The organism is Flavobacterium araucananum (assembly GCF_002222055.1).
Taxonomy (GTDB): domain Bacteria; phylum Bacteroidota; class Bacteroidia; order Flavobacteriales; family Flavobacteriaceae; genus Flavobacterium; species Flavobacterium araucananum.
This window is the reverse complement of sequence record NZ_MUGS01000021.1, coordinates 115,343-173,013: the sequence shown is the minus strand read 5'-3', so window position 1 is coordinate 173,013 and position 57,671 is coordinate 115,343. Positions and strand designations below refer to the sequence as shown.

The 57,671-nt window shown below is 35.2% G+C and carries 44 protein-coding genes (2 of these 44 running past the window's edge); 19 read left to right on the top strand and 25 right to left on the bottom strand.

The features are described 5' to 3' along the window. The 6 genes from B0A64_RS13030 to B0A64_RS13005 form a co-directional block, all read left to right on the top strand. Nucleotides 1–10,804: the 3' portion of a T9SS type B sorting domain-containing protein gene (locus B0A64_RS13030; protein ID WP_165769807.1), read on the top strand. The gene continues 6,746 nt to the left of window position 1, outside the view; the window shows 10,804 of its 17,550 coding nt (coding positions 6,747–17,550); the start codon falls outside the window, past its left edge; its stop codon occupies nucleotides 10,802–10,804. A gap of 44 nt (nucleotides 10,805–10,848) precedes the next feature. Beyond that, nucleotides 10,849–11,823, top strand: coding sequence for a PorP/SprF family type IX secretion system membrane protein (locus B0A64_RS13025; RefSeq protein ID WP_165769806.1), 975 nt, complete (start codon nucleotides 10,849–10,851; stop codon nucleotides 11,821–11,823). A 149-nt stretch (nucleotides 11,824–11,972) separates the two neighbouring features. Further along, nucleotides 11,973–13,160: a phosphoglycerate kinase gene (locus B0A64_RS13020; RefSeq protein ID WP_089479953.1), complete on the top strand. Its 1,188-nt coding sequence runs from the start codon at nucleotides 11,973–11,975 to the stop codon at nucleotides 13,158–13,160. Nucleotides 13,161–13,270: 110 nt separating this feature from the next. Beyond that, nucleotides 13,271–15,115, top strand: coding sequence for a lytic transglycosylase (locus B0A64_RS13015; protein WP_089479952.1), 1,845 nt, complete (start codon nucleotides 13,271–13,273; stop codon nucleotides 15,113–15,115). Nucleotides 15,116–15,161: 46 nt separating this feature from the next. After that, nucleotides 15,162–16,130 carry a DUF4837 family protein gene (locus tag B0A64_RS13010; protein WP_089479951.1) on the top strand — a complete coding sequence of 323 codons (969 nt, stop codon included), beginning with the start codon at nucleotides 15,162–15,164 and terminating at the stop codon, nucleotides 16,128–16,130. Nucleotides 16,131–16,206: 76 nt separating this feature from the next. Next, entirely contained in the window at nucleotides 16,207–16,653 is a 447-nt protein-coding gene (locus B0A64_RS13005) for a GNAT family N-acetyltransferase (RefSeq protein WP_089479950.1), read from the top strand. Between the two features lie 53 nt (nucleotides 16,654–16,706). On the opposite strand, the gene B0A64_RS13000 is transcribed toward B0A64_RS13005, so the two are convergent. Both B0A64_RS13000 and B0A64_RS12995 read right to left on the bottom strand, forming a co-directional pair. After that, nucleotides 16,707–18,185: a lipopolysaccharide biosynthesis protein gene (locus tag B0A64_RS13000; protein ID WP_089479949.1), complete on the bottom strand. Its 1,479-nt coding sequence runs from the start codon at nucleotides 18,183–18,185 to the stop codon at nucleotides 16,707–16,709. Between the two features lie 43 nt (nucleotides 18,186–18,228). Further along, nucleotides 18,229–18,552 (bottom strand): helix-turn-helix transcriptional regulator, encoded by a 324-nt coding sequence (locus B0A64_RS12995; RefSeq protein ID WP_089479948.1) that lies wholly within the window; start codon nucleotides 18,550–18,552, stop codon nucleotides 18,229–18,231. Nucleotides 18,553–18,854: 302 nt separating this feature from the next. On the opposite strand from B0A64_RS12995, the gene B0A64_RS25165 reads away from it, so the two are divergent. Genes B0A64_RS25165 through B0A64_RS12985 form a run of 3 tightly spaced genes read left to right on the top strand, consistent with a single transcriptional unit; the run spans nucleotide 18,855 to nucleotide 21,275 of the window. Next, the gene (locus B0A64_RS25165) at nucleotides 18,855–19,022 is read left to right on the top strand and encodes a hypothetical protein (RefSeq protein ID WP_165769805.1); all 168 of its coding nucleotides are present in this window, start codon (nucleotides 18,855–18,857) and stop codon (nucleotides 19,020–19,022) included. A 19-nt stretch (nucleotides 19,023–19,041) separates the two neighbouring features. Further along, nucleotides 19,042–20,265 carry a radical SAM protein gene (locus B0A64_RS12990; RefSeq protein ID WP_089479947.1) on the top strand — a complete coding sequence of 408 codons (1,224 nt, stop codon included), beginning with the start codon at nucleotides 19,042–19,044 and terminating at the stop codon, nucleotides 20,263–20,265. Next, the gene (locus tag B0A64_RS12985; RefSeq protein WP_089479946.1) at nucleotides 20,262–21,275 is read left to right on the top strand and encodes a hypothetical protein; all 1,014 of its coding nucleotides are present in this window, start codon (nucleotides 20,262–20,264) and stop codon (nucleotides 21,273–21,275) included. The genes B0A64_RS12990 and B0A64_RS12985 overlap by 4 nt, the downstream gene beginning before the upstream one ends. A 125-nt stretch (nucleotides 21,276–21,400) precedes the next feature. Here B0A64_RS12985 and B0A64_RS12980 read toward each other — a convergent pair whose 3' ends face one another. The 3 genes from B0A64_RS12980 to rnpA all read right to left on the bottom strand — a co-directional run bounded on the left by B0A64_RS12980 (nucleotide 21,401) and on the right by rnpA (nucleotide 24,348). Beyond that, complete coding sequence (locus B0A64_RS12980; RefSeq protein WP_089479945.1) at nucleotides 21,401–23,038, bottom strand: S41 family peptidase; 1,638 nt, start codon at nucleotides 23,036–23,038, stop codon at nucleotides 21,401–21,403. Between the two features lie 2 nt (nucleotides 23,039–23,040). Then, nucleotides 23,041–23,862, bottom strand: coding sequence for a DUF4349 domain-containing protein (locus tag B0A64_RS12975; RefSeq protein ID WP_089479944.1), 822 nt, complete (start codon nucleotides 23,860–23,862; stop codon nucleotides 23,041–23,043). Between the two features lie 81 nt (nucleotides 23,863–23,943). After that, nucleotides 23,944–24,348 carry a ribonuclease P protein component gene (gene rnpA / locus B0A64_RS12970; RefSeq protein WP_089479943.1) on the bottom strand — a complete coding sequence of 135 codons (405 nt, stop codon included), beginning with the start codon at nucleotides 24,346–24,348 and terminating at the stop codon, nucleotides 23,944–23,946. Between the two features lie 613 nt (nucleotides 24,349–24,961). Here rnpA and B0A64_RS12965 point away from each other — a divergent pair. The 3 genes from B0A64_RS12965 to B0A64_RS12955 all read left to right on the top strand — a co-directional run bounded on the left by B0A64_RS12965 (nucleotide 24,962) and on the right by B0A64_RS12955 (nucleotide 27,627). After that, nucleotides 24,962–25,702, top strand: coding sequence for a lysophospholipid acyltransferase family protein (locus B0A64_RS12965; protein ID WP_089479977.1), 741 nt, complete (start codon nucleotides 24,962–24,964; stop codon nucleotides 25,700–25,702). A 54-nt stretch (nucleotides 25,703–25,756) separates the two neighbouring features. Continuing rightward, nucleotides 25,757–26,749, top strand: a complete 993-nt coding sequence (locus tag B0A64_RS12960; RefSeq protein WP_089479942.1) for an acyl-ACP desaturase — start codon at nucleotides 25,757–25,759, stop codon at nucleotides 26,747–26,749. A 224-nt stretch (nucleotides 26,750–26,973) separates the two neighbouring features. After that, nucleotides 26,974–27,627 (top strand): HD domain-containing protein, encoded by a 654-nt coding sequence (locus tag B0A64_RS12955; RefSeq protein WP_089479941.1) that lies wholly within the window; start codon nucleotides 26,974–26,976, stop codon nucleotides 27,625–27,627. 219 nt (nucleotides 27,628–27,846) lie between these two features. On the opposite strand, the gene B0A64_RS12950 is transcribed toward B0A64_RS12955, so the two are convergent. Then, the gene (locus B0A64_RS12950; protein ID WP_089479940.1) at nucleotides 27,847–29,244 is read right to left on the bottom strand and encodes a di-heme oxidoreductase family protein; all 1,398 of its coding nucleotides are present in this window, start codon (nucleotides 29,242–29,244) and stop codon (nucleotides 27,847–27,849) included. A 63-nt stretch (nucleotides 29,245–29,307) separates the two neighbouring features. Further along, nucleotides 29,308–30,483 (bottom strand): imelysin family protein, encoded by a 1,176-nt coding sequence (locus tag B0A64_RS12945; protein WP_089479939.1) that lies wholly within the window; start codon nucleotides 30,481–30,483, stop codon nucleotides 29,308–29,310. Between the two features lie 129 nt (nucleotides 30,484–30,612). Between B0A64_RS12945 and B0A64_RS12940 the strand changes: the two genes are divergently transcribed. From B0A64_RS12940 to B0A64_RS12930, 3 genes are read left to right on the top strand one after another with little or no spacing between them, the layout of a single operon-like run. Next, entirely contained in the window at nucleotides 30,613–31,734 is a 1,122-nt protein-coding gene (locus tag B0A64_RS12940; protein WP_089479938.1) for an imelysin family protein, read from the top strand. Between the two features lie 2 nt (nucleotides 31,735–31,736). Further along, nucleotides 31,737–33,104, top strand: coding sequence for an HTTM domain-containing protein (locus B0A64_RS12935; protein ID WP_089479937.1), 1,368 nt, complete (start codon nucleotides 31,737–31,739; stop codon nucleotides 33,102–33,104). Next, entirely contained in the window at nucleotides 33,085–35,508 is a 2,424-nt protein-coding gene (locus B0A64_RS12930) for a TonB-dependent receptor domain-containing protein (RefSeq protein WP_089479936.1), read from the top strand. The genes B0A64_RS12935 and B0A64_RS12930 overlap by 20 nt, the downstream gene beginning before the upstream one ends. A gap of 153 nt (nucleotides 35,509–35,661) precedes the next feature. On the opposite strand, the gene B0A64_RS12925 is transcribed toward B0A64_RS12930, so the two are convergent. The 5 genes from B0A64_RS12925 to B0A64_RS12905 form a co-directional block, all read right to left on the bottom strand. Further along, nucleotides 35,662–35,784: a FeoB-associated Cys-rich membrane protein gene (locus B0A64_RS12925; protein ID WP_317045004.1), complete on the bottom strand. Its 123-nt coding sequence runs from the start codon at nucleotides 35,782–35,784 to the stop codon at nucleotides 35,662–35,664. Nucleotides 35,785–35,790: 6 nt separating this feature from the next. Beyond that, nucleotides 35,791–37,890 carry a ferrous iron transport protein B gene (gene feoB / locus B0A64_RS12920; protein WP_089479934.1) on the bottom strand — a complete coding sequence of 700 codons (2,100 nt, stop codon included), beginning with the start codon at nucleotides 37,888–37,890 and terminating at the stop codon, nucleotides 35,791–35,793. After that, nucleotides 37,890–38,129: a FeoA family protein gene (locus B0A64_RS12915; RefSeq protein ID WP_089479933.1), complete on the bottom strand. Its 240-nt coding sequence runs from the start codon at nucleotides 38,127–38,129 to the stop codon at nucleotides 37,890–37,892. Before B0A64_RS12915 ends, feoB begins: the two co-directional genes overlap by 1 nt. 103 nt (nucleotides 38,130–38,232) lie before the next feature. Further along, a complete protein-coding gene (locus B0A64_RS12910; protein WP_089479932.1) occupies nucleotides 38,233–38,898 on the bottom strand; it encodes an SCO family protein in 666 nt (221 codons plus the stop codon). A gap of 92 nt (nucleotides 38,899–38,990) precedes the next feature. Beyond that, on the bottom strand, nucleotides 38,991–39,908 hold the full coding sequence (locus B0A64_RS12905) for a DMT family transporter (RefSeq protein ID WP_089479931.1): 918 nt from the start codon (nucleotides 39,906–39,908) through the stop codon (nucleotides 38,991–38,993). A 202-nt stretch (nucleotides 39,909–40,110) separates the two neighbouring features. On the opposite strand from B0A64_RS12905, the gene B0A64_RS12900 reads away from it, so the two are divergent. Further along, nucleotides 40,111–42,171: a M13 family metallopeptidase gene (locus B0A64_RS12900; protein ID WP_089479930.1), complete on the top strand. Its 2,061-nt coding sequence runs from the start codon at nucleotides 40,111–40,113 to the stop codon at nucleotides 42,169–42,171. Between the two features lie 216 nt (nucleotides 42,172–42,387). Next, nucleotides 42,388–44,448 (top strand): M13 family metallopeptidase, encoded by a 2,061-nt coding sequence (locus tag B0A64_RS12895; RefSeq protein ID WP_089479929.1) that lies wholly within the window; start codon nucleotides 42,388–42,390, stop codon nucleotides 44,446–44,448. Between the two features lie 55 nt (nucleotides 44,449–44,503). On the opposite strand, the gene B0A64_RS12890 is transcribed toward B0A64_RS12895, so the two are convergent. From B0A64_RS12890 to hemB, 4 genes are all read right to left on the bottom strand, one after another. Beyond that, nucleotides 44,504–44,953, bottom strand: a complete 450-nt coding sequence (locus B0A64_RS12890) for a GyrI-like domain-containing protein (RefSeq protein ID WP_089479928.1) — start codon at nucleotides 44,951–44,953, stop codon at nucleotides 44,504–44,506. 75 nt (nucleotides 44,954–45,028) lie between these two features. Continuing rightward, nucleotides 45,029–45,430: a c-type cytochrome gene (locus B0A64_RS12885; RefSeq protein ID WP_089479927.1), complete on the bottom strand. Its 402-nt coding sequence runs from the start codon at nucleotides 45,428–45,430 to the stop codon at nucleotides 45,029–45,031. A gap of 15 nt (nucleotides 45,431–45,445) precedes the next feature. Then, on the bottom strand, nucleotides 45,446–46,363 hold the full coding sequence (locus B0A64_RS12880) for a hypothetical protein (protein WP_089479926.1): 918 nt from the start codon (nucleotides 46,361–46,363) through the stop codon (nucleotides 45,446–45,448). A 43-nt stretch (nucleotides 46,364–46,406) separates the two neighbouring features. Continuing rightward, nucleotides 46,407–47,399 (bottom strand): porphobilinogen synthase, encoded by a 993-nt coding sequence (hemB, locus tag B0A64_RS12875; protein WP_089479925.1) that lies wholly within the window; start codon nucleotides 47,397–47,399, stop codon nucleotides 46,407–46,409. A 299-nt stretch (nucleotides 47,400–47,698) separates the two neighbouring features. Here hemB and B0A64_RS12870 point away from each other — a divergent pair, with 299 nt between their 5' ends. Continuing rightward, the gene (locus tag B0A64_RS12870) at nucleotides 47,699–48,331 is read left to right on the top strand and encodes a hypothetical protein (protein ID WP_089479924.1); all 633 of its coding nucleotides are present in this window, start codon (nucleotides 47,699–47,701) and stop codon (nucleotides 48,329–48,331) included. Nucleotides 48,332–48,334: 3 nt separating this feature from the next. Beyond that, nucleotides 48,335–50,128, top strand: coding sequence for a hypothetical protein (locus B0A64_RS12865; RefSeq protein ID WP_089479923.1), 1,794 nt, complete (start codon nucleotides 48,335–48,337; stop codon nucleotides 50,126–50,128). An 85-nt stretch (nucleotides 50,129–50,213) separates the two neighbouring features. On the opposite strand, the gene B0A64_RS12860 is transcribed toward B0A64_RS12865, so the two are convergent. From B0A64_RS12860 to B0A64_RS12820, 9 genes are all read right to left on the bottom strand, one after another. Then, nucleotides 50,214–51,116, bottom strand: a complete 903-nt coding sequence (locus tag B0A64_RS12860; RefSeq protein ID WP_089479922.1) for a fructose bisphosphate aldolase — start codon at nucleotides 51,114–51,116, stop codon at nucleotides 50,214–50,216. Nucleotides 51,117–51,180: 64 nt separating this feature from the next. Beyond that, nucleotides 51,181–52,122, bottom strand: coding sequence for a DUF4421 family protein (locus B0A64_RS12855; RefSeq protein ID WP_089479921.1), 942 nt, complete (start codon nucleotides 52,120–52,122; stop codon nucleotides 51,181–51,183). 242 nt (nucleotides 52,123–52,364) lie between these two features. After that, on the bottom strand, nucleotides 52,365–52,823 hold the full coding sequence (gene tnpA / locus B0A64_RS12850; RefSeq protein ID WP_089479920.1) for an IS200/IS605 family transposase: 459 nt from the start codon (nucleotides 52,821–52,823) through the stop codon (nucleotides 52,365–52,367). Between the two features lie 204 nt (nucleotides 52,824–53,027). Beyond that, on the bottom strand, nucleotides 53,028–53,933 hold the full coding sequence (hemF, locus tag B0A64_RS12845) for an oxygen-dependent coproporphyrinogen oxidase (RefSeq protein ID WP_089479919.1): 906 nt from the start codon (nucleotides 53,931–53,933) through the stop codon (nucleotides 53,028–53,030). Next, complete coding sequence (locus tag B0A64_RS12840) at nucleotides 53,923–54,474, bottom strand: GNAT family N-acetyltransferase (protein ID WP_089479918.1); 552 nt, start codon at nucleotides 54,472–54,474, stop codon at nucleotides 53,923–53,925. The genes hemF and B0A64_RS12840 overlap by 11 nt, the downstream gene beginning before the upstream one ends. A 2-nt stretch (nucleotides 54,475–54,476) precedes the next feature. Beyond that, the gene (locus B0A64_RS12835; protein WP_089479917.1) at nucleotides 54,477–54,854 is read right to left on the bottom strand and encodes a hypothetical protein; all 378 of its coding nucleotides are present in this window, start codon (nucleotides 54,852–54,854) and stop codon (nucleotides 54,477–54,479) included. Nucleotides 54,855–54,991: 137 nt separating this feature from the next. Beyond that, nucleotides 54,992–56,017 (bottom strand): uroporphyrinogen decarboxylase, encoded by a 1,026-nt coding sequence (gene hemE, locus B0A64_RS12830; protein WP_089479916.1) that lies wholly within the window; start codon nucleotides 56,015–56,017, stop codon nucleotides 54,992–54,994. 51 nt (nucleotides 56,018–56,068) lie between these two features. Continuing rightward, entirely contained in the window at nucleotides 56,069–56,734 is a 666-nt protein-coding gene (locus tag B0A64_RS12825) for a uroporphyrinogen-III synthase (RefSeq protein ID WP_089479915.1), read from the bottom strand. Continuing rightward, a protein-coding gene (locus B0A64_RS12820) for a PDDEXK nuclease domain-containing protein (RefSeq protein WP_089479914.1) crosses the window boundary here: on the bottom strand, nucleotides 56,727–57,671 show its 3' portion. Its footprint extends 105 nt past the window's final position; the window shows 945 of its 1,050 coding nt (coding positions 106–1,050); its start codon lies off the right edge, out of view; it ends in the stop codon at nucleotides 56,727–56,729. Before B0A64_RS12820 ends, B0A64_RS12825 begins: the two co-directional genes overlap by 8 nt.

Below are 57,671 nucleotides of genomic sequence, written 5' to 3'. Positions count from 1 at the left end.
CCAATCAGGTAATACCTTTACAGTTAGTGCAGGATCTTATACAGTAACTGTAAAAGATAAAAACGGTTGTACAACAGCTGCTGTAACTCCTGTAGTAGTTTATCCTAAAGTTGCTGCTCTTGCAGGAGTAACTAAAGAGTTAGATTGTTCTGCAACTCCTAATGCAACTATAAAAGTTGATATTACCGGAGGAAAAAGTCCTTATACTTATACAGTAGCAAAAGGAACAGGAACACCTGGTGCACCTGTTAACGTTGCCGGCACATCATTTACAATTTCTGTTACTCCGGCTAATGCTGATGATTACAAATTTGTAATTACAGATGCAAACGGATGTACAACAACAACATCTGCTACAGTTGCCCCTATTGCACCTCCTACCGTAACAGCTGTTACCGTAGATGCAGCATGTAATGGTTCTGCAACAGGAACAGTTCAATTAACAGGAGCCAATGGTTCAGGCGGATATACATACAGTAAAGACAATGTTACTTATACAGTGACCTCTTTATTCGAAAATTTAGCTGCAGGCGCTTATACTTTCTATGTAAAAGACAGTAAAGGATGTACAGGAAGTGTTAATGTTACAATCGCACAACCTACTACATTAACAGCGACTGCTTCTGCAACCAACTTTACTTGTAGTATTACCAATACAAAACAATCAGCTACTGTAACAATAGCAGTACCAACAACAGGTACAGCTCCATATACTTATAGCTTTAACGGAAGTGCATATACTAATAATAATACCTTAACAGTAAACGATAACGGAACAAATCAAACGATTAACTATTCGGTTAAAGATGCTAAAGGATGTACAACTGCAATTCAATCAATAATCATTAACAAACTTGATCCTCCTGTTATTGTATCAATATCAGGTACTCCAATTTTATGTGCTCCTGCTGCAAGTACAACAAGTACTGTAACGGTTACTGCAACAAATGGTGTAGGGATTTTAAGTTATGTTATTACTGCTCCGGCTTCTGCTACTTTAAACACAACAGGGGCAACAAGCGGAATATTTACAGGATTAATTCCGGACACTTATACTTTTAAAGTAACAGATGGAAACGGATGTTTTGCAATCCAGTCTTATACAGTAAACCCATTAACTCCAATTGCAGTTGCTGAATCTAAATTGAGCGATGTTTTATGTAATGGAGGAAATACAGGTTCTGCTAAATTCACTGTTTCAGGATTCAGTTCTACAGGAAATTATGTGGTAGTAGTAACCTCTACTCCGGCAGGATTGCCTTATACTACTGTAACAGCAGGAGATGTTATTACATTAAACGGTTTAGTTGCCGGTACTTATAATCTTGAAGTAACAGATAATACTACAAAATGTAAGGCAAATAAATCAATAACGATTACACAACCGGCACAAACGCTGGATGCTACAATTGCGATCGTAAATGCAAATTGTAATGTTCCAAATGCACAAGTAACAGTTACTGCTACTGGCGGAACTACAATTTACAGATATGCATTTGTACCTAACGGTACTCCGGTTACGACATATACAAACAGTAATGTTGCTTATCTTGATCCTGCTACGACAGATTGGGATGTATACGTGATCGATGCCAATGGTTGTACCGTACAAAAAGATATTACAATTAAAAAAGATGCAACGCCTACGGTTACAGCTTCGGCTGCCGGAGAATGTTTTGGTGACGGAACAGGCTTTGTTATTACAGCTACTCCGGGTGCTGGTGCAATCTTACCAGTAAAATACAGTATTGATAATGGTGCTTCTTTCCAGACAGGAAATACATTTACTGTTACAACTCCGGGTAACTATACTATAATTATCGAGGATGCTAATGGTTGTAGAGCTTCTAGTACTGCAGTTACCGTTTTCGATAAACTAACTTTATCAGCTAAACTGGATAAAGATATTACGTGTAGTACTCCTACTGCTGCTCAAATAACTTTGACTGCTACAAACGGAAACAGTACAACATATACGTATACAAGCTCTCCTGCTACAGGAACTTTTGCAGGAAATGTTTTCACCACAAACACACCGGGATCTTATACTTTTACAGTAACAGATGCCAATGGTTGTACGGCTACAACAACAACACCAATTGTTGTAAATCCAACCGTAACACCAGTGATTACAAACCTTAGTACTACACCACTTTTATGTAATGGTGATACAAATGGTTCTATTGCAATTACAATTGATAATACAAAAGGTTTAGCACCATTTGTATACAATGTTTTCAATAACACAACAGGTCAGGATTACGGTACACAAACGTCTGGTTTAACTGCCGGAAATTATACCGTGAAGGTAACAGATGCAAAAGGATGTTTTGCTACTCAGAATATCTCAATTGCTCAACCAACAAAAATTGTTGTTGTTCGTACCGTTACTCCAATTACTTGTACTACAGGAGGTATCTCTTTAGGATCTATTACAATTAATTCAGTTACAGGAGGTAGTCCAAATTATATCTACCATGTAACGGGAGTAAATGGATATAACAAACAAATTTCGAATCAAACAGGAGCAACAGCTGTGTTTGAAGTTGTTGACTTTGGTTTATATCAAATTATTATTACAGATGCAAACGGTTGTACAAACATCGAGCAAAATGTACTAGTAGCATCACCACCGGATGACTTAGATATTACAGTAACGCCACCTCCGGCAGATTGTTCTACATTAGGATCTGCGGTTGTAGCGATTGGAGCTGCATCTACGAACATAACAGGTGATGGTCCTTTCCATTTTGCTATTTATACAGGCCCTGGAATGATCTACACAGGTCCAACAGCTTTGCCTTGGTATGATGAAGATGGTTTTAAAAGTAAAAAAACAACAATACCTAATTTATTGCCAGGTGTTAAATACACTTTTATCGTACACGATCAAGGAACAGGTTGTTACTATTATGAAACAGCTCAATTCCCAATCCCTACGAATTCGACATTGGCAGTAAATAGTTTAGTGGCACAAAATATTACTTGTAAAGGTGCTAAAGATGGTAAAGTTTCATTTACAATCAAAAGTGTTTACCCTGCAAGTACAAACGTTAGTTATGAAATTTTAAATTCATTAGCGTTAACACCGGTTGTTCCGGCAGTTACCGGTTCTGGAACTATTGCACCAAACGGTACTCTTACCGTTACTGATTTAGGACCGCTTCCTTTTGGAAATTATATTATAGTTGTCAAAGAAACAGCGGGATCTACAAATGCAGGATGTAGTGTAGCCAGTACTGAATTTAACATTACAGAATCTGCGATTGATTTATCAGTTACAGTTTCAGTTACTAAAAACGCAAATTGTAACCCTGCTTCAGGAGTTATAAGCGCTATTGGTCACGACGGTACAGCACCGTATAACTATCAGTTATTATTAAATACAGATCCTGCACCAACAGCAACAAGTACAGGTTGGGCAGTTGCCAATACATTCAACAGAGATGCGGGTAACTATATCGTGTATGTTAAAGATGCAAATGGCTGTATTAAACCAGCTCCAATAACATTAGTAAAAGATGCAGAGCCTACAATTATTGCTCCTGCAGCACCTATTTGTTATGATGGAACACCATTTACAATAACTTTTAGCGGAACAGTTTCTAAAACTCCGGCGATGTATAGCGTAAACGGAAGTGCTTTCCAGGCAAGTCCAAGTTTTACATTTAATGCTTCAGGAACTTATAATTTAGTAATTCAGGATGCAAATGGTTGTACAGCAAATGTTGATTATATCGTATACCCACAATTACAAATAAAAGCAGACGTTACCAAACAACTGGATTGTACAGCGACTCCTAATGCTCAAATTACTTTGACAGCAACTGGAGGAAATACAACTCCTGCTGCTTCGTATGTTTACAGCTACTCTTATAACGGAGGCGCATTTTTGCCAACAACAAATGTTCACTCAACAAGTGCTTTAGGAGATTATATCTTTAGAGTAACAGATGGTAATAACACAACACTTTGTTTTGCAGATGTTGCTTTCAAACTAGAAGCAATTCCTGCTCCAACCGTTACTACATCAAGTACAAATGTTAGTTGTAATGGTGGATCAGACGGATCAATCACTGTGAACACAACATCTGGTGTTGGACCATTTGAATTTAGTTGGAATAACGGAACGGTTTCATCACCATTCCAGTCTTCAAATGTATTTACAGGTTTACCAGCAGGTAATTATGTAATTACAGTTAGAGATGCCAAATCCTGTCTTTACCCGGCAACTCCGGTTGTTATCACACAACCAGCAGTTCTTGCGGCTACAGCAACCGTTGCAGATTACTCTTGTAATGCAAGCAACGTTCCTCAGCCGGCTGTTGTAACAGTAAATGTAACTGCAGGTACAGGAACAGCACCATACAAATATAACTTTGATGGTTCTGCGGTATACAATGATGCAAATACATTGACAGTATTGGATAATGGTACAGTACAAACCATTCATTACTATGTAAAAGATGCTAAAGGATGTACGTTTGATAATACAGTAACGGTTAATCCGTACAAAAAAATTACAAACTTAACATTTGCAGCAGCTGCTATAACTTGTAATGCTCCAACAACTACCGTTACAGTTTCTGTAGTAGGCGGATATGCAATTACTAAATATGAAATTGTATCACCAATCACGGTTGATAACGGTACATCAAATGTTTTTGCAGGACTTGGACCAGATACATATGTTTTTAAAGTAACAGATGCAAACGGATGTTCATTCCAGAAATCATACACAATAAAACCAGTAACAAACATTACAGTTTCTGGTCAATTAATAAAAGATGTAAGTTGTAACGAAACAGCAGCAACTCCTAACGGTTCTGTTGAGTTTACAGTAGGTAACTTTGCAACAACTTATACATACTCTATAAACGGAGTTGCAGTTGCAGGAACACACACTAATCCTAAAGTTACACTTACTAATCTGGCAGTAGGAAACTATAAAATAGATGTGGTTGATGTAGCTACAGGTTGTATTGCATCTGCCAACATAAATGTTAGCGAACCTGCAACACCATTATTATTAACACTGGTTTCTAATGTTAATGCAAATTGTAATTTTGGTGCAAAAGTAAGTGTAGTAGGTTCAGGAGGAACTCCTGGTTATACTTATGCTTATGCCGAAAGCCCAACTGCACCACTTCCGGGAGCTTACAAAGCAAGTCCAAATGCTGTTTTAGATCCGTCTAAAGTTTGGATAGCTTATGTAAAAGATGCAAACGGATGTATAGCACAATTGCCAATAACTATTGTTACAGATCCTAAACCTACAATCGACCCAATTACAGGTGTTTGTTATGATGGTTCTCCAGTAAATGTAACATTGGTAGGTCATGGAGTTGGTCCATTAACATACAGTATTGGTAACGGATTCAAGACAAGTCCGGACTTTGTTCTTAATGCACCGGGATCATATACATTCTATGTAAGAGATGCTAACAATTGTGATGCAACTACTCCATACGTATACCAATTAGATCAACAATTATTATTAGATGCAACACTTCAGGATTTAACATGTGCGGCTCCTAACTTAGCGACTATTACATTGACAGCTACTCAGGGATCTACAACATATACTAGTTATGAAGTTTCGTTTAACGGCGGTGCGTTTGCAACAACGACATCTCCATACACAACGAATATTCCGGGAACCTATACCTTTAGAGTTACAGATAGCAAAAACTGTCAGTCAGTTTCTAAACCTGTAGTGGTAAACCCTATTGTGATGCCTACTATTGCTACTTCTCAATTCAACGTAAGTTGTAACGGAGGCAATAACGGAACTATTACAATCACTGCTGGTAGCGGACTTGCTCCTTACGAGTATAGTATAGACGGAGTTGCATACCAAACATCTAATATTTTTGCAGGATTAACTCAAGGTACTTATACCGTACACGTGAGAGATGCTAAAAAATGTGTTGTTGATGCGACAGTAACAATTACACAACCAACTGTTTTAATAGCAAATGCTACAGTTAAACCATTTGGATGTAGTGTAACTAATGCTCCACAAGATGCAACAGTAACATTAACGGCTCAGGATGGTACACCAGGATACAAATACAGTTTTGATAACGGAGTTACTTTTGGAGATTCTCCAATCTTAACAGTAAGTACTATCGTTGCTCCTAGAACAGTATTCTATGTAGTAATAGATGCCAACGGATGTAGAGTTTCAGGAAGTGCTGTTGTAAATCCTTACACACCACCAACGGACATGAATATTACTGCAACACCAATTTATTGTAATACAGCTGGCGGAGTTTCTACTGCAACAGTAAATACAGTAACAGGAGGTGTAGGTCCGTATACATACGAAATAGTTTCGCCAGCAACGGCAATAACAAGCAATACAACCGGTATTTTTACAGGATTATTGCCAGATAATTATCAAATAAAAGTTACAGATGTTAATGGTTGTAGTACAACCAAAGCCATCGTGATAAAAGAATCTGATAAAATAAAAGCAACAACTCAATTGTTGACAGATGTATTATGTAATGCAGGAAACACAGGTACTGCAGCATTCGTAGTAAGTAATTATATTACTCCTGCAAATTATACATACGCATTATCACCAGTTGTAGGAACAGCTACTAAAAACGGAGATGTTATAACTTATACAGGTTTAACTGCAGGTACATACACATTTACAGTATTAGACAATACTTCAGGATGTCAGAACCAGGTAGTGAACTTTGTTATAAACGAACCAGCGGCTTTAGACTTTACCTCTACAGCAACAAATACAAATTGTAATAATAAAAAAGCTCAAATAACAGTTACAACTATTGGAGGAACTCCTGCTTATACGTATGCAGTAGTAGTTTCAGGAGCACCTGCTCCAACTGCTTTTGGAACAAACAATGTTATTACAGTTGATACAAACAATGGTGCAAACATGAATTGGGATATTTATGTAAAAGATCTTAACGGATGTCCATTGATGAAATCTCAAACAATTATTGAGGATGCGTTGCCAACAACTCCATCAGTAGCACCATTTAGTCAATGTCCGGATCCATTAAACGGAACGTATACATTTACTGTTACAGGAGTTACAGGAGTAGCACCAATATTATATAGTATTGGAAGTGGTTTCCAATCTAGTCCAACATTTACGGTTAATACATCTGGTTCTTATGATGTAACAGTAAGAGATGGTAATGGTTGCGAAGTAACAACAACAGCAGTGATTAAGATTTCACCGGCTCTTGTTTTAGATGTTGTTGTAACAACATTGCCAGACTGTAATACCAACAATGGTGTTATTACTGCTACAGCTACCGGAGGTGCAACTCCTGCGAACTATAGCTATAGTTTAGATGGTAACTTTGGTCAGCCAACAGGATTATTTAATGTTAACATTGGTCCTGGTCACCATTCAATAACAGTAACAGATCAAACAACAGGTTGTGAGAGAACAGTAGAATTTGATATCATTCCGGCTACGCCAATTGACGGATTTGTTTTAACGCATACAGATGTTACTTGTAACGGATTTACAGACGGAACAATTACAGCAGCGATAGATGAAACAGGCAAAAACGACAACCCAATTTACTACTATAGTATTACAGCAGGGCCAGTTCTTAGACCTAATCAAACATCGAACGTGTTTACAGGATTGCCAAAAGGGCAATATACCGTAACCGTTACATCTGGAAGAGGTTGTAAAGACTTAGAAGATGTTGAAATTATTGAACCAAAAGTTATTGTAGTTGCAGATCCTGTATTTACACAATTTGGTTGTCCAGCAGGAACAAATACAAATGTTAATGCAACAATTACAGTTAACACTGTAACTGGAGGATCAGGAACGTATGTTTTATATCAATTCTTGAAAAATGGAGTTGAAGTTCAAAACAGTGCTTCAAATACGTATACCGTATTTGATCTTACAGGAGGAATTTATTCTGTAAATGTTTTTGATGACAACGGTTGTGTAGGATCATCTACATCAGTAATAGATATTAAACCATTTATTAGCTTAGATGATATTACAGTAACAGTAAATAAAGCAATTACTTGTACTAATAATGAAGATATTACTGTAACTGTTGCAACAACAGGAGGTACACCGGCGCAATTGCTATACAGCATTGCAGGAATAGGCGGAAGTACTTATACAGATAATAATACGACAGGTATATTTACAGGATTGCCGGCAGGTAATTATTTAATTACAGTTGTAAATCCTGCAACAGGATGTACAATTCAGGAAGCTCATTATGTAAATGCACCAAATACATTCGAAATTGTTGCAACTCCGGTTGTAGCTCAGGTTTGTTTTGGAAAAGCTGACGGAAGCGTAAACTTAACTTTTGTTGACAATCAGACAGATCCAACAAATGATGCGGGTATATTCGATTATATTATTACAGGACCTATTGCAGTGCCTATTACAGGAACTTCACCAGATGCAGGACCAGTTCTTATTGGTGGTCTTATCGCTGGCCAATACAATGTAGAAGCTACCTTAGTAGGAAGCCCATTCTGTAAAGTATTCACGATATTCTCAATAGGACAACCTTCAGCAGCTTTGGTCGTAACAACTACAAAATCTGACATTACTTGTGTAACAGGTAATAATGATGGCGAGATTTCGGCTTCAGCAACAGGCGGATGGGATAATAATTACAAATACGAATTAGAGTTAGGCGGAGTAGTTGTAGCTCAAAACACTGATGGTAACTTTACAGGATTAACAGCAGGTAACTATACGGTAAATGTTACAGATGGTCAGGGATGTCCAGCTTCAACAACAGTATCGTTAGTGATTCCTACTCCAATAACAGTTACTGCATTTGCAAATACGCCTTTACTATCTTGTTTTGGAGACAGATCAGGAGTAATTACAGTAAATCCTCCAACAGGTGGTCAGGGAAGTAACTACATGTATACTTTAAACATACTGTCAGAAACACCGGTTATTGTATCAGGACCTCAAAAAGATCCGGTATTCACAGGTTTACCAGCAGGAACTTACAGTATTACAGTTACAGACGGATACAGCTGTTCAGGAACAACAACAGCCAATGTTGTGATTACAGAACCAACTGAAGTAGTGCCAAATTTAATTTTAGCCTCTACACAAACTTGTACAACACAATCAACACTTACGTTGAGTGCAACAGGAGGTTCAGCACCATATACCTATAGTGCAGATGGAACTACTTATAGTACTGTACCATTTACAACATCCGTTACCTTTGCGGTAGCAGTTGGTAAATACCAATACTTTGTAAAAGACCTTAATGGTTGTGTGGCAAAAATTTCGAATGAAGTTAAAATCGACGCATTACAACCACTGGAAGTAAACTTAGATGTTACCAATGCAGTTGTTAAGTGTGTAGGAGAAGCTACAGGAGTTATTGTTGCTAATGCTACAGGTGGTTTAGGAAATTACCTTTATACCTTAGAAAACACAGCAGGTGGCATAGTTCGTCCAGCACAGGACAACGGTAGATTCGAAGACTTGGTAATTGGAAGTTATGTTGTAAAAGTGGCTAGCGGTGATTGTGCTCAAACATCAATCCCGGTAGAAATTAAACAACCGGCAACAGCGATCCAGGCAACGTTTACACCTACAAATGTTTCTTGTTTTGGAGAAAACAACGGTCAGATTCTGGTTACTGCATCAGGTGGTACAGGAACTATTAAATATGCTATTTCACCAGACTTAGATCAGTTTGATGTTAAAACCACATTCGATAAACTTGCACCGGGTATATACACTGTAATAGCGCAAGACGAAAATGGCTGTTATGTAATCGAAAAAGTAGAGATTACACAACCTAAACCTCTTATCGTTACAGAACTTGCAGGCTCAATGATTCCGGAAATCTGTAAAGACGATAAAGACGGAGCATTTAGTATAGAAGTAAAAGGAGGTACATTACCATATAGCGTAAGTCTTGATGTTAAAAACGGAACTTATACTCAAGGTACAGCAACTCAAACCATATTCGACTTTACAAATCTTTCTGGAGGAGTACATACCGTTTATGTAAAAGACGCGCAAGGATGTACATTCGAATTTATAGAGAACATGCCGTTGCCGGTAGTTCTTAACCCAACTGCAGAAGTTAACTATGATTGCGTAAACAATGCACAATCAAATATGGTAACAATTTCAGTTGATGCAAGCAATGTAGATCTTACACAAATAGATTTTGCACTTGACAATGATAGTGGTCCATTCCAGGCAAGTCACATCTTTACAAATGTTGCTCCGGGTAAACACTTTATTGTAGCGAGACATACAAATGGTTGTAAAATGCAAACATTTAGTTTCGAGATCAAAGCATACGATCCGTTAACACTTGCATTGTCTACAGGACAACAAGAAATGAATGTAATTACAGTAGCCGCTGCCGGTGGAGCCCCTGCTTATGAGTACAGTTTCAACGGAGAGCCGTTTACATCTTCAAACAAATACAAAATCTACAAATCTGGAGATTATGTAGTTATAGTAAGAGATAAAAACGGATGTACAGTAACCATTACGGTTCCTGCGATTTACATAGATGTTTGTCTTGATAATTACTTTACTCCGGCTGGAGCGACCAACACAACATGGGGTCCTGGTTGTACGAATATTTACGACAACCTTGAGTTCTCTATCTTTGACAGATACGGTCGTATAATAGCTAAGTATCACTACGGTCAAAAATGGGATGGTAGATACAACGGAGCAGAATTACCTTCAGGAGATTACTGGTATGTTCTTAAATTGAATGACGCGAAAGATGACAGAGAGTTTGTAGGACATTTCACATTATACAGATAACAAAATAAGAGCCCCTAATGATGTTGTCAAAAAAAATTATCACAATGAAAAAGTTTATTTTATCTTTAGTACTCATGGCTGTAACAACAAGTTACAGCCAAGAGTTAAACCTACCAGTTTTTACGCAGTATTTAGCGGACAATCCTTTTGTTATCTCACCAGCCTTTGCCGGTATTGGCGATAACCTTAGAATTAGAGCCAATGGCCTTACACAATGGGTGGGTATTAAAGATGCACCCGACAATCAATCGCTTTATGCTGATTTTAGAGTTCTGGATCGTTCCGGAGTTGGAATCTCAGTTTATAATGACAGAAACGGTTACACGCGTCAAACGGGAGCTAAACTTTCCTTTGCGCACCACATCATTTTAGATTATTATTCAAAGCAATACTTGTCGTTTGGGCTTTCGTATAACTTCAATACATTCCGTATTGATACAAATGAATTCGAAACTACCATAGAGCATCCCGTTATAGATGCTGCCGTGACAGACAATCGCTACAATGCCAATAACAACTTTGACATTAGTGCCTTGTATCGTAACAAAAGCTTCTATGTGAGTTTTAATGCCAATAACGTTTTAAGAAAAAATACCGATAAATACAGAGGAGTAGAACCTAACTTACTATCTAACTATCAGGTATATTCCGGATATGTTTTTAAAGATGGAGAAAACAGCCGTATCGAATACGAACCGTCTATTTACTACCAATATTTTGCAAGTGATAAACGTTCGACAACCGATTTTAACTTTAAGTACCGTCGTTACAATCGTTACGAAGATTACTACTGGATAGGAGTTTCATACCGTTTCTTAAACGACCAGTTCCCTAAACCATTATCAGTTGGACCAATGGTAGGTTTCATGAAATCTAAATTTTATTTTGGATATTCCTATCAGGTAATGTTCAACGATTTAGGAAACTATAACACAGGAACACACTCGATAACGATAGGATTCGATTTCTTGCAGGCAATCAGTAACTGTCCTTGTACACAAAGTCCGGTTCACGATTAAGAATGTATTTTCGACAATTTAATCACTAATTTGTTTTTTTTCTCAACTTATAACGTTTTCGCTGTTATCGATAGTTTATTTTTATATTTATTGATACTTTAAAAGTTCTATATTTGTTTTTCTTTCAAAAAAAACTAAAAAATTATCTAATGAAAACTTTAAACGATTTCGATTTTAAAAATAAAAAAGCAATTATCCGTGTTGATTTTAATGTACCACTGGATGAAAATTTTAATGTAACAGATGCTACACGTATCGAAGCTGCAAAACCAACTATTGATGCTATTTTGGCACAAGGCGGAAGTGTAATTTTGATGTCGCATTTAGGAAGACCAAAAGGAGTAGAAGAAAAATATTCATTAAAACATATTTTAAAAACAGCTTCACAAGTTTTAGGCGTTCCCGTAAAGTTTGCTGAAAACTGTGTTGGAGAAGTAGCCCAAACAGCTGCTAAAAACCTACAACCAGGAGAAGTTTTATTATTAGAAAATTTACGTTTTCATGCCGAAGAAGAAGCAGGAGATGTTGCTTTTGCAAAAGAACTGGCTTCGCTTGGAGACATTTATGTAAACGATGCTTTTGGAACAGCTCACAGAGCACACGCTTCGACAACTATTATAGCTCAGTTTTTTCCAACCGAAAAATGTTTCGGAACATTATTGGCAAAAGAAATCGAGAGTTTAAACAAAGTACTTAAAAATAGCGAAAAACCGGTAACAGCAGTTTTAGGAGGATCAAAAGTTTCCTCTAAAATTACCGTTATCGAAAATATCTTAGACAAAGTAGATCACATGATCATTGGTGGCGGAATGACTTTTACGTTTATTAAAGCACAAGGTGGTAAAATTGGGAACTCTATTTGCGAAGATGATAAACAAGAATTAGCACTTGAAATTTTAAGATTGGCTAAAGAAAAAGGAGTTCAGATTCATATTCCGGTTGATGTTATCGCAGCAGATGATTTCTCTAATACAGCAAATACAAAAGTAGTAGATGTAAGAGAAATTCCAGACGGATGGCAAGGTCTTGATGCAGGTCCTAAATCTTTAGAGAACTTCAAAAAAGTAATTTTAGAGTCAAAAACTATTTTATGGAACGGTCCATTAGGAGTTTTCGAGATGGAATCTTTTGCTAAAGGAACAATTGCTTTAGGAGATTATATTGCCGAAGCGACACAAAACGGAGCCTTTTCACTAGTAGGAGGAGGAGATTCAGTTGCTGCCGTAAAACAATTTGGTTTCGAGGACAAAATGAGCTATGTATCCACTGGTGGTGGGGCAATGCTGGAAATGTTAGAAGGAAAAATCTTACCCGGAATCGCAGCGATTCTGGACTAAAAATTCACAATTAACATTTTTTTAGATAGTTTACATCCATAAACTAGTTAAGTTTGCAAAAATAAGAGTTCTATAATGATTTGATTTATAGAATTTTAAATAAATGTTATATGATTGTAAAAAAATTAGCAGTAGGGGTTTCCGTGTTTTTTTCGATGTCTGTCTTTGCACAAGATATTTCAAAAACCAATCTCGAAATAAAACCAGTTGTAAAAGTATCCTATTTAGATTCCGTTAAAAATTCTTTTAAAAGAGACGAAATGGCAACCCGTGTTGACAGTCTCTGGATGAACGAATTGGCAAGTTTGGATATTTATGATGATTTAACAAAAGACATTCAAACCATCAACACAGATGTTACTGTAGATGAAGAGTTGCCAACAGAGTTGCTTAAGCAGCGTTTGCAGGCGATGAATGAGAAATCACCTTTTAACATTGAATACAATCAGGGTTTAGAGAATATAATAAAGTCATTTCTTAAGAATCGAAAAAAATCGTTTTCCCGATTAATGGCTTTATCAGAATATTATTTCCCAATTTTTGAGGATGCTTTTGCAAAACAAAACGTTCCATTAGAAATAAAATATTTAGCCGTTGTAGAATCTGCTTTAAACCCTAAAGCAGTTTCTAAAATGGGCGCCACCGGACTTTGGCAATTCATGTACGGAACCGGTAAACAATATGCCCTTAAAATAGATTCGTATATAGACGAACGTAGCGACCCACTTAAAGCTACAGCAGCCGCATCAGAATACATGACAAAAATGTTTAACATTTTTGGCGACTGGGAGCTTGTTTTAGCCTCATACAATTCAGGACCCGGAAACGTTACAAAAGCAATTCGTCGTTGTGGCGGAAAAACCAAATACTGGGATATTCGTGAACACCTTCCAAAAGAAACCCAAGGTTATGTTCCCGCTTTTTTAGCAACCATGTATCTTTTTGAATATCATAAAGAACACGGCATCAACCCGCAAAGAGCAGTAGTAAAAAACTTTGAGACAGATACAGTTCAGATAAAAAATCAAATGTCGTTCAAGCAAATCGCAGATTTGTTAGACATGCCACAATCACAATTACAACTTTTAAACCCTTCCTATAAACTAAACGTTGTACCATTTTATCAGGGAGAACCGCATTATTTGCGTTTACCTAAAGATAAAATTGCCACTTTTGTTTCAAACGAAGACAAGATTTATGCTTATGTAGCCTATCAATCCCGTAATAAAACAATGCCAACTCAATTGGCTTTGAAAGTAACGCCAAGAGCAAAAGCAAAACTTGAAAAAGTAATTGATACAGATACAGAAGTTAAATTTTATAAAGTTCGTAAAGGAGATAACCTGGGAGCAATTGCCGCCAGGTATAATGTAAATGTTACCGACTTAAAAAAATGGAATAATCTTAAAACAAATGCAGTTGCATTAGGAAAAAATTTAAAGATTAAATCAGATGTAGAAGCATTAGTTAAAAATCCTAAAGAAATAAAAGCAACACTGGCAATAGAGAAAAAAGCAGAAGAAGCCGTTGCTGTTGTTGATGAAAAAGAGAAAACATCAACAGTATTGGATGTATATGTAGTAGCTGCCGGAGATAATTTAGGAAGCATTGCAAAAAAATTCGGTATGACTATTGCGGACTTAAAAGAACAAAATAGTCTGACTTCAAACAATATTGGTTTAGGCAAAGCCCTTACAGTTACCAAAGTTGTTTCTGAAAACATTGACGAAAGCGCTGTAAATACAGCAATAGCTTCGACTTCGTCTATAGATTCATTCAAGAAAAAAGCGACTTCGACCAAAGATCTTGGAGAAGATTATTATGTCAAAAAAGGAGACTCGTTGTATAGTATTTCTAAAAAATATCCCGGAGTAACAATTTCAGATATTAAAAAATGGAATAATATTAAAAACGGGGACATTAAACCAGGAATGAAACTTAAAATAAACGGATAATAAAAAATCTTATATAAATTTGGGTTTTATTTCATAAATTAAAAAAATGAATAAAACCCATTTTTTATTGTTACTAATTCCGTTTTTGTTGATTTCGTGCTTAAAAAACGAAAAGCAACAACAACCCGTATCCGGTAAAACCAATTCGATCTCGATTATTATAGACGATCAGTTGTGGTATGGAGAAGTAGGCGATAGTATTCGAAATAAATTTGCTTTGCCAGTTTTGGGCCTCACCCAAGAAGAACCGTTATTTACCATCAATCAATATCCCGCAAGATTGCTCGAAGGCTTCGTTACCGACAGCCGTAGCATAATTATAGTCAAAAAGGCAACTACAGACAGATTCGAAATCACCCATAGCAAAGCTTTGCCTCACAATACATTTCGTATTTACGGAAAATCTGTCGATGATATTATTTGTAGTATCGAGATGAATTCTACGCAAATCATCAAGATGATTCGCGATGCCGAAATTCAGAAAATTCAGCAAGACAACAGCAAATCATTACTGAATCCTGCCGTTATAAAAAACAAATTTCATATCGACCTGCAAATTCCAACAGGATATGAATACATGTTACACAAAAAGAATTTTATCTGGCTAAAAAAAGATATTATAAGCGGCAATACTAGTTTGCTTATTTATCAAATCCCCATTCATGGTTTCGAAAAAAGCTCAGATGTAGTAAACAACATTATAAAAATGCGTGATTCTGTAGGCAGTTACATCAAAGGTCGTGAACCCAATACAAAAATGATTACGGGAGAAGCTTATGCCCCTTATTTTTCGACAATTACTTTAGACGGAAAAAAAGCATTTGAAACCAAAGGAAACTGGGAACTCAGAAATGATTTTATGGCAGGACCTTTTATCAATTATGCAATTGTAGACCAAACATACAACCGTATTCTCGTTATCGAAGGATTTTGTTATTCGCCCTCCAATCAGGAAAGAGATTTGATGTTAGATTTAGAAGCCATTATAAAATCAGTTAAAATCGATAAGCGATAAAGAACAACAATAACCTTTGCATTAGAAGTTATACTCCGAGTAAAAAGTAAAATTAAGAATAAAGAAATATACCAGGATGGAATTAAAATGGAAAATTAAGCCGTTTGAGGCATTAACAGTTCAGGAGTTATATGATTTGCTCAAACTAAGAAGCGAGATCTTTGTACTCGAGCAAAATTGCGTTTATCTGGACCTTGACGGAAAAGATAAGCAAGCATTACACCTAATTGGAGAGTACGAGGACAAAACCGTTGCTTATGCCCGTTTGTTTGATGCCGGAATTAGTTTTGATAATGCTTCGATTGGCAGAGTAGTAGTAGATGCCAATTACCGCGATAGAAAATGGGGACATGATTTAATGCGTGAAGCTATTACTGCCATAAAATCAAGTTTCGACAAAGATAAAATCACGATTGGTGCACAATTGTATTTAAAGAAATTCTACGAGAGCCACGGATTTGTACAAACCAGCGAAATGTATCTGGAAGATGATATTCCGCATATTGAGATGGTGAAGGAGTAATTTTAATTATAAACAGAGGATTAAATTACAGCAATATAGTTTTAAGCATGTTCTTATGATGGATTCTGGTTTTTTCTAATCTTTAAAATTAAAAAGATAATGTTTTTTTCATTTCTATATATTATGTACAAATAAACGATAAGTAATGAAGTGCCTATATAATAATTTTCCCTAAAACAATAAAATGAAATTATAGAAAAGACTATAGATATGCTTAAATAAGATAATATTTTTTTCTTATCGTATGGTATAGGATAATATTTGTTTCCTAAGTAATATGATATAAGCATCATGCTTGCATAAGCGATTAAAGTAGCGATTGCAGATCCATAGTAACTCATAGTTGGGATTAATGCAAAATTTATAATTAAGGTTAATATCGCACCAATAACTGATATGTAAGCTCCTATATATGTTTTATTTATAAGCTTATACCAAACAGAGAGATTAGTATAAATACCAAGAAAAAAGTTTGCCAGAATTATTAACGGGACTACTCCCATAGCCTCCCAATAAGATGAGTCTCGTATCATTAAGGTTTTTAAAATATCTACAAAGACTATTACAATTAATAATATGAAAGAACCAAAGATTACAAAATATTTAGTTATCAATGCGTAGGTTTGAGGTGCATTTTTATTCGATGCATGGCTGAAAAAGAAAGGTTCTATCCCTAGAGTATATGCAGTTCTATATAAAACCATAAAAAGCCCTAATTTATAACAAGCAGCATAAATACCCACTTGGGATTCTGCAATACTTTTAGGTAATATTTTAGCAAGTAGTATTTTGTCAAATTGGTCATTGATAGCAAAAGCTATTCCTGCAATTAATATTGGAAATCCATAACGCATCATTCTTTTCCATAAATTAAAATCAAATTTCCAATTAAGATTAAAATAGTGAGGAAGAAGTATTATAAATGTAAGGAGACTAGATATTATATTTGATAATAGTATGTAACCTATTTGAAAATCATTAAAATAAAAATTGCTTAGAATTCCGTTTGGATCCGTACTAGAAATTATCGGGAGGTACTTTAGAAAAAAAACATTTAAAATTAGGTTTATAGCAACACTTCCTATTTTAATGATAGAGTAATTTTTTGCTTTTTGATTAGCCCTAAGTTTCGAAAACGGAATTATTACCAATGCATCAAAAGATAGAATCCAAATAGCGAAAGTTATATATTCTACATCGATTTCAAATATTTGAGAGATTGTATTTCGAAATAGCAAAGCTGAAAATAAAAAGCATATAGTAGTCCAGAAAATTGAAACCATGCTTGTTTCAATAACATTTTTTTTATCAGATTCAGTATTAAAAAATCTGAAAAAAACGGTCTCCATCCCGTAAGACAGTATAATATTAAAAAAAATCATATAGGCAAAAATTTCCGTTATTTCTCCATAAGAGGTTTTAGGAAGGAGATTGGTATATAGCGGCACTAATATAAAACTGAACATTTTAGGAAGAACTGTTGCTAATCCATAAATTGCTGTTTGTTTGAATAATTTTTTATATAAACTCATTAAGATATAGTACTTGTTTTTTGTTACCGATATAGATTTTTGATTACTTTAATTTTTTTAATTGCTCCTTTAGTTTTTTGTTTTCTTTTTTTAATAATTCCATGTGTTCCATAATAAAATCCGGAATGTTAAATTGATACATATTTGTTGTATTGCTTAGCATTGAGCTCGCTTCATCAGGTTCATAAATAGTTTCTATTTCTACCCCTAATTCTTTGGCAATTCTATTCCACTCGATATCGGAAATGTTTTTGCGACCACTTTCTCTTCTGCTATAATTGGATTGAGACATACCGATTAAATCTGCCAATTCCTCCTGAGACAATCCTCTTGCCAATCTTGTTTGTATAAGTTTAATTTTATTCATAATTAGGTTTATTTTCTTACAATGTTACTTAAATTATACAACTAAAGCAATTAAAAAACCTACGCTATTATTTTAAGCATATTGTTTCATAGATTTTTCTATCTGGAATTTTGTGATTTATAGAAGAGAAAATTATGCGCTAAAATTTGCATAAATACGCATAAGGATAGTTCTGTTTGTATTGTATGTTTGATGAAATATCTTACTTTTTATTTTGATAGTTATGGCTGGGTCGACATAGTTAGTTGTTAATATAAGGGTGTAAGATTTGGAAAGTATGTTTAATTATTAAATTTTAAATTATGAAAACAGAAAAGAAAAAATTCTTCTTTAATAAAGAGGAAAAAGAGATTGATGCTTCGATTGTATTGGAAAAAACGCAAATGAAAAAAATTACCGGTGGGGACTTACTAATGAGAGATCCTACTAAGGATAGGACTCACGCAGAAAGTACATATGTAAGGAAATAGTAAATTTTGAATAATTTTTATGGGCGATTTATCGCCCACTTTTAGTAGTTTAAATAAAATGTATACTTCAAACTTAGTAATTAAAGTAGCAAGTCTTTGCAATTTAAATTGTACCTATTGTTATGTATATAATATGGGTGACGATAGCTATAGAAAGCAGCCAAAATTTATGAGTCAGGAAGTTATAGAAGCAATGCTTTATAAAATTAAAGATAATTGCATTGATAATAACCTGAATGAATTTTTTATAATTTTTCATGGTGGAGAACCTCTTCTAGCGGGTATAGATTTTTATCGGGATTTTGTTAATACTCAAAAAAAAATTATTCCGAATAATATTCTTATCGAATATTCAATGCAGTCTAATGGTACTTTACTAACCGACGAATGGGTAACCGTTTTGAAAGAATTAAATATTCAGGTTGGGATAAGTATAGATGGTTCACCGAGCTCAAACAATACTAATAGAATATATCATAACGGAAAAGGATCTTATGATGATATTGTTAGAGGGTTCAAAATTGTAAAAAAGATATATGGGGATGAAATGGCAAATTGTCTTTGTGTAATTGATACTACACAAAAAGCAAGTGAAGTTTATACTCATTTTAAAAAACTAGGTGTGAATTCCGTTCATTTTTTATTTCAAGATTTTAATTATATCAAATCATCACAAGAAGATGTTCCAAAAGTGGGTAAATGGCTTATTGAAATGTTTAATCTATGGTACGCTGACACAGATCAGATTAAACCTAATGTAAGACCATTAACAGATTTGATAGCACTGATTTTTGGAAAGTCCAGAGGTACCGAAAATTTTGGTAATAGCATAAATCAAACCTTAGTTGTTCAAAGTGATGGGAGTATTGAAACCGTCGATACTTTAAAAATATGTGGAAATGGATTTACAGATACTGTTTTTAATGTATTAAAAGATGACTTAAACGTAATATACAAAGAATCAAATCTCGCCAGAATGTATTATAAGAGCCATGATGATTTATGCAATACTTGTCAAAATTGCCCTATAGAACCTGTTTGTGGTGGAGGTTATTTGGGTCATCGTTTTTCAAAAATTAATTTATTTGATAACCCCTCTATTTATTGCAGAGAAATAATTGAACTTATATGTCATATACAAAACGAAATATTAAATGATATGTCAATAGATGCAATACAATATTCAGAAATAGAATATCTTAATTTTAATGATGTAATTAACTCCTTTCCAAATTCAAAATGAAAATGACTAAAATCGGGATATTATTTTTCATAAGTTTTTTTTGCTGTATAGTAACAAATGCGCAAAATGAAGTTGATCTTTATATTAAAAAAGCGGGTTTTACCAAAACAATTTTAAAATCTAAGAACGATACAATTGTATTCTTAACATCAATTAGTAAGTCCCGGAATGCAAAACCAACTATTATATTCGCGCAAGGATCGAAACCTTTGCCTTTAGTTTTTTACGACCAGAAATATACGAACTCCATAATTCCATTTAGTATTAAAGAGTATACAGACAAGTTCAATTTTGTTATTATTGCACGAAAAGGAATTCCGTTAATTGGAACTTACGATAGAGATACACAAGGTTATGTTAATGAAAAAGGAGAGATTCCAAAAGAATACATTAAAAATGATAACTTGTATTATAGAGTTAGTCAGATAAAGTCAGTTTTAAACCATTTGTCCAAAGATAAAATGTTTAAGAAAGATTCAATATTTATTATTGGTCATTCTGAGGGTTATAGAGTTATTTCGAAATTAGCTGAAGACAATACAAAAATTGCAAAACTAGTTTGTATGTCTGCCGATCCTTTTAACAGAATCTCATCAAGTATAATAGAAGAGAGAATTAAATCCTTTGCAAATAAAAAAGATAACAGCAATCAATTAGAAATTAATGAGTTAATAGGTGATTATAAAAATATACCAGTAACAAGAATAAAATATAAAGATAAAATAGAATTTAATAATTGGTTAAGTTATAATGAGAATTTAAGTTATGAAAGCCTTCGAAAGTTTAAAAACCCGATATTGATAGTTTATGGTACAGATGATATAGGATCGATACATAATGATTTGATCCCTTTTTTATTACCAAATAACAATATAAACCTTAAAGCTTACCCCAATTACGGTCATAATTTTGAAAAGAAAGAATTTGATGTTAATGCTGTTCCTTTAGAAGATTCTTATCATTGGGACGAAGTCTTTCAGGACGTATTAAAATGGTTGCTTTCAAAATAAGATTTAAACCTTTGTAATCAAAAAGTCGACTCAGTTATCAGGTTCAAATAGTTACAGAATAAAAAAAAGTCTTTATTAACGATAACCGTTAATAAAGACTTTTATATTTATGATGTTTTTCAAATTTACATTTTCAAAATCGTTTTATACTCCGTTTGGTTGTTTAAAACGTTTACTGCTTTCTTAATCTCAGAATTGTTTTTGGTGTAATACAAGTATAAACCTTCCTGATATTGGTATCTTTTGATAAGCTCTTCCTGAATCAGGTTTCTAATTTCTTTTTGATTTTTATCCAGCAACGTAGTTTCGCTTCTTTCAAGAGCCGCTAGTAATTGTTGGTATTCCGGAGCAATCGTTTCGTCGATTTTTTCGTTTTTGGCTGCCGCCAAAGTGTTTTTTAAAGCCACTTCAGTTTCCGTATCAAAACTAATTTTGTTTGCCTTCAGGTATTGTTTAAAACTCGTGTAATCAGCATCAGAAACCGTTGGTATTTTATCACCCAGGTTTGGATTCTTATAGTAATAGGTAGTAGCGTAATCAAAAATCCCGTCATTTTTTAATAATGCACTTGTAATCGGGCTCATCTTGGCTTCGTCTAGTTCGATGTCCGGCAAAACCCCGCCACCATCATAAACCGTTCTTCCTTTTCTGGTTTTAAAAGCGTTGAAGTTTTTAGCATCTGTTTTTTGAGCCACACCATTTTTGTCCTTATGTGCATAATCCAAAGCCTGAATACAACGACCAGAAGGGGTATAATAGCGCGAGATAGTTACTTTTAGTTGTGTTCCGTAAGTTAGATCAACAGAACGTTGTACCAAACCTTTACCAAAACTGCGGCTTCCTAAAATTACGGCACGATCTAAATCCTGCAAAGCACCCGAAACAATTTCAGAGGCAGACGCACTTCGGCCGTTTACCAAAATAGCCAACGGAATTTCGGTATCTACAGGATCTTTAGTTGTTTTATAGGTATTGTTATGTTTCTCGATTCTTGATTTTGTAGTTACAATAACCTCATTTTTAGGAACAAATAAATTACAAATATCAATCGCTTCGTTTAGCAAACCACCCGGATTCCCTCTTAAATCCAGCACAATTTGAGTAGCGCCATCTGCTTTTAGTTTTTCAAGTGCCTCTTTTACTTCATTAGATGCTTTTCGGCTAAAATGAGCCAAAACAATATACCCCGTTTTATCATCGATTTTGCCGTAATACGGAACCGATTTAATATCCACCTCATTCAAAACTAACTCTGTAGTAAAAGTTTTTCCCTGACGAAGGTACTTAATCAGGATCTTGGTGTTTTTAGTTCCTTTTAGCAATTGCGAAGCATCATCCTTAAAATCAGCAATCATAACATCGCCAATCTGAATAATTTCGTCACCCGCTTTTAGTCCCGCTTTATCTGCCGGATAATTTTTGTAAGGCTCACGAACGATTAAGCGATCTTTTTTTCGGGAGATCAAAGCACCAATTCCGGTATATTCTCCGGTATTATTGATTCTAAAATTGACAACATCCTGCTCGTTAAAATAAACCGTATACGGATCTAAACTTGCCAGCATACTTTTTATGGCTTTATCCATCAAATCGCCCGGATTCGTTTCGTCGACATAATTGGTATTAACAGCTTTAAACAACGTAGTAAAGATTTCGATTTGTTTCGCAATCTCAAAAAAATCGTCTTTGAAACTGGTTCCAATAAATAAAAATCCTGCCGCGACAGCTGGTATAATGAATTTCTTTTTGAAATAAGGGTACATGATTATATTTTTTTTCTTTTAAATCTTTTTCTAATAAAATAGGCTAGTATGCAAAATACTATAATAAAGGGCCAAATACTAAGGATCGAAATTAAAAACTCAGAGAGACTAAAAAATCCGGATTTAATAGCAGTCCATATTTTAGAGCCGTACGAAGTTTTAACACCCTCTTTTTGAGCAATAGTTTTATAGAATTCTATAGAAATCGTACTTTCAGACACCCGATTTTCTAAATATTTCAATTGTCCTTCTTTCGCTTCAATCTCTTCGCGAATTGCCGAAACCTGCTTTTCGATTTCAAGAATCTCACTAATTTTAGTTGCTTTTTGTAATATTTCTAAGTAACGTGCTTCGAGTTTACGCTTTGTACTTAGCCTGGAAGTTAAGTCAATATATTGCTCCGTAACATCTTCAGACGAAATGTCTTTTCGGTCAAAATAAGAAACACCTTTAGAAACAGAACTTATAAAAGCATCAAAATTCTTACTGGGAACACGAATAGTTAGATTTCTATAAACGCTGCTATAATCTTTTCCTTCAGAATCATTCTGCACCGTTGCTTTATTGGCAGTAATAGCTGTTTGAATTTGCTTGAAAGTGTCATCCAGATCATCAGTTTCAAATCGAAGTGAAGCTACTTTGATAATCTTTTGCGGTATTTGTGGAGCAGCAGGATCTGTCTTGTCATAATCTGCATTTGAGTCAGATTTAAATTTTGGCGCTAACTTTACAGCACTAATCGCTATATCATTGCTGACAGGTTCAGATTTACTACAACTTAAAAAGCTAAAAAAAATTAAGGATAAAAAGGAAATGTATCTCATAAAATTTTAAATTAGAGCTAAAACTACAATTTTTTTATAATTTTTTCTCCAATTTGATTAAATTAAGTTGAAGATAGATAATTACAGTTCCGTTTTAGTATCAGAATCTGGAGTTTTGTTTACCTGTAGCAGGAATTTCTCAAACAACTGAATCGTTTTGGTATTGATTTCATTGTAAGATAGTTTGTCTTTAGTTTGATAAAAAAACATCACAGAAAAGGGCTCCTGAACATGATCTAAAAGCAAATGTTTGTTCAATCGATAGGTTTCTCTTAAAACACGCTTGAAGTAATTGCGATCAACCGCTCGTTTAAAATATTTCTTAGAAACTGAAACACCCATTTTTATTTTTTCGTCTGCATCAACTTCCGCCGGACAGTAAACCAAACGCAATGGATATTTTGATACCGATTTTCCTTCAGAAAACAGCAAGCCAATTATCGTTTTGCTCTTTAAGCGTTCTTTTTTGGGATAAGTGAAGTTCATTAATTTAGAAAAAATTGCAATTTTTAGGAGCAAAGGTACAATTGTATTATAAATGCCAAGACAGATTCATAAAAAGTTTCAATAAAAGCTCCTTAAGAGCGCAATATTTATAGCATTTTTGAAGGTTTTTGTATAAAAGCTCCATCGGAGCGTAATATTTATAGCATTTTTGAAGGTTTTTGTATAAAAGCTCCATCGCAGCGCAATATTTATAGCAATTTTGAAGATTTTGGATAAAAAGCTCCATCGGAGCGTAATATTTATAGCATTTTTGAAGGTTTTTGTATAAAAGCTCCATCGGAGCGCAATATTTATAGCAATTTTGAAGGTTTTTGTATAAAAAGCTCCATCGGAGCGATATCTTGTTTTCTTTTTATTGCCAATTATTTTATCCCGATTGGTTTTGTTTTATCAAATCATTATCTTTTATAAATATGTTGTCCCGGTGGACACTTAAATCAACGAGTGTAAAATAGGAGAATCAATATAATTCGTACAAAAAGGTGTGGTTTTGAGAGCCAATTTTTCTTTAACACTTGTATTTGTTGATAGTTATATAATTTTTATACCGCTAAAAATTTATTTATTACTTTTGGGCATTAATTTTTTAAGCATGCAAAAAATAATTTCTTATCCAATATCAGTAATCTACTACTTAGTTTTTAGTTTGTGTTTGCTAGTATTTCATCCAATACAGTGGATTTGCCTAAATGTTTTTGGCTATCAGGCTCATAAAAAAAGTGTCGATTATTTAAATTTTTGCCTGCTGCGATGTACAAACCTCGTAGGAACGACTTATAAAATCGAAAACAGGGAAAATATTCCAACCGGAGTTCCAATTATTTTTGTATCTAACCATCAAAGTATGTATGATATCATTGCTATGATTTGGTATTTTAGACGATTTCATTGTAAATTTGTAAGCAAGAAAGAGTTAGGCAGCGGAATCCCGAGTGTATCCTATAATTTAAAACATGGCGGATCAGTGCTAATTGACCGTAAAGACCCAAAACAAGCGATTCCGGCAATCAAAGGTTTGTCTGAATATATTGAGAAATACAACAGATCTGCCGTTATTTTTCCTGAGGGAACGCGCAGTAAAACAGGAAACCCCAAAGAATTTGCTCAAAATGGTGTAAAAATACTATGCAAATACGCACCTTCTGCGTATATAGTACCAGTGAGTATCAACAATTCATGGAAAATGGTAAAATATGGTTTTTTTCCTGTAGGTTTAGGAAATCGCCTTACCTTTACAGCTCATAAGGCTTTGGCCGTAAAAGACTATAGTTTTGCCGATTTAATGGCGATGACAGAGAAGGCAGTCGTAGAAGGAGTAAACGAGTATAAATAGATTTTTGATTTCAGAAATTAAACTGAACCAAGAATCCCAAATCTAAAATAAGTAATGTCTATAAAAAACATTAGATTAGAAGTAATGCAGTTTTTGGAAAAAAACGTGGATAGCTTCGTAGAACAGTATTTAATTCCAGTGGAAAAAATTTGGCAGCCGTCAGACTTTTTGCCTAATTCTGAAGGAGATAATTTCTTTGAGGAGGTAAAAGAGCTACGTGAGATAGCTAAAGAATTGCCATACGATTTCTGGGTAACGCTTGTAGGAGATACCATCACCGAAGAAGCTTTGCCAACGTATGAATCGTGGTTAATGGATGTAGAAGGAATAAATCAGGTAGAAAATGGTGGAAATGGCTGGTCTAAATGGATCAGACAATGGACTGGAGAAGAAAACCGACACGGAGATTTATTAAACAAGTACTTGTATTTGTCCGGTCGTGTGAACATGCGTGAAATCGAAATGACAACACAGCACCTGATCAACGATGGTTTTGATATTGGAACAGGATCTGACCCATACAAAAACTTTGTATATACCAGTTTCCAGGAATTAGCAACGTATGTTTCCCACAATAGAGTAGCACAAATGGCTAAGAAATTTGGTGATAACAAGTTGTCTAAAATGTGTAAAATGATTGCAGGAGACGAAATGCGTCATCACCATGCATACAGCGAATTTGTTACCCGTATTTTTGCAGTAGATCCAAGCGAGATGATGTTAGCGTTTCAATATATGATGAAACAAAAAATCGTAATGCCGGCGCACTTCTTAAGAGAGTCAGGACAAAAGATAAGTTCTGCTTTTGAGCAATTCTCTGATTCTGCACAACGTATTGGAGTTTACACAGCAAACGATTATGTAGATATCATGCAAAAATTAATCGATAAATGGGAAATTGATAAAATCTCTAATTTAACAGATGAAGCAGAAAAAGCACGTGATTACCTAATGAAATTGCCGGGACGTATGGCAAGAATTTCAGAGAGATTAGTAATTCCGCAAGAATCACATATCTTTAAATGGGTTGAACCTGCGAGATTATAGATTTCAGAGTTTCGATTTTAGATTTTAGATTGATTTTGTAATTGATTTTTGATCTTGATATTGAAGAATTTACAATATATTGTTGATTGTTGAAGCCTTAAAACTTCGACAATCAACATTTTTATTTGAACCAAACACTCTTAATAAGAAACGTATTAATAAGAACCTGATTTAAGCTGCAAAAACTGCGTTACTTTTTTTAGCGCAAAATAATACATATAATTATGAATAACTCTGAACTTATTGACAAGACCATTGCCTTTGTAAAAGAAAAACTAAACGATGCCGAAGGTGGACACGATTGGTTTCATATCGAACGAGTTTATAAAAATGCATTGCTTATTGCAAAAGGCACACAATGCGATTTGCTTGTGGTGCAATTAGGCGCTTTGCTTCATGATATTGCAGACAGTAAATTTCATAACGGAGATGAAACCATTGGGCCTGAAACAGCGCGTTTGTTTTTAGAACAACAAAGTGTTTCAGAAGAGATTATTCAGCATGTGGTAAACATCATCGAAAACATCTCGTACAAAGGCGGAAATTTCGAAAAGAAGTTCTCGTCTGTAGAATTAGATATCGTTCAGGACGCAGATCGTTTAGACGCAATTGGAGCAATTGGAGTAGCAAGAGCGTTTAATTATGGAGGTTTTAAAAACAGAACCCTGTATGATCCTGAAATTGCGCCAATAACCAATATGACAAAAGAAGAATACAAAAAGAATAATGCCCCAACGATAAATCATTTTTACGAAAAGCTTTTACTTCTAAAAGACAAAATGAATACCGAAACCGGAAAACAAATCGCTGCCGAAAGACATCATTTTATGGAATTATTCCTGGCCCGGTTTTATGCAGAGTGGGAAGGGGTGAAGTAAGTTTTCAGTCTCAGTTTTCAGTCTCAGTCTTCAGTCTCAGTCTTCAGTCTCAGTTCTCAGTCTCAGTCTCGGTCTCAGTCTCGGTTGAAAATCAAAAAATAATCCCAAAAGATTTTAAAATCTTTTGGGATTATTTTTTATGTATTTAGTTCAAAAACTGAAAACTAAAAACTGAAAACTAAAAACTGTAAACTATAAACTGAATACTGCGACTGCGACTTAAAGAGATTCAATAAAAGTCAGTAAATCATCCCGATCTTCTTTGGACAGTTTCTTGTATTTGTCTTTAGCATTTTGAGCTTCGCCGCCATGCCATAAAATTGCTTCCTCAATATTTCGTGCTCTTCCGTCATGCAATAAACTCGTGTGACCGTTTACCATTTTTATCAAACCAATTCCCCACAACGGTTGCGTTCTCCATTCAGACCCCGATGCTTTAAAATCCGTCGCATTATCTGCTAAACCTTCTCCCATATCGTGCAACAATAAATCCGTATACGGACGAATCGTTTGATTGCGAAGTGATGTTATCGCATGCGTATTTCCGGTTTGAATTTTAGCAATATGACAACTGGTACATTGTATGGTTTCAAACGTCTTTTTGCCTTTCAGTACATTTTGATCCGTATAATTTCTTCTGGCAGGAACCGCTAATGTTTGAGAATACAAAGCCATTCGGTTCAAGTTAATCTCTGAGATTTCCGGAGTTCCGCCATTTGGTATCGTCGTTAAATCTACACCAAAAGGGCCGCTTTCGTTCGGGAACAAAGTCGAAGTAATTCCCATATCCCCAGACAACGCACTCGCCACTTGCTGGCGCACATTAGGCTGATTAGATTTCCAGCCAAAACGACCCAATTGTGTTGTGTTTGTTGCAAAATCATGAACATAATTTGGTTTTCCGGAAATCCCGTCCTTATTTGCATCGTTTTCATCGGCAAGAGCCAGAATAGTACTTTCAGGAATAGCTTCGAGCAATCCTAAACCAATAATTTGATTGGCAACCCTTGGCGAAACCTGAACATTTGCCAGCGGTCCATAACCTAAATTAGTAACCGTATAAATAGGTTTTTGCAACGTAACAACCGTTCCGTCAGCATAGGTTTCTGTAACTTTTTGGTAGCTAATCGTGAACTGGCCTTCCGGAGTTTGTCCTAAAATACTATTATCCTGCAACTGACCACCATAAACCGGATCCGGAAAAGCAAGCCCGTTAGCATCTTGTCCCGCCAGCGAAAAACGTAAAAGAAGCCCTTTGCCCAATTCCCCATCAAATAAAGGAGCTCTTCCGCGGCCGTCTTTAAAATGACAACTTGCACAAGAAACCGCATTAAAAAAAGGACCTAAGCCATCACGCGCAGTTGTCGAAGAAGGTGCCGAAACCCAGCTTTGCCTGAAAAAAGAATTACCTACGCCAAAATCTGTTTGTTCGTCTAAATTCAGAGAGGCAATCGAAAAACCAAACGCTTCCTCGCTAACATTAAAAACAGTAGCGTCCCCTCCAGAAAATTGTTCCCGGTCTTCAGCAGTTAGTGGTGTATAATTATCATCACTATTGCTACAACTATAGAAGTTAAGACTCAGAATAACAAGAAAATAAGTGGTAAAATTCTTCATGGTATTATGCTGAAAAAGTGCTCCCGCAAAGGAACACTTTTGTTTAAATTTTTATTATATCAATTAACCGTTTACAGTAATTCCAATTTTTGCAGCACCTGCTAATAAGTTGGCACCAAGGTTAAGTAATTGTTGTACAGCAGTTTTTACTTTTGCACCCTCTACAGAATCCGGTCCGCCAGAAATAGCCAGGTCAAACGGAATCAATATTGCAGCAACTTTAGTAGTAGAAGCACTTATAGAAGTCTGAGTATCAGTATAAGCTGTAACATCAGATTGTTTTACCAAATCTTCTAAAGAAGGCCCGTCAATAGAACCATATTTTCCTTGGTAAACATTGATAACACCTTGCAGGTTTAAAGCAATATCTCTGTGTGTATTATCACTAAAACAAGAATGTTCATCTTCCTGATCAGCATTTTCAAGAGCCACTTCCATACGCTCAATAGGCAACTCGGCAGTAACAAGAGTTGTAATACCTAAATAAATATTTTTAAGCGCTTCAGTTTCCGGCAAAGCAAGGAACTTCGTTCTGTAAGCACCACCAGATTTCCATTGTTGTACTAAATAATCCAAATTATCAGTCAGTAAATCAGCACAAACATTTAAGTAAGCCGCTCTTCTCGCCTGGTTTGCAGCAGTACCACCGGCACCCGTAACATAATCAGTATATTTTCTTTGTCCGGGCAATTTTGCCGATGGAGCCGTTAGATCTTGTCCCCATAATAAAAACTCAATAGCGTGATATCCAACACTAATGTTTTTTTCGCCACCATCTTCGTTAAGACCTTGAAGAACAGTTTTGTTTATCGTTGGATAATCTGTTAAGTCATTAATGATTCCTGCATTTGCAGCACCATCAACATAATCGATAAAGTTTTCATCCAATGGCCATGAGTTCAATAAACCTTCCGGTCCGTTGTCATCCCCATCAATTGGTCCGTTGGCAAAACGAAAAGCCTCTGTAGTGCCATAACTCTCTCTTGAGTTTTTCCAGGCTGTTTTTGCAGCAGTAAAATTAGCATCAGTAGGAGTTGTTGTAAACGTTTTGATTGCAGTCTCTAAAAGCACAGCATCATCATAAGATTTTTGGTAATTAGCAGAAACAATATCAGCATAATTAGTAATAACTTGTTTTTTAGTTACAGTAGACGATTCGTTGTCATCGTTGCTGTTACAAGCAAAAAAAGTTAGTCCTGCAAATGCTACAAAAGCAACTTTTGAATATAGGTTTTTCATATCTTGGGTTTATTTAGAATAATTAAATTTTGGCAAAAGTAAGAAATTCTTGTTTCCAATAGATTTTATTTAGAATAAATATACATTAGTTTCTTCCGCTTTTGTACTTTTGTCGAAATAAACGTCAAAATGAAAAAAATAATTTTCTTTTTAGGTCTAATAATAACTGTAATTTCTTGTTCGTCAGGAGATAGTGGTGGAGATAATTCAGGAAGCAAAAATTATGATCGTGCAGCACTTTTAGCCAATTGGGCCGATAATATTATTATTCCGGGTTACGAAAATTATCAGATCAAAGTAGCAACGCTCTCTACAGACGCTACAACATTTACAACAACCCCTACGACAGCCAATTTGCAAACACTAAGAGCAAGCTGGTACGAAGCCTATAAAGCATATCAATATGTTGGAATCTATGGTTTTGGAAAAGCTTTAGATATTAATTTTAAAGAAATTGCCAATACCTACCCAACAAGTACAACAGGTATCGAAGACAATGTAACTTCCGGAACTTACAACTTAAGTTTGCAGGCACAATACTCGAAACAAGGTTTACCGGCTTTAGATTATTTACTAAATGGTTTAAGTACAGATGATGTTACAATCGTAACCTTTTATACTACAAATGCCAAAGCAGCAAACTACAAAAAGTACCTGACAGATGTAACCGCCAAACTAAAATCTACTATTGATGCAGTAGTGACCGACTGGAAAACGGGCGGATATAGAAACACCTATGTTGCCAATACCGGAACATCTGTAACCGGAGCTGTAAATGTTACGACCAATAATTTTGTAAAAAACCTCGAAAAAGATATTCGTACCGTAAAACTGGGAATTCCGGCAGGATTGGCCTCAAATGGCGTAAAATTTCCGGAGAAAACAGAAGCTTTATACAAAGGAAATGTTTCAAGAGAATTGCTAAACATCTCAATAAAAGCATCTCAGGATTTTTTTAACGGAAAATACTTCGCATCCGCAACCACAGGCGAAAGTTTAAAAACCTATTTGGATTTTGTAAATGCAGTGCGTGACGGTAAAAAATTAAGCGAATTAATTAACACACAATATGATGCGGTTTTTACAGCAAACAATGATTTAAATGTGAGCCTGGCAGATCAGATTAACACAGATAACACCAAGGTCATCAACGCTTATAATGTCTTGCAGAAAAATGTAATTTATACCAAACTGGATATGTTGCAGGCACTAAACATAACAATTGATTATGTAGATGGCGATGGAGATTAATAATGAAAAATAACATTATAAAATATTTAGAAACGAATACAAATGCCGCAACGCTAGCTTTTTTTAGGCTGGCGTTTGGTTTTATGATGGGCCTTAGTTTAATTCGTTTTATGAGTTACAACTGGGTAGAAAAGTTCTATATCGAGCCTCTTTTTCATTTTACGTATTATGGCTTCGAATGGGTAAAGCCTTTCGGGACGCCCACTTACCTGCTATTTGTGGTAGCTGGAATCTCATCAATAGGTATTGCAGTTGGTTATCGCTACAAAGTTGCATCAGTGCTTTTTTTCCTTAGTTTTACCTATATTGAGCTCATGGATAAAACCACATATCTCAATCATTATTATTTTATTTCGATCATTAGTTTTGTACTTATTTTTTTGCCGGCCAATGCTTATTTTTCAGTAGATGCCTATCGAAATCCAAAAATAGCCTTTCAGAAAATTCCGCGTTGGACAACAGATATTTTAAAACTTCTTTTAGCAATTGTTTATTTCTATGCAGGTTTGGCAAAGATCAATTCAGACTGGTTATTCAAAGCAATGCCATTAAAAATTTGGCTTCCTGTCAATCATAATCTTCCCGTAATTGGAAATTTCCTAAACGAAAACTGGGTACATTTTGCCTTTAGCTGGAGCGGAATGATTTATGATTTGAGCATTCCGTTTTTACTGCTTTACAAACGAACCCGAACATTTGCCTTTGTTCTGGTTGTTTTTTTTCATGTATTAACCAAGATCTTATTCCCAATAGGCGTTTTTCCGTATGTAATGATCGTCAGTTCTTTGCTGTTTTTTGAAAGTAATTTTCATAAAAAATGCCTCAGCTACATCGCCGGATTATTTCGTTTTGATGCGAATATATTCGAAAACCAAATAGAAAAGCAAACATCCTTTACCGGGTTTTATAAAGCCAGGATGGCGGTTTTGGTTTGCTTCGTAGTTTTTCAACTCACATTTCCATTTCGTTATTTACTATATCCCGGAGAATTATTCTGGACCGAAGAAGGTTTTAGGTTTTCATGGCGCGTAATGTTGATGGAAAAAGCCGGTTATACCCAATTTACTGTTACAGACAGTAAAACAAAAAATCAGATAAAAGTAAACAATGGTCATTTTCTCACTGCTTTTCAAGAAAAACAAATGGCATTTCAACCCGATTTTATACTGGAATATGCCCATTTTTTACACGATTATTATCAAAAACAAGGCGTTAATGATCCCGAAGTCCGCGTAGAAAGCTACGTCGCACTCAACGGAAGATTGAGCAAACTTTATATAGACCAAAACATAAACCTCGCAAAAGAAAATGAATCATTCCAACACAAAACCTGGATTTTACCTTTTAACGATGAAATTAAAGGATTTTAGCTGTCTTTTATTCGTATTGTTTTCACTAAATGCCTTTTCTCAAACTCATATTTCAGGAGTTGTAGTAGGAGAATCAGGTGAGAAACTATCCTATGTTGCCGTTTACAACAAAGCAAACGGAAATAAAACAGTAACCAACAAAGAGGGTGCCTTTGATCTTGCCGTTTCTAATTCAGGAACCTATACTTTTGTTTTTTACAAAGACAATTTTTCCATTTTAGAGCAGGAAATCTCAGCGCCCGCCTCAGATATTACCGTTACCCTAAACAAGATTACCAACCTTTCTGAAGTGGTAGTCAAAAACGAAAGAGAGAAACTATTTGCGTTACATAAACTAAAAGACATTGAAGAAACCGCAATTTATGCCGGAAAAAAAACCGAAGTAATCCAGTTAGACAAACTTACCGCCAATAAAGCCACAAACAATGCCCGCCAGATTTATGGTCAGGTCGTAGGTTTAACCATTAACGAAAGTTCTGATGGAGGATTGCAATTGAGTATTGGAGGTCGTGGTCTGGACCCAAACCGAACGGCTAATTTTAATACACGCCAAAACGGTTACGATATTAGCGCCGATGTTCTGGGATATCCTGAAAGTTATTATGCAACGCCAACAGAATCTCTCGAAGAAATTCAGATTGTGCGCGGTGCAGCTTCTTTGCAATACGGAACCCAATTTGGCGGTTTAGTTAATTTTAAAATTAAAAGCCCGAGTAAAAAACCAATCGAATTTTTGACCCGAAACACAATAGGTTCCTACGGATTGTATACCAATTTTTCGAGTTTAAGCGGTACAAAAGGAAAGTTTAGTTACTATACTTTCTTTAATTATAAAAAAGGAAATGGGTTTCGTCCCAATTCAGATTTTGAAAGCAAGAACTATTTTGCCAACGTCAATTACCAGTTTACCGATAAAACTTCCCTGCATTTTGATTATACCCATTTTGATTATTTAGCCCAGCAAGCAGGCGGGTTAACAGATCAGATGTTTGATCAGGATCCAGCACAAAGCAACAGAACCCGTAATTGGTTTGCTGTAAACTGGAATTTATTTGCCTTGCGATTAAAACATCATTTTGATAATGATGCCGATTTCTCTTTGCAGTTATTTGGTCTGGATGCCAGCCGTAAAACCGTAGGATTTCGCCCAAACCGTGTCGATTTACCCGATCCCGGAGGAGTTCGTGATTTAATCGTTGGTGATTTTGTCAATTGGGGAGCCGAAGCACGATACCTTAAAAAATATTCGATCAACGGAAATTCGAATGCTTTCCTGATTGGTGCCAAATATTATCAGGCACAAAATACCGGAATTCAAGGTCCGGGAAGTTCAGGAAGTGATGCTGATTTTAATTTAGCTACAGCCGAGTTTCCACAAGATCCAAATCAGTCCAGCTATAAATATCCAAACCTGAATTTTTCGGTTTTTGGAGAAAATATCTTCAAAATAACTGAAAAATTATCGATTACACCTGGATTTCGATATGAAAACATCAAAACACAAGCAAACGGAACCTACAGAAAAATTAATCTCGACAATGCCGGAAACGTTATTTTAGATGAAACCGTTGCCGAAAACAATGTCAAAAAAAGAGATTTCTTTTTGTTTGGAGTAGGATTAAGCTATAAACCACAAAACGGAATTGAGTTTTACGGAAACATTTCGCAAAACTATCGCTCTGTAACCTATAGTGATCTGAGAACTGTTTATTCCAGTTATGCGATTTCAGCCGATATTACAGACGAAAAAGGTTTTACCTCAGATATTGGAATTCGTGGCCAGATAAACGACAAAATCAGGTTCGATTCCAGTATCTATGCTTTGTACTACAATGATAAAATTGGAGAGTACTGGACAGAGAGTCAGGGCAGACCAATTATTTTAAGAGATAATATTGGTACAGCAATTACCTATGGTTTTGAAACCATGATTGACTGGAGCCTGAATAAAACCTTCTTTGAAGCAAATCCTAACCTGAGTTGGAACGTTTTTTCTAACGTTGCCCTTACAGATTCTGATTATTTAAAATCTGAAGCCCCCGGAGTAAAAGGGAATAAGGTCGAATTTGTGCCACTTTTTAATATCAAAACCGGAACGAGTGTGGGTTATAAAAATTTTATGTCCAGTATTCAGCTTACGTATGTAACATCGCAATTTACAGATGCAACCAATCAGGATGTGGGCTCAAACTCGATAAGCAATGGTATTGCCGGAAAAATACCCACTTATTATGTAGCCGATTTTTCATCTTCATACAAATGGAAAAACTGGAAATTAGAAGCCGGAGTAACCAATTTTACAGATAACAAATACTTTACACGCAGAGCAACAGGTTATCCCGGTCCCGGAATTATACCATCAGACACCAGAATGTTTTATACAACACTCGAATTTGTGTTTTAAAATCACGGAATTATAATTTCATCTGCATAAAAAAAGGACGTACTGAATTTTTCGGTACGTCCTTTTTTTATATTTTAAGTCAAAAAATCATCAAGTGTTTGCCGTAGAATTAAAGTTCCAATACTAAAACCTCAGCACCTTTGTACCTTCCTCTTACGAACACCCGCAGTTCCCGTCGCCGCAGTCTTTTTTCTTTTTAGATTTCCAAAAGAACTTTTTGATCAAAAAACCAACAGCGATAAATAATAGGACAAAGGCAATAATTTCTTGTACCATGATTGTTTATTTTAAAAGTTGATACGCAAAAAGCGCTACAAAATAGGCAAGACCACTCATAAGAACCAGTTGCATGGCAGGCCATTTCCAGGAGTTCGTTTCTTTTTTGGTAATAGCCAGTGTACTTGCACATTGCATGGCAAAGGCATAAAACAAAAGCAAAGAAATTCCGGATGCAAAATTAAAAATCTTATGACCCGTTTCCGGATTTATTTCTTCCTGCATTTTGCTTTTTATAGTGGCTTCATTATCGCTGCTTCCCACGCTGTAAATCGTTGCAAGAGTTCCTACGAACACTTCACGGGCAGCAAACGAACTGATAATCGCAATTCCTATTTTCCAATCGTAACCCAAAGGCGAAATGGCAGGCTCAATGGCTTTACCCATAATCCCGATATACGAATTTTCTAATTTTTGAGAAGCCACTTCGTTTTCAAAAGTTGTTTCATCCAGAGGCGTGTCAACAAATCTTTCTTTTACGATGGTTTCGGCCTCGTTAAAATCTTTTCCGGGACCGTATGAAGCTAAAAACCATAATATAACCGATATCGCCAGAATGATTTTACCTGCTCCAACAACAAAGGCCTTGGTTTTTTCGACAACATTAATTGCTACGTTCTTAAAAAGAGGCAATTTGTAACTTGGCATTTCCACAACAAAATATGTTTTTGAGCTAAATTTCAATATTTTGTTTAAGATATAAGCAGATAGAATCGCAGTTCCAAAACCTAACAAATACAACAACATCAACGCCAGTCCCTGTAGGTTTAAAAATCCAAAAAGGCGTTCGTTAGGGATTACCAATGAGATAATAATAGTATAAACAGGTAATCGTGCAGAACAGGTAGTAAACGGCGTTACCAGAATGGTAATCAAACGTTCTTTCCAGTTTTCGATGTTTCGGGTTGCCATAATTGCCGGAATTGCACAGGCAGTTCCTGAAATTAAAGGCACCACACTCTTTCCGGAAAGTCCAAACTTGCGCATGATTTTGTCCATCAGGAATACCACACGACTCATATAACCACTTTCTTCCAGAATAGAAATAAACAAAAACAAAAAGGAAATTTGAGGAATAAAGATAATAACACCACCTATTCCGGGTACGATTCCCTGCGAAAGCAAATCTGTCAGAATCCCACTTGGTAATTCTTTTGCAACCCAGCTGCTTAAAGAAGCAAAAGTACTGTCTATAAAATCCATTGGGATAGTTGACCAACTAAAGATAGATTGAAAAATGAGAAACAAGATCGCTAAGAAAATGACATAACCCCAAACTTTGTGGGTTAAAACACGATCCAGTTTTGCTCGTATGTCTTTTGCCATCGATGCATCGATTTGCAAACCTCCTTTTAGAACATCGTTTATAAATTGATACCTTTTTATGGTTTCTTTTTGCTGTAAACGTTTTAGTTCTGAATGCGATTTGGTAAACGTACTTCTGATTTCATTTCGGTCTAAATTCGAAAAGTTTACATCTTGCGTGATCACCAACCATAATTTGTATAACAATTGGTTTGGAAATGCTTTTTGCAAACTCTCAAAATACGCTGCGTCAATAACAGACGAGTTTAAGCAAGACTCATGCGGAATGGTTTTGTAGGAGACAATTAATTCTTTCAATTCATCAATGCCTAAACCTTTGCGGGAGCTTACCAAAGCAATTTTGGTTTTTAGCTTTTCTTCAAGATACGGAATGTCTAAGGTAATTCCTTTACTTTCCATACGATCAGACATATTGATTACTAAGATCGTCGGAATTTCAAGGTCTTTTATTTGAGTGTAAATCAGTAAATTTCGTTTCAGATTCTCAACATCTGTTACTACAACTGCCACATCCGGATATAATTTGTCATTTTTATTCAGCAAAAGTTCAATGACCACACTTTCGTCCATAGAACTTGCGTTCAGACTATAGGTTCCGGGCAGATCCAGAATATTTGCTTTTATATTTTGCGGTAATTTGCAAAACCCCATTTTTTTCTCAACTGTAATTCCGGGATAATTCCCTACTTGTTGATTTAAACCCGTAAGCTGATTAAAAACAGAAGTTTTTCCTGTATTAGGATTCCCAATAAGGGCAACATTAATAGTTTGAAGGCTCATTACAAATTGGTTTTGATAAGTTCAACTTCAATTTCACGAGCCGTTTCGATACGAATGGCTACATGCGAACCATTAATATCCAAATATAACGGATCTCCAAAAGGAGCAATTTGAAGCAATTCGACCAAGTTGCCCGGCAAACAACCCATCTCTAATAACTTTAAAGGAATCAAATCGATATCAAAATCTTTGATAATGGCTTTCTCGCCTTTTTTCAGGGTATGGATTGTATTTCGCAAGCTTATTTAGATTGAATTTAGATTGCAAAAATAGGCAATTATTCTTTATTTAAAGGCATTTAACACTTTTCTAAATGCTAAATGTTTCTAAAAATAAGGGATTTTACTCCTGACACAAGAAATTAATGTCTTCGATAAGGCGTTTGATTTCCTCTTTGTTTGTTCCGTCATAAAAACCACGAACACGTCGTTTTTGATCTACCAAAACAAAATTCTCTGTGTGCACCATATCATACAATTGATCCGGTCGACCCAACTTTACGGCCAGATAAGATTTTCTTGCCATTGTGTAGATTTCTTTTTTATCGCCTGTAACCAGATTCCATTTGCTGTCGACAACATGATGTTTTATCGCATATTCTTTAAGAACCGGAATACTGTCTGCCTCAGGAAAAACAGTGTGAGAAAGTAGCATTACTTTAGGGTTGTTCAAGATCGCTTTTTGAACGTCCTCCAGATTCGTTGTCATTTTGGGACAAATAGAACCACAAGTCGTAAAGAAAAAGTCGGCAACATAAATTTTTCCTTCGTAGTTTTTTTGCGTAATCGTATCGCCGTTCTGGTTTACAAATTTAAAATCAGCAATCGTATGGTATTTGCTTTTGTACTGAATCGTACTGTCGACCAATTCAGGATTTACATCGGCAGGATTGAAAAAAGGTAATGTTTTTTGTGGTTTTAAAGCCGAATAAAATAAGGATATAGTGACCGCCGAAAATACAATTAGAACAATAAAGAATTTGCGGTATTTGTAGAGAAGAGATTTCATAAAAACAATTTGGCGCAAAAATACAAAAAGAGCATTTTAAAATGCTAGTTGCAGGTGGTTTTTAACAATGTAACAGATTCAGGAAAGCTAAGTTATTTTTTCCGGATCGTTTTATTGACCAGATACAAACCTATTAATGTTACTACTGCGCCAATGACAATTGCCCGGGTCAAAGTTTCTCCAAAAATAAAAGAACCTAAAACCATTGCCACAATTGGATTGATGTACACATATATGCTGCTTATTTCTGTTGGAAGATGTTGCAGCGTATAAATAAAAGCGATAAAAGTCAGGACAGAACCTATAAGTACCAAATACCCAATCGCCCACCAGGAAGCCAAAGGTATAGTGCTTAACGGAATATTTGTGCCGGAAGCCTCTGTAATTCCAAACAGAAAAACACTAGAAATAAGCATCTGTAATCCTAAACTGAAATAGGGATTAAAATTTACGGCTTGTTTCTTAGTTTCCAAAATTCCAAATGCCCAGCTTATCGTTGATGCCGTCATTAAAACAATTCCGAATTGAAACTCAGGATTCAGGAAGTCGGAAATATAATCAATGAAAATAATGCAAATTCCGCCAAAACTGATTAGAATACCCAGTAAAGCCATTTTTGCAATTTTCAGTCCGTTAAAAAAGTTAATGATAATAATCCAAATCGGGAAAAGAGCACTAATAATAGCGCCCAATCCGCTGCTGATGTATTTTACACCCCACGTACTTAAGCCATTACTGAGCGCAAAATTCAAAATACTTAAAATTATTATAGTACGCCATTGTTTGCCTTTAGGCCATGGTTCTTTTTTCAGAATAAAATAACCCACATAAAGTATGCCGCCTAAAACCTGACGAATCGTTGCCAATTGCAAAGCAGGCATGTGTTTTACCCCTTCTTTTGAAGCGAGCCAGGTTGTTCCCCAAAAAAAACTCACCCAGCACAAAGCCAAAATTGGAAGACCAATGGCATCAATTTTTCCGGAAACGGCACTCTGAATTTTGGCTCTCATTTTGACTGTATTTTGATTGACAAATATTCTAAAAACAATTTTAATAATCCGTAAAAAACTAAGTTTAAATACATGAAAATATTCGATGATTTCTATTATCGATAATAGTATAATCGTTTTTTTACGATTATTTCAAAAATTTTAACATAGCTTTTCAAATAATAGGAATACGTTTGTATTAGGACCAGAAAATTAAATATAAATGAAAAAACAACTTAGCAGACCTTTAAGCTGCGCCTTTTTTGTAGCGGTTTCATTTACAGCTGTCAAAGCTCAAAATGCAACTTCAAAAGAACCGGGTATTAATGTTTCATACATGAATACTGCAATTAGTCCAAGTCAGGACTTTTTTCAATACGTAAACGGAAGCTGGCTTAGTAAAACCGAAATTCCAAGTGATCGTACAACATGGGGAAGTTTTAATGAATTGATCAAGAAAACAGACAAAGACGCAATGTCTATCCTGAAAGAAGCTTCAAAAAACCCCAAATATAAATCAGATACAGATCAGGGTAAAGCGGTTAATCTATTCTCGACGATATTAGACACTGTTGGAAGAAATAAAGCAGGAATTGCACCTTTGGCACCTTACTTTAAAAAGATTGATGCGATTAAAAACGTTGCAGATCTTCAAAAATATCTGATTGAAACAGAGCAGGAAAGTAGTTCCGGTTTTTTTGGGATATATGTTGGAGCTGATGAAAAAAACAGTTCTAAAAATTCTGTAAGTCTTGGCGTAAGCAGACTGGGATTGCCGGACAAAGATTATTATACAGCTGAAGATAAGGATTCTAAAGAAAAACGTGCAAAATATGAGCTTCATGTAGCAAAGATGTTGCAGTTTATTGGTGAATCGCCTGAGAAAGCAAAACAAAGTGCCGCAGGAATTTTGGCTTTAGAAACTCAATTGTCCAAACCAAGATTAAATCGTGTCGAAAGCAGAGACAGTCGTTTGCAATATAACCCAATGACCATTGCCCAACTTCAAAAATTAACACCGGCAATTAAGTGGGAGGCCTATTTTACCGGTCTTGGTTTAGCCAAGTTGGATACAGTGGTAGTTATGGAGCCTAAGTATATGAAAGCTTTGCAAACTATTTTTACGGAGAACAAAGTAGCACAGTGGAAAGAATACCTAAAATGGGATTTGCTAAACACCGTTTCTACAAAATTATCAACAGATATCGAAACAGCTAGTTTTGATTTTTACAGCAAAACCTTAAAAGGAGCGATCAAACAATTACCACGTGAAGACAAAGCATTACAGGTTGTAAACAATACTGTTGGTGAAGCATTGGGTAAATTATATGTAGAAAAAGTATTTCCTGCCGAAGCAAAGACCAAAGCAGTCGATATGATTCATAATGTGATTCTGGCGTATAAAAACCGAATCAACAATTTGACCTGGATGTCTGCTGCCACTAAAGTTAAAGCAATCGAAAAATTAAATAAGATTACGATAAAAGTGGGGTATCCGGATAAATGGAAAGATTATTCGGCACTTGAAATTAAAAGTGTAGCCGAAGGTGGTAGTTATTTTGATAATGCCCGTAACCTGAACAAATGGAATTTTAAAAAAGGAATTGAAAAACTAAAAAAACCGGTTGATAAAACAGAGTGGGGTATGTCGCCACAAACTGTAAATGCCTATTACAATCCGTCGTATAACGAAATTGTATTTCCTGCAGCAATCCTGCAACCCCCGTTTTATAATTATCAAGCAGACGAAGCCGTAAATTATGGTGGAATTGGTGCTGTAATTGGTCATGAGATTTCTCATGGTTTTGATGATTCAGGAGCACGTTACAATGCAGATGGAAATCTGGTAGACTGGTGGACTGCAGACGACTTAAAACAATTTACTGCCCTTGGTACTGCTTTGGCAGATCAATACAGTGCCTTGGAGCCTTTGCCGGGAATTCATGTAGACGGTAAATTTACTTTAGGAGAAAACATTGGTGACTTAGGTGGTATTAATGCGGCTTATGATGGTTTGCAATTGTATCTTAAAGCACACGGAAATCCGGGCTTAATTGACGGATTTACACCAGAGCAACGTTTCTTTATTTCCTGGGCTACCGTTTGGAGAACAAAAACCAGAGACGAAGCCCTTAAAAATCAGGTAAAAACAGATCCGCATTCTCCTGGAATGTACAGAGCTGTTGTACCAATCCAGAACGTAGATGCGTTTTATAATGCTTTTGGAATTAAAAAAGGAGATAAAATGTATATTGAACCAGATAAAAGAGTAAAAATCTGGTAAGAGAGACAACCATAAAAAAAACGGCGCTGATTGAGCGTCGTTTTTTGTTTTATAATGGGAAGAATCAGTGCATAAGTTTAACTTTTAAAGTAGCTTTTACGGCACATAGAACTTATAATCAGACGCTAATCCGGCAATTAATTATTTAAAAAATTTAACATAGAATATGAAATAATTGCAATATGTTTGTGTATATACTAAAAACTATAAATAAAAATGATTAAACAACTAAGAAAACCTATGTTTTGTGTGGTTTCTGCAATGATCACCGTCACGGCAGTTCAGGCTCAAAATGCAAAACCAAAAGAACCGGGAATCAATGTTTCTAACATGGATACCAAAGTGAGTCCAAAGGATGATTTTTTTCGTTACGTAAACGGAACATGGTTAGAAAAAACTGAAATTCCAAGTGATAGAAATTCATGGGGAAGTTTCAATGAATTACGTCAGAAAACTGATAATGATGCACTTGCAATCTTAAAAGAAGCATCAAAAGACCCAAAGTATAAATCGAATACAGATCAGGGTAAAGCAATTGCTTTGTTCAATACGATCATGGACACTGTTGGGCGTAATAAAAATGGTGTAAAACCACTTCAGCCTTACTTAAAGAAAATTGATGCGATTAAAAACGTAACCGATTTACAAAATTTCTTTATCGAAATGCAACCACAAGGTGGTATTGGTTTTTTTGGAGTTTACGTTTCAGCTGATGCAAAAAACAGTAATAAAAACTCTGTAAACTTAGGTCCCGGAGGTTTAGGATTATCAGATAAGGATTATTACAATGCTGATGACAAAGATTCTAAAGAAAAACGTGAAAAGTATGAAGTACACGTTGCCAGAATGTTACAGTTTATTGGAGAAACTCCGGCAAAAGCAAAAGAAAGTGCAAAACAAATCCTGGCTTTAGAAGTTGAATTGTCTGCTCCAAGATTAGACCGTGTGGAACGCAGAGATCGTAGAAAACAATACAATCCAACGGCTGTTGCTGATTTAAAAAAGAATACACCCTCAATTCAATGGGATAAATATTTCGCAGGAGTTGGAATGTCAAAAGTAGATACAGTCAACGTAGCACAACCGCGTTATATGATCGCTTTAGAAAAAACACTTTCTGAAAATAAAGTTGAGGCTTGGAAAGAATATCTAAAATGGTCGTTATTGAACAGAACTGCTGCAACTTTAAGCACAGATATTGAAAATGCTAATTTTGATTTTTACGGAAAAACATTAACAGGAGCATTAAAACAACGTCCACGTAACGAAGTTGCCTTGCAGGTAATCAATGGTGCAACCGGAGAAGCTTTAGGAAAATTGTATGTAGAGAAATTATTCCCTGCTGAAGCAAAAGATAAAGCAAAGAAAATGATCGCAAATGTTATGTTGGCGTATGAAAACAGAATCAATGCATTGGCATGGATGTCTGCACCAACAAAAGCAAAAGCAATTGAAAAATTGAAAAAACTGACCATTAAAATTGGATACCCTGATAAATGGAAAGACTACTCAGCTTTAGAGCTTAAAAATGTGAATGAAGGCGGAACTTATTTTGATAATTCAAAAAATATAGCAAAATGGGCGTATGCAGAGAACATAGCAAAATTGGGTAAACCGGTTGATAAAACAGAGTGGGGAATGTCTCCACAAACTGTAAATGCTTACTTTAACCCGTCTTACAACGAAATTGTTTTCCCGGCGGCTATCTTGCAACCTCCTTTCTATAATTATCAGGCAGACGAAGCTGTTAATTATGGTGGAATTGGTGCTGTAATTGGTCACGAGATTTCTCATGGTTTTGATGATTCAGGTGCACGTTACAATGCAGACGGAAATCTTGTGGATTGGTGGACTGCAGACGATTTAAAACAATTTACAACTCTTGGTACTGCTTTGGCAGATCAATACAGTGCTTTAGAGCCTTTGCCAGGAATTCACGTAGATGGTAAATTTACTTTAGGTGAAAATATTGGTGATTTAGGTGGTATTAATGCCGCTTACGACGGATTGCAGTTGTATTTGAAAGCAAACGGTAATCCGGGCTTAATTGACGGATTTACACCAGAGCAACGTTTCTTTATTTCCTGGGCTACCGTTTGGAGAACAAAATCAAGAGATGAAGCAATCAAAAGTCAGGTTAAAACGGATCCGCACTCACCTGGAATGTACAGAGCAGTTGTTCCAATCCAGAACGTAGATGCTTTTTACCAAGCTTTCGATATTAAAAAAGGAGACAAAATGTATGTTGATCCTGATAAGAGAGTTAAAATCTGGTAAGATCTAAAACCATAAAAAAGGGCGCTAATTTTAGCGCCCTTTTTGTTTTTATGCCTTATCGAACCGCAATGAATATTTCTATTGCTGCATTTTCCGGGTTTTGGGCTTTCTCGCCATAAACTTCAAAATCTGCTGTAAAACTTCTGTTGAGGTCTGAGTTCCAAATTTCCAGCCATTTATTGTAAACAACACCTTCAGATAAATTTCCTTTGGCAATCAATTGCTCATAATCTGCGCTTTCAATTGTTTTTCCTGTCATTCCTTGTGGTATAAAATCTAAGTTTTCGACCTTACAGCCCAAAATCGTAGTATACGGTTTCGTATGATCTTTTTCATAATCCGTATAGATACAAAAAATATCCGGGGAGACTGTGTTTGGGATTTTATGCTGAATTTCTTCGCTCATAAATTTGTTCCAAAGTGCCGGAATATCTTCTCCAGACTTTCCATTTTCGTTTGTAGTTCTAACAGAAATACCAATTACGCTGAATTTTTGAATGATCATTTTTATTTCATTTTTGTTAAGCAGTAAATATAAATTGATGCGATGACAACAGTATGTCAGCAGCAATTAAAGAAACTACTTCAAATGACTGTATATATACGATTCTATCGCTTTTAGTTCGTCATCAGACATTGCCTGCGTTACCGGAAAATTAGTTTTCATAACCTCAAACTGACTCGGGTCTACAATTGGTTCTGCATTTCCTTTTAGGAAAGTAGTGATATCCCCTTTTTTGTCTTTATAAATTTTGGCAATTTCCTGAATACTCGGACCAATTACTTTTTGATCTGCCTGATGGCAGGCGATACAATTTCCTTGTCCTTCAAAAATTTGTTTTCCCAGTGCTTCCGGTGTTTTGGCTTCTGCCGAATGTCCTTCAGAATAGTTTTCTGCAGGTTCGGGAACAGTATTTTCTGTGCCTTCTTTTTTGCAAGAGGCCAGCGCTAAAACAACGGATAATAATAATACTTTTTTCATGGTAAATTTTTAATATTATTTCATGGCATCAAACTTATAGCCATTGTAAATAAGTTTAGCTACAATTTGTTTCGAAAGAAGGTCTTTGTCTTCATCACCATAAAATGCAAAATTGATTTTTTCGGTATCGGTTAGAGTTCCTCTTAAGTGGTAGTATTTATTGTCCCAGGTAATTAGTTCATCCTTGATGTTTTTATTTGTGATGGGATTTGTATACCCTGTTTTTGTAGCATACCAGGCGCCTAAAAGTTTAACGCGGTTTTGGCTATGGCTGTTATTATCCAGTTGCGAGTATAGAGAATTTACGGTATAAACTAAACTGGCAGGAAAATTAGGCATAAAAACTACATTGCTTTTTACAACCTCTCCAATTAAAACATAATCCATAACAAGTTGCCCATTTTTATTGACTTCTTGTTTTTGAAAAACAGTGCCATTTTCAACTTTTATTCTAACCGCAACCATAGCATCATTTTCTGCTTTTAGTTGGTCTATCGTTTTTTGATTTGCATCATCAAAAACCTTCATAATGTTAGTTGGTGTTCCGTTAATAAATTCTAAAACACCTTTTTCATCTAAACCCGCTGCACTTATAAATTTGTATTTTTCGTTAGAAACGCTCGCGACAATAGCTTTCTGGAAACTGAACCCCTGATCTTTACCATAATCCAGAACCTCATTTGTTTTATTGTTGCTTAAATCAGTCAAAAGAGACCAATAAACCAATGAACCATCCAGTAGCGGAGTTGCTTTTCTTTCGATCGAAAAAACGGGTATGTTGTCTAAAGTAAGAACTTTGTAAACCAATTTTTCTTTGTCTAAAATTGCAACCTCAGTTCCGTCGATACTGATCTTGTCTTTTTTAATTTTTATGTCCTGACCAATTGCAGTTGCAGAGGCAATCATTACTAAACCAAGTACTATTTTTTTCATAAATTTTTGTTTGTTGCTGGATTTTATCTCTTTTTAATATTTGTTACCTGTTTAAAAGCAAAGCCGCTTCTTTGGCAAAATAAGTAGAGATAATACTCGCTCCTGCACGCTTAATGCAATATAGTTGCTCTATCATAATTTTGTCGTGATCTAACCATCCTTTTTCTGCTGCGGCCTTTACCATAGCGTACTCACCAGATACCTGATAAACTGCAACAGGCACATGAACGGTGTTTTTTATCTCACGAACAATGTCTAAATAGGCAATACCGGGTTTTACCATTACAATATCAGCACCTTCTTCAACATCCAATAATGCTTCACGAATACCTTCGATTCTATTCGCATAATCCATTTGATAGGTCTTTTTATCTTTGGGGATATTTTGAGAATCTACCGGAGCAGAATCCAAAGCATCACGAAAAGGACCATAAAATGCCGAAGCATATTTAGCACTATAACTCATGATCCCAACATTGTGATGTCCGTTTTCTTCCAATGCTTTTCTGATTGCTAAAACTCTTCCGTCCATCATATCACTTGGTGCAACAAAATCAGCTCCCGCTTCGGCATGACTCAGACTCATTCTGGTCAAAGCATCAACAGTGGCGTCATTGATCAATTGACCGTTTTCTATAATTCCGTCGTGACCATAAATCGAATAAGGATCAAGAGCAACATCCGGCATAACAATCATTTCCGGAACAGCATCTTTTATGGCACGGATCGTTTGTTGCATCAAACCATCTTTATTCCAGGCCTCAACACCTTTATTATCTTTTAGATTGTCGCTTACTTTTACATAAATATTGACCGCTTTAATTCCTAAATCCCAGGCTTCTTTTACTTCTTTGATCGTATTGTCTAAAGAATGACGGTAGATTCCGGGCATTGACGGAATAGCAACTTTTACGTCTTTTCCTTCGGCAACAAACATAGGAAGCATAAAATCCTGTGGACTTAAACTTGTTTCACGAACTAAAGAACGAATCGATTCATTGGTTCTTAAACGGCGGTTTCTTTGTAATGGGAACATATAATTGTAGATTTTAAATTTTAGATTTCAGATTGTAATCTGATTTTTTAATACAGATTGATCAATTCTTGTTTCTAAAACGGTAGTTGTTTTTTTGAAGATTATCCTACTTTTAATAAGTGCTGCAAAGTTAAAGAAAAATCAACAGAATAAGGAGTTTACCCATAACCAGAATCCGTTAATATTATCTAAAAATTTCAAGGATTATTGGTGTCTGGCTTTCATTTTTAAAAGCTCAAAATGAAACTTGTTCCTTATTATCCTATGGTTTTTAGAAAATTTCCAATTAAATTTGTCCAATGAAGAAAATTCTCGCATTATGCTGCTGTTTATTTTTAACAAGTTGCTTCGAAATAACAGAAAGAATAAAACACCACGACGATCAAAGTGGCGAATATACACTGATGGTCGATTTTTCGAAATCATGGTTTAAGACAAAATCGGCGATGTGGCTTGAAGAAGTCGATGGTGTAAAAATCCCTAACGAACAGGAAATAGCTAAGAAACTGGAAGACTTTAAGGCAAAAGCTTCAAAAATAGACGGAATTACAAACGTAACAACCAAGACTGATTTTGAAAATTATGTTTTCATTATCAAGCTTAATTATGCAACTGTAAAAGCATTAAATACTGTTGTAAATACCATAAACAATCAAAGCGATCAAATACACTTTACCAGTAATGCCAAAAGCTTTGAAAGAATTGCTTCGTACCCGGTTCCTGAAAAACTTGTAAAAGACCCTAAGAAAAAACAAGATCTTGAAGCCGCCAGCATTATTGCCATTTATACCTTCGATAAAGATGTTCAGGCTGTTGAAAACCCAAACAGCAAAATTTCTCAAAATAAAAAAACCGTTTTTTTAAAACAAAGTATGTACAGCGTACTTAAAAAGTCGGCATTAATGAACAATACAATCCAATTAACACCCTGATTTATGAAGCAGTTTTATACTTTATTTTTATTATTCGTCATCCATTGCACTTTTGGTCAGACCAATCAAAAGCAATACGACTATTTTGTACAGTTTAATGGAAACCAGCTTTCAAAAAAAGTAAACATTGCAGATATATTGAATCATCCGTTAATAGCCAAATACAAAGACGGTAAAACCAATCTTGATTTAAGCAAATATGCAACCCTTTTTCAATTGGATCAAAAAGCAACCATTCACGGAAACTTCACCGATAGCATTCCGTATTATCAGGTAACCATTCCGATAAAAAGCAAAGAAGCCGTCAAACAGTTTATAATCGAACAAAATACAAATAACAAAAATACTGATTCTGTTGAGGTTCCCACTATCAGTGATTTTGGCAAGTATGCTGTCTTTACGCCCAAAAACCAAACAAAATCGTTTGCCTGGAATGATAATTATTTGGTCATTGTAGAATTGACTAAAAAATATACCCCAAAGTATACTTATCCTGTGGTCGAACAAGATTCAGTTTCAGTTCAGGAACCTTATCAGGAATCTACATCAGGTACAGCAACAACAACGACAAATAGCGATGATGCTAAAGAAATAGAAGATTATGCAGCAACTTCTAATACTGAATATGAAAAGGCCCAGGCTGATTTTAACCTTTCGCAAGCCAGAAAACTAAGCCTTTTTATAAAATCATTATTCGAGAATGGTTTTGTTGCGCCGGATTCAGACAAGATAAATGCAGCGGCAGATATATCGTCATGGTTAAATTATAGTTCGGCAATGTCAACAATAAACTCGGCATATAACTCTTTTTCGCAATTCGCGACTTATAACAGATTCTTTCCGGCACAAAACAACTTTGGAAATTTGGTAAAAGGAGTTGGCCTTGATTTTTATTTTGATACCGATAATGCACGTATCCAGGAAGTTATTGAATATGCTGAACCAATGGCAGCAACGGTAGAAAAAATCACGAATAGAAAAATAAACAAAAATATCTTTGATTATTTTCCGGATCAAAAGCCATTAGGCTATATGTCTTATCATATTAATACAAGAGCAGCACTTGAAAATTTTCCCTCGTTGACAGCAGAATTATTCCAGAATCCAAAACTGCTCAGAGAAGACATAACGATTGTGACCGATTTAGTTTCGACTATAGTCGATGAAGAAGCTACTGCAACACTTTTTGATGGGGATTTAAGTTTGTTTTTATACAATACTAAAGAAATAGAAGTAACTAAAAAATCGTATGAGTATGGTGAAAACTATGAAGAAATAGAAACAGAGAAAAAGATAAAAAAGAACATTCCGTTATTCTCAGTAGTTTTTACATCAACCCATCCTACATTTGGTGATAAACTGATTCAATTGGGTGTTCGCAAAAAGTTTTTAATTCAAAATGGTAATACCTATCAGGTCGTTGGATCAGAGGAATATGGTACTATTTTTATCAAAAAAGAGAAAGATGTTGTAATCGTATCTAATACAGGAGATTATTTTGGTACCGGAAAAGGCTCTTTTGCCAAAGAAGTTAAAAAAGCACTGAAGAAAAATTATATGTATGGAAACCTGAATCTGGCAGCATTGACAACGGCCTATGATACTGAGATTAAAACCAATGAAACCGAATCTAAAAAGATAAAAAGAATGGCAGAACAATTTACAGCTGTTGTAATAGAATCGCCTAAAAAACTAGTTGATAATAAATTAATCTTCGAATTTAGATTAAACGCAGCAAAGTCAGATAAAAATATCATTTTGCAAATGCTAGATTTAGCAGAAGAATTAGGCAAATAGTCAAAAAAGAACTAAAAACAAAATCCCCGGAAAAAGAATATCCCGGGGATTTTTTATGCTCTAAAATTGCCATTTTTGGACTTATCTAAGTAATAGATGCGGTATAAATTTCTTTGATGGTCTTGCCTAGCTTGGTGTTGAAATCAGTATCAGACTGACTGGCAGAAAGACCTTCGGATAATGCACGTGAGAAACTGGCAATCAATCCGTGGTTTTGAGCAAGTTTATCATTGGCTTCGTCTTGCGCATATCCACCGGATAATGCCACAACACGCACAACATGCGGATCAGACATTAGTTCGCTGTAAAAGTTATTTACCGTTGGAATAGATAATTTTAGCATCACTTTTACATCTTTGTCCAATAAACTAAGCTGTTTCAGGATTTCGTCTTTCAAAATTTCTTCTGATTTTTGTTTATCAGCACTATAAATATCTACCTCAGGTTCGATAATAGCAATTAATCCTTTTTGAAAGATTTGTAAACCTACTGCAAATTGTTGCTCGACTACCTCGCGAATTCCTGTAGTATTTGCTTCTTTAATAACAGAACGCATTTTAGTACCAAAAACATTTCGCTCTACCGCTCGTGTTAGCAGTTCGTCCAGATTAGTAATGGGTTTCATCAGTTGCACACCGTTTGCAAGGTCAGCAAGACCTTTGTCGACTTTTAAAAAAGGAACTATATTTTTTTTCTCCCACAAATAATCGGCAGTCCATTGTCCGTCAATTTGGCAATCCATTGTGTTTTCAAACAAAATGGCCCCCAGAATATACGCGCGGTCAAAGGCAGGACTTTTAATAATTCGGGTTCTCATTTCATGAACAAGAGTATACATTTCCTCGTCATTCGTAAAACTGTTTTCCTCGATCCCGTATTGTGCTAAAGCTTTTGGTGTACTTCCGCCACTTTGATCCAATGCAGCGATGAACCCTTTTCCGGAATGCATGCGATTTAATTGTGCGATGTAGCGCTCTCTATTTTTCATACTATTTTATTTTAGATTTAATCCCGATAGCTATCGAGAGTAGATTTTATATAAATTTAATCATTTATAAGCCTGTTTTTTGATTTACTTTCTCATAAACTTCTTTTACTTTTTTGGGAGGGTCAAAACGATATCCAATACTAAACTTCAAGGTAGATATGTTATCGTTCAGTCGCGCTTCTGCGGTATCATTCTGGATAAAATTAAGCGTGTTTAAACTCGCAAAACCAAAAAAACGATCTCTGTTATACGCAAGCTTCAAATTAAAGTCTAACTGGTATAAAACAGACACATCGCCATCAAGATCATTGATTCCGGCGCCAAAAGCAATTCCAGCTCCAATTAAAATACGATCGCTAATTACAAAATTATAAAAGTAGGAGGGAGCCAACGAAAAAACATAAATATCCGCATTCGAAGAATCAGGTTCGTTGTTTAAATTAAGATTGGTATAATAAAATGAAAAACTGGGGATAAAACTACCGGAACTCCTGGTTTGCCATTCGTTTTGATTCACTAATGTTTTATAAGAGAACCTATCATTGAAGATATAAGAGGTAGTTCCTCCAATTTTTGTAGAACGCATTCGTGGAAAATCTACCGAAACCCCCGGTTCAGTGGCATAAAATCCTTTTTGATTAATAAAGGTAAAAGATTGCATCCATTTTTTATAGTAAAAACGGGTATTAAAACTAAACAATTTAGAATTTGAATTGTCTTTGTTTATATCAAAAAATTTGGGGGCAAAACCAAAACTAACGTCTATAAATTTATAACTCAAGCTTACGCCTAGTTGTTCTCTTCGGTTGGAATTAAGGTCCAGGTATTTCTTTTGGCCTTGAGAATCAAAACCAATCTGAAAATTATTCGAAGTGTCTAAATAGTAGATGCTCGCAGTAACTTTATCATCATATGATTTAAAATAGGGATTCTGAAGCGAATCCTTTTGGGCAAAACACCCAAAAAGACCTCCAAAAAACACGATATAAATCAGTTTTAGATTCATTTTTTGATTTTATACAAATAATAGTAATTGCGTTTATGAATATGTCACCCCGATGGGGTTTAACAAAATAAACGTATAAATTGCTATAAATATGCTATCCCTCTGGGATTCATGTTATGTTTATCGTTATAAATTATTACATCTTCAATTTGAGCTCCATCGGAGCATTATATTTATAGCAAAATTAATATGCATTATTGCCAAAGCTCCAGAGGAGCGACATACAATATATAGAAAGAACATCAAATATCATCAAATAAATATTCATTCTTGAATTCTATATTAAACAATTTTAAAAATTCAATATATTCTTCCTTGAACGTTTTTATTTTATGATGTTCTTCTTGATTACGAATGTAATTTATAACATTTGTTAATTGAGAATGGCTATATGAAAAGGCTCCAAATCCTGTTTGCCATTCAAATTTACCATTAATCCACTTTTTATCATTTATAAATTTAGATGAATTAGCCTTTATATCTCTAACTAAATCAGATATGGATTTGTCAGGTTTTAATCCAATTAAAATGTGAACGTGATCTGGCATTCCATTAATGACAATTAGTTTTTGATCTTTATTTGTAATAATTCCTGTAATATATTTATAAACTTCATCTTTCCAAATGGTTGAAATTAAGTTTTCTCTGCCTTTAACAGCGAAAACAATATGAATATACAATTGCGAATAGGTATTTGCCATAAAATTTTGATTTATAAGATTTCACTCCAATGGAGTTTAATAAAATAAATCTACAAAATGGCTATAAATATGTTGTCCCGATGGGACTTAATTGTATTAAATCAGGTTAAGTTAAACGTCTTTAATAGAAAGCTCGAGAGGAGTACAATATTTATAACTAATATTATTGCTGTTTAATTATAGCTCCATCGGAGCGATACTTCTTTATTGAACCCAATCAACAGGATTTTCTAACACGTTCACTAATTTTTCTTCTTCACTTCCTGCTTCGGCATGATGATCGTAAACCCATTGCACATGCGGAGGCAAACTCATAAGGATACTTTCGATTCTTCCGTTGGTTCTTAAACCAAATAAAGTTCCTTTGTCATGAACAAGATTAAACTCGACATAACGACCACGGCGAATTTCCTGCCAGTTTCTATTTTCCGGATTATAGTCTAAATTTTTTCTTCTTTCTACAATCGGAACATAGGCTTCAAGGAAACTATTTCCAACTTCGGTTACAAAATTGTACCAATCTTCCATCGACATTTGCTCATTTGCTTTGCAATAATCAAAGAACAAACCGCCAATTCCGCGGGCTTCATTTCTATGTGCATTCCAGAAATAAGCGTCACATTGTTTTTTATATTTTGGATAAAACTCCGGGTTGTGTTTGTCGCAAGCCGTTTTACATGTTTGATGGAAGTGTTTTGCATCTTCTTCAAACAAATAATAAGGTGTTAAATCCTGTCCCCCGCCAAACCATTGTTCGATTACTTTTCCGGATTCATCATACATTTCAAAATATCGCCAATTGGCGTGCACAGTAGGGACCATTGGATTTTTAGGATGTAAAACCAAACTTAATCCGCAGGCAAAAAAATCAGCTTCGCCAACGCCAAACATCTTTTGCATTGCTTCTGGTAATTTTCCGTGAACGGCTGAAATGTTGACACCGCCTTTTTCAAAAACATTTCCGTTTTCAATAACACGTGTTCTTCCGCCACCACCTTCCGGACGTTTCCATAGATCTTCACGAAATTTTGCAGTTCCGTCAACAGCTTCTAATCCAGTGCAAATCTGGTCTTGTAATTTTTGTATGTAAGCGTAAAATTTATCTTTCATGAGTATTATATTCTGATTTAAGCAATCCAAAATAAACAACATCTTCTAATGTTCCGTCGCCATTTTTGAATTCGTCTCTTAAAATTCCTTCTTGTTTAAAATGATGTTTCAAAGCAATCTGCTGACTTGCTTTGTTGATTGTTGAGGTACAAATAAAAACCTTGTTCATTTTTAAAGTGTTGAAACAAAAATCTAAAGTTTGAGAAACTACTTTTGATGTAATTCCTTTACCCTGATAATCTTCATCTGTAAAATAGCCCAATTCACATTTTGCTTTATGGTTATCGATGCTTTTTACGCATAAATAGCCAATTAAAGCATTGGTTTTTATATCTCTGGGATAAAAATAGTATCCTTCTTTATGATTTTCCTTGTCCTGATTGAAAGCAATAAAGTTTTTTGTTTTTTCTAAATCTAAGCAATTTGACAAAGTAACCGGAAAAGTCTTTTCGATATGGGAGGTATTCTTTTTGATGAGGTTGTAGAACTCTTCTGGAAGAATATCGTTGATTGTTTCTATTTTCCAATCTGTAAAACTCATCTCTATTTGTTTTTAGCCAAAGTAATTTTAGCATTTATTCCAAACGAAAAAACCTTGCTTTCCTGCTGGATATAGTAGTAAATGGCAAGTGCCTTTCCTGAAAAATCAAATTGTTTTTCCTGAGATAAATTCACTAGGATATCTGCAAATTGTTCCTGTTGATTCCAATCTAGATGACATTGCTGCAAAAGAATAATCAACTCTTCTTCAGGAATTTCAATAGTTTTTTCTAAGCTTAATCCAAAACCTTTTAGTTGCTCATCGATGAGACTAATGTTTTCGGTGTTCCAAAATTTAGGAACAAAAGTCAGTGCATGCAAAGTTCTTAGCGTATTTTCTATTCTGATACTTTCTTCATCTCTAAGTCCTTTGTTTAGCATATTTGTATGTTTTCTAAACTTGATGTTTGATATTATTCACAAACCCCGGATTAAAATCCGGGGCTACAAAATGAATCGTTCCTCTGGAACTTTAATAGTTGGTATATAGTAATAGCTACAGACAAACTGAAAACTAGTTAGTTCCCATATTCCTTAACCGCGTCTATAAACGCTTTTGCGTGATCTACAGGGATATTTGGTAAAATTCCGTGGCCTAAATTTACAATATATTTATCTTTTCCGAACTCGTTAATCATTTCATGTACCATTTTTTTGATGGTTGGAATTGGAGAAAGTAATCTTGACGGATCAAAATTTCCTTGTAAAGTGATGTTTCCACCAGACAAATAACGCGCATTTCTAGGCGAACAGGTCCAGTCTACACCTAAAGCCGAAGCTCTACTTTTGCCCATTTCGCCAAGAGCAAACCAACATCCTTTTCCGAAAACGATAACCGGAGCGTGATCCGCCAAAGCCTCAACGATCTGGTTGATGTATTTCCATGAAAATTCCTGATAATCAACCGGAGAAAGCATTCCGCCCCAAGAATCAAAAATCTGAACAGCATCAACACCGGCTTTTACTTTTTCTTTTAAATATAAAATAGTAGTGTCTGTAATTTTTTGTAATAAAGTATGTGCTGCAGCAGGGTTCGAAAAGGCGAAGCCTTTAGCAGTATCAAAACTTTTAGAACCTTTTCCTTCAACAGCGTAACAGAAGATTGTCCAAGGCGAACCTGCGAAACCAATTAATGGTACTTCGTCGTTCAGCATTTCTTTAGTCAATTTGATGGCATCCATTACATAACCTAAAGTTTCCTGAATATCCGGAACAAAAACCCTGTGAACATCTGCCAATGAACGAATAGGATTTGGTAAAAACGGACCAAAATTCTCTTTCATCAAAACTTCGATTCCCATTGCTTGAGGAACAACCAGAATGTCTGAAAATAAAATCGCTGCATCCGGAGCAATTCTGCGAATAGGCTGAACGGTAATTTCGGCAGCTAATTCCGGAGTCTGACAACGGGTGAAAAAATCATATTTATCACGCAAAGCGATAAATTCCGGTAAATATCTTCCGGCTTGACGCATCATCCATACTGGTGGGCGTTGAACAGTTTCTCCTTTTAATGCTTTTAAAAATAGGTCGTTTTTTAACATTGTTTTTTATTTTAGGTGCAAAGCCACAAAGGGACAAAGTTGCAAAGGTTTTTATTTATATTCGTTAATTACATCTTCGATTACGTCCTCAACCGTTGGCTGATCTGCAATGATAATGTTTTTGGTGATTTTGTCTAAAGCTTCGGCGGTAGTTTCTCCTATGCAAAAGCACTTTTCTTTTTTGATCGTATTATCCTTCAGATAACTTTCAACGCCGGAAGGACTAAAAAATAAGATTCCGTCTACAGCAGTTTTTATTTTCTGAGGCGTTAGTGACGTATCATAAACCTGAATCTCATTCAGTTTTACATCGGCATCTTTTAAGGCTTTTGGTAAAGTTTCCCTGCGTAGGTTTCCGCTAAAAAAAGTATAACTTTCGTTGCGGTAAATCAAAGTGATGATCTCGGCTAAATCTGCTGCGTAACCTGTGTAAGCAACCACATTAAATCCGCTTTCAGACAAAATAATTTTGGTTTTTAAACCCACACAAAATACATTTTTACTTTTCAGTTTTTCAACATTAGGATTTGACAAAACACTATGAACAGCATTCTGGCTTGTGAAAATCAAATTTTCGTTAAGATCCTTTAATTCGAAAGGTTTATTTTGGGTCTGAATAAAATCAGCTTCAACGAGTTCGATATTGGCTTTTACCAATGCTTGTTTTTGTTCGCCCGAAAGCTTTTTTGTAGATAATATTTGAATTGATTTACTCATTTAATATGTTTTTGAATTGTTCAGTAGTAGGTAGTTTACCTTCTAATTCTTTTGGTAATTTTTTACTTAAAATATATTCTGAGACACCAATTGGTTTATTCACACTTCTTAATGCATATTCTACTTCTAAATGATCCTTTTCAGGAACTAATAATATTCCAATACTTGGTTTATCATCGTCTTGTTTTAGCTGATCGTCTATTAATTGAAGATAGAAATCAAGTTTACCTATAAATTCGGGCTCAAATTCCACTACTTTTAGTTCAACAGCGACTAAACATTTTAATATACGATGATAAAACAGTAAGTCTATATAGTAATCTTTATTACCTAATGTAAGGCGATATTGATTTCCAATAAAACAAAAACCATATCCAAGCTCCAACATAAGTCTTTTTACCTTTTCTACCATAGAGTTTTCTAAATCTCTTTCAGAAATAGGTTTGTTAATGTCAAGAAAGTCTAAACTATAAGTACTTTTAATACTTTCTTGTGCTTGTTCTAAAAAGTGTTCTGTTAGTACTTTTTGAAAATTATTTTGAGATGGATTTTGCAGGTATTTATGATATGCGTCAGCCTTAATTTGATGTAATAGTACTGATCGGCTATATTTGTTTTTAATTGTGTTTTCTAGATAAAATATTCTTGCTTTAGGATCTTTTACCTTCTGAATAATTAAAATGTTGTGTTGCCAAGGTACGTTTGTGACAAGATTTTTAATATCACTTAAATCTGAATCAACTTGATTCAGATTTGAATACTCGTTAACCAATTGGCGCATAAACCATAGATTTCTTGGCGACCAGCTAATTCCTTTTCCTATTGTTTTGCTTAAGTCATTACTTAATAATTCAACAATTGATTTTCCCCAACCAAACTGTTCTTGCCTTTTAATTATAAGTTCTCCTATACTCCAGTATAAAGTGTTTGAAATAGT

Bases quoted from the DNA above. Each gene is read 5' to 3' on its own strand.
- B0A64_RS13025 (WP_165769806.1), top strand. From the start codon at position 10,849: ATGAAAAAGTTTATTTTATCTTTAGTACTCATGGCTGTAACAACAAGT.
- B0A64_RS13020 (WP_089479953.1), top strand. From the start codon at position 11,973: ATGAAAACTTTAAACGATTTCGATTTTAAAAATAAAAAAGCAATTATC.
- B0A64_RS13015 (WP_089479952.1), top strand. From the start codon at position 13,271: ATGATTGTAAAAAAATTAGCAGTAGGGGTTTCCGTGTTTTTTTCGATG.
- B0A64_RS13010 (WP_089479951.1), top strand. From the start codon at position 15,162: ATGAATAAAACCCATTTTTTATTGTTACTAATTCCGTTTTTGTTGATT.
- B0A64_RS13005 (WP_089479950.1), top strand. From the start codon at position 16,207: ATGGAATTAAAATGGAAAATTAAGCCGTTTGAGGCATTAACAGTTCAG.
- B0A64_RS13000 (WP_089479949.1), bottom strand. From the start codon at position 18,185: ATGAGTTTATATAAAAAATTATTCAAACAAACAGCAATTTATGGATTA.
- B0A64_RS12995 (WP_089479948.1), bottom strand. From the start codon at position 18,552: ATGAATAAAATTAAACTTATACAAACAAGATTGGCAAGAGGATTGTCT.
- B0A64_RS25165 (WP_165769805.1), top strand. From the start codon at position 18,855: ATGAAAACAGAAAAGAAAAAATTCTTCTTTAATAAAGAGGAAAAAGAG.
- B0A64_RS12990 (WP_089479947.1), top strand. From the start codon at position 19,042: ATGGGCGATTTATCGCCCACTTTTAGTAGTTTAAATAAAATGTATACT.
- B0A64_RS12985 (WP_089479946.1), top strand. From the start codon at position 20,262: ATGAAAATGACTAAAATCGGGATATTATTTTTCATAAGTTTTTTTTGC.
- B0A64_RS12980 (WP_089479945.1), bottom strand. From the start codon at position 23,038: ATGTACCCTTATTTCAAAAAGAAATTCATTATACCAGCTGTCGCGGCA.
- B0A64_RS12975 (WP_089479944.1), bottom strand. From the start codon at position 23,862: ATGAGATACATTTCCTTTTTATCCTTAATTTTTTTTAGCTTTTTAAGT.
- rnpA (WP_089479943.1), bottom strand. From the start codon at position 24,348: ATGAACTTCACTTATCCCAAAAAAGAACGCTTAAAGAGCAAAACGATA.
- B0A64_RS12965 (WP_089479977.1), top strand. From the start codon at position 24,962: ATGCAAAAAATAATTTCTTATCCAATATCAGTAATCTACTACTTAGTT.
- B0A64_RS12960 (WP_089479942.1), top strand. From the start codon at position 25,757: ATGTCTATAAAAAACATTAGATTAGAAGTAATGCAGTTTTTGGAAAAA.
- B0A64_RS12955 (WP_089479941.1), top strand. From the start codon at position 26,974: ATGAATAACTCTGAACTTATTGACAAGACCATTGCCTTTGTAAAAGAA.
- B0A64_RS12950 (WP_089479940.1), bottom strand. From the start codon at position 29,244: ATGAAGAATTTTACCACTTATTTTCTTGTTATTCTGAGTCTTAACTTC.
- B0A64_RS12945 (WP_089479939.1), bottom strand. From the start codon at position 30,483: ATGAAAAACCTATATTCAAAAGTTGCTTTTGTAGCATTTGCAGGACTA.
- B0A64_RS12940 (WP_089479938.1), top strand. From the start codon at position 30,613: ATGAAAAAAATAATTTTCTTTTTAGGTCTAATAATAACTGTAATTTCT.
- B0A64_RS12935 (WP_089479937.1), top strand. From the start codon at position 31,737: ATGAAAAATAACATTATAAAATATTTAGAAACGAATACAAATGCCGCA.
- B0A64_RS12930 (WP_089479936.1), top strand. From the start codon at position 33,085: ATGAAATTAAAGGATTTTAGCTGTCTTTTATTCGTATTGTTTTCACTA.
- B0A64_RS12925 (WP_317045004.1), bottom strand. From the start codon at position 35,784: ATGGTACAAGAAATTATTGCCTTTGTCCTATTATTTATCGCTGTTGGT.
- feoB (WP_089479934.1), bottom strand. From the start codon at position 37,890: ATGAGCCTTCAAACTATTAATGTTGCCCTTATTGGGAATCCTAATACA.
- B0A64_RS12910 (WP_089479932.1), bottom strand. From the start codon at position 38,898: ATGAAATCTCTTCTCTACAAATACCGCAAATTCTTTATTGTTCTAATT.
- B0A64_RS12905 (WP_089479931.1), bottom strand. From the start codon at position 39,908: ATGAGAGCCAAAATTCAGAGTGCCGTTTCCGGAAAAATTGATGCCATT.
- B0A64_RS12900 (WP_089479930.1), top strand. From the start codon at position 40,111: ATGAAAAAACAACTTAGCAGACCTTTAAGCTGCGCCTTTTTTGTAGCG.
- B0A64_RS12895 (WP_089479929.1), top strand. From the start codon at position 42,388: ATGATTAAACAACTAAGAAAACCTATGTTTTGTGTGGTTTCTGCAATG.
- B0A64_RS12890 (WP_089479928.1), bottom strand. From the start codon at position 44,953: ATGATCATTCAAAAATTCAGCGTAATTGGTATTTCTGTTAGAACTACA.
- B0A64_RS12885 (WP_089479927.1), bottom strand. From the start codon at position 45,430: ATGAAAAAAGTATTATTATTATCCGTTGTTTTAGCGCTGGCCTCTTGC.
- B0A64_RS12880 (WP_089479926.1), bottom strand. From the start codon at position 46,363: ATGAAAAAAATAGTACTTGGTTTAGTAATGATTGCCTCTGCAACTGCA.
- hemB (WP_089479925.1), bottom strand. From the start codon at position 47,399: ATGTTCCCATTACAAAGAAACCGCCGTTTAAGAACCAATGAATCGATT.
- B0A64_RS12870 (WP_089479924.1), top strand. From the start codon at position 47,699: ATGAAGAAAATTCTCGCATTATGCTGCTGTTTATTTTTAACAAGTTGC.
- B0A64_RS12865 (WP_089479923.1), top strand. From the start codon at position 48,335: ATGAAGCAGTTTTATACTTTATTTTTATTATTCGTCATCCATTGCACT.
- B0A64_RS12860 (WP_089479922.1), bottom strand. From the start codon at position 51,116: ATGAAAAATAGAGAGCGCTACATCGCACAATTAAATCGCATGCATTCC.
- B0A64_RS12855 (WP_089479921.1), bottom strand. From the start codon at position 52,122: ATGAATCTAAAACTGATTTATATCGTGTTTTTTGGAGGTCTTTTTGGG.
- tnpA (WP_089479920.1), bottom strand. From the start codon at position 52,823: ATGGCAAATACCTATTCGCAATTGTATATTCATATTGTTTTCGCTGTT.
- hemF (WP_089479919.1), bottom strand. From the start codon at position 53,933: ATGAAAGATAAATTTTACGCTTACATACAAAAATTACAAGACCAGATT.
- B0A64_RS12840 (WP_089479918.1), bottom strand. From the start codon at position 54,474: ATGAGTTTTACAGATTGGAAAATAGAAACAATCAACGATATTCTTCCA.
- B0A64_RS12835 (WP_089479917.1), bottom strand. From the start codon at position 54,854: ATGCTAAACAAAGGACTTAGAGATGAAGAAAGTATCAGAATAGAAAAT.
- hemE (WP_089479916.1), bottom strand. From the start codon at position 56,017: ATGTTAAAAAACGACCTATTTTTAAAAGCATTAAAAGGAGAAACTGTT.
- B0A64_RS12825 (WP_089479915.1), bottom strand. From the start codon at position 56,734: ATGAGTAAATCAATTCAAATATTATCTACAAAAAAGCTTTCGGGCGAA.